The following is a 55,385-nucleotide window of genomic DNA, read 5'->3' as shown; positions in this document are numbered from 1 at the left end:
CATCAAAATAGATTGGGTTTTTTTCGTTGATGGCGAGGCAGAATTCTTTGATCTTTCCTCGTTCCACTGTGAAATCAAAACGATCTAGTTTTTTTCCAACTATATCCTTTGTTATTGCCATTGGCATTGTCTCCTTAGTGTTTATCGATCCAAGATACTAATTCTTTTAAGACGAGAGTTCTGTCTTTAGGAAGTTCGTTCATGGTCTCGTGGTATAATCCGTCAAAAATCTTTATCGTTTTGTCTTTCGATGCAACTCGTTCGAATGCATCAATGGTTCCTTGATGGAGGGCAATTTGGTCTTCCTTTCCATGGAACATATAAATTGGTACAGTGATTTTGGTTGCGGCTTCGAGTCCTAAGTTGTAGCAGTTAAGTAAAAAATCTCCTAGGTAAGCAGAAATATTTCCGTGAACCAAAGGATCTTTTACATAAGCTTCCACCACAGACTTGTCATGCGAAATCATGTTTACATCAAGGCCTGCAGGAATGGTGAGTGAAGGAAGTAAACTCGCCAAAAACCCTCCGGCTGCTTTTTTTACATTCATAACTAAGTCGGTTTGGACTTTGATAGGAAGGGCACTACAAATATAAGCGTCCAAATCGTTTTGGTAGTTGTCGGTTGCAGTGTACAAAAAGGTGATCACAGCACCCATAGAGTGACCGAGTAAGGTAACTTTCTTAACACCTTCATTGCGTTTGGCGATGTCGATGAGTTCTTTTAAGTCGGCAAAAAAATCAGATACGTGATTTACGACACCACGACGTCCATCGGACTTACCATGGCCTCTAGCATCGATTAGGTACACAGCAAAGTTTTTGTCGGCTAACGCTTCCAATAAATGTGTGTAACGGCCTCCGTGTTCCCCAAATCCATGGTGGACAACGAGTACACGTTTAACGCCAGACTTAGGTCGGTAGATTTGGTAATAAATCGATCCGCCGTCTTTATTTTGAAAGGTAGACTCCTCACGGGAGTAGGCTTGTTCCCAGATACTCATAGATGTCAAACATGGACGATGGAAACCTAAAAAGAAAGAACTTTTCCTGTTCGTCGGAAACCTGTTTTCCAAACTGGTTCCAAATGCGAGCGACTGTTCCTTTCGCCCTATCGATCTGTTTTTGTCTCTTAAGCTGTTTGAACAAATCGGAAAGACGTTTCCCCGTGGACTTGGTTTTGGAGTTACGAAATGCCAAATCCAAAATTTCGATTTCCAAAGATTTGCTTCCCTACCATTGGAAAAAAAATCCCGGTCGCCAAAGTGGCCTTCCTCTTTCTCGCAAATGGGAAAATACTCAAGTTACATTCAATACAGATAAAAAAATCTTTTTAAACCATTCTCTGGACTCACTTTTTTTTCCCCCGGGTCAGGAGTATGAATTCAAAATTCCCCCAGGCCAATATGAATTTTCTACACTTGTCGGATTGTTAGGTGGAACAGAATTCCAATCCCAAGTTTCAGGAAGTTTTAAAATCTATTCAGGTGAGAATTTGCTTCGGGAATGGAACCTTGCCGGCTCGGTGAAGGAAAGGTGGACTGCCAAAAAAGAGATTTTGGAAATCGGAGAATTTGGGCCCCTTCGGTTAGTTTGGGAGAGTCAGGATAGTTATCTTTTTGTAGGCGAACCTTTGTTATATCCAAAAGAACTAATATCATCGTTTGCCAGTTCTCGGAAACCAAAGTCCGTGATTCTCATTGTGATTGATTCCGCTAGGAAAGATTTTTTTGGTTCTTACGGGTATCCTTATTCTGTGACACCGGTAATGGACCAAATGGCAAAGGAATCTATTTTCTTTGAAAATCCCTTCGCTAATGGAAATTGGACAAAACCATCCATGATGTCTTTTTTTCATTCCGAATATTCGTCTAACCTTGGTTTGGGGAATTCTTGGTTTTCGACAAAACCTTACCAAAGAAAAGTATACTATGGAAAAAAAAGAGACAACTTAGCCAAAACGTTTCGCGAAGCTGGCTATTTTTCCAAGACGATTATGAATAATGTTTTCTTTTTGGATTATACAACTGTGGGTTTGGATTTAGGATTTCATAATTCTTTTCAAGTGGGAATGGACATTGTAGATACAGAAGTTCTCACAAACCACGCAATCCAATTTGTAAATGAATCCAAAGACAAACCTTATTTTTTACATTTTAATTTGAATACTCCTCACGCTTCCTATTCCCCACCGCCAGAGGATTTGGCCGCTGTTCGTTCCTTGGTTCCAACTGAAGTTTTTTACCGGTATGAATCTCCCGTGCAGCGTTACTTAGGTGAGATGCATTATACCGACAGAGAAATTGGTCGGCTTGTGGCGGCTCTGAAAAAACAAGGAACCTATGACGAAACTTTGATCATTGTGACCGGTGACCACGGCGAACTTTTTAGTTCTCATCACGATTATAGTTATCATTTCATTATGCAAACTCGGTTTGGACATGGGGAAACCCATTATGATGAAGAAATAGCTGTGCCGTATTTTATTAAACTTCCTAAGTCCATCCAAGAAAGTTTAGGATCCGATTTGTCAAAAAATGCAGGTAGTGGCGGGCAGATTCGCATTCCTGGCCAGTCATCGTTGTTATCTCTCGCACCAACCATTCTCGGCTTTTTAGATTTATTGCCAAAAGAGTCCACCTACCGAGGTATCGATTATTCTTCGTGCATTCGCACAACGGATGTTTGTCCCAAGGAAAGTTTTATTTATACAGAAGGAAGGATGTCGGAATCGGTTCGGACAGAAAATTACAAATACATCCGCAGATACCCTGGTTTTACGACAGTTAGGCGAACTGCAGCGGGAGAACCCCATACCATGGCCGAAGAATTGTATGACCTAAAAAAAGACCCAGAAGAAAAAAACAATTTAAGCCCTGTGCCAGAAGGAGAAAGGCTTTTACAAATCGCAAGGGCCGACTTCCGACGGGAAAATTTTTTAAGACGAAATCATTTACGAATTTTGATTCCACCTTGTTCGGAAGCCCTTTGCCGAGACTTCCTTTCCTTAAATGTCCAAGGATCGATTTATGATTGGGAGGTTTCTGACTCCATCCAACTCAGCTCTGGTTCTGCAAAAACTGTCTCTTTACAAAAAGAATCTAAGGCAACAAATGCCACTCTTGGGGAAGAGGTAATACTCAAAACAGTCAATCCAGAACTGGGTGCCTTTTTTAGTTTTTCACGAAATGGAAAAACGATTCCTGTTCGTTTTGGTAGGTATGGGTTGGAATTCCAAAGGTCCATCACCAACTTAGAAGACTTAATTGTTTCGGAAAGACAACCCGAAGGATTTCCATCCTCTGCCCTTCCGTGGGTCTATAATGATGGCGCCTTCAGTGGAACCAGGGAATCCGAAGTACAACGGGAGATGGGTAAAGAAGTGAAAAAAATATTAGAAACCTGGGGATACATCCACGAATAATTGCTCGTATTGGCAATGGGGTTCGTCTTACTCTAACAAGATAATTGTATGAAAGATCCTTTTATTTCTCCTCGGTTTGAATTTCCCATTGCATTGGGATTGGATATCGGTTTTCCCATTCTTTCCAAACTTCTCTTCAATATCGATGGAGTGGAGATCGCAAAAGAAGACGAACTTCGCTTAAAAGAAATCAAAAACAAAAGGGTCCTGTATTTATCCAACCAACCGAGTGATTTGGAACCCATCATTGCTTATTATGTAGCAAGTAAAATTGGAACAAGATTTCATTTTATGGCCTCTCGTAGTATTTTTAATTGGGGATTTGGTTTGGTGGGTGAAGTAATCAAACGAGTTGGTGCTTTTTCTGTGATCACAGGAAGGTTAAATCGCAATGCGATCAAAACCGCAAAACAGATATTAGCCGAAAAAGATGGCAAATTAGTCATGTATCCAGAAGGAATGGTGTCTGGAGAAAATGATAATTTAGTATCGTTTATGCCTGGAGTGGCGCAAGTGTCTTTCTGGGGATTGGAAGCCGCTTTGGAAAAAGATCCTAATGCAGAGTTATGGATTCAACCCAGTTTCGTGAAATATAAAATTTCAGGATCAAGGGATTCGATCCTTGCTGAAATTGAAACTTCTCTTTCTCGGATTGAACGTAAACTCAAACTTTATCCCGGTGGACGAACACTCCTGCGAAGATTTCTCACTGTTGGTCGAGTGATGTTAGAAGAAACCGAATTTGAATTGGGTATTCCCAGATCAGAAACGGAAGGCAAAGATTTCGATTATCGTTTAGGAAGGGCAAGGCACACAGCTCTGAATTTGACTGCTTCCATTCTCCATGTGAAGTTTCATGAATCCGACAATGCCATTCAAAAACTAAGGCTCCTCTTTAGGGCCTTGGAAAGTTTGGAAGCAGGTTCTCCCCTTTCCTCTACTCCAAAAAACTTGAGCGACCAAAATATTCGCAGAGCCAAACAATTGGTGGATACTGCTTATGCATTTATCATTACCAAACCAAAGAACTTAATCCAATGGCCGTCTGCGGAACGTTTGATGGAATGGATTTGCAGTTTTGAAAAACATGTTTTTGGAAAAACAGAAGTTAGAGCAAGAAAAGCTCATGTGGTTTTGGCCCCAGCTTTTTCTGCGGCACCTTATTATAAACTCTATAAGTCCAACAAAAAAGAAGCCATCCAGAGTCTCCTCACTGAAATGCGTAAAGAAATGGAAGTCCTATTGGAACGTGGAAAAAAAGAAAGTGAACCGATTGTTCCTCCCTATTCTGTGGGTTTGGATTTACAAATCGGTTAGTTGTTAATCCAAAACTAAAGTAATTTCCACCCGACGGTTTTTGTGTCGGTTTTCTTCACTATCATTCGGAACAATCGGCGCATCATCGCCATATCCTTTAAAGGATATGTGTTTTTCATCCATTTTGTAATTATCAACTAATGAGTGCAATACGGCTTTAGCTCTCTCTTCCGATAGTTTTTTGTTGTATTCTTTTTTTCCAATATTATCCGTATGACCAGAAACTCGAATTTCCCTGTCAGGATATTTTTTTAGGATTTCAGCGATTTTTGCCACTGCGGTTTCGGCATCGGTTTTGAGTTTGCTATCATTAAAATCAAAAAGGATAGAATCCAAAGAAAATACAATTCCATCCTCGGAAGTGCGAACGGAGATAGGAAGTTTTTCAGGAACAGAATTTTTTTCCGGGATAGGAACTTCTCCCGTATCAGTGATTCGTCCTAAATTTTCTTTGTTCGATTCTTTTTCATGGATTGGATCTTTCTTTGGATCATCTAACTTAGATCGAATTGGATTTCCTGTATAACCAACAATTAAATCTTCGAGGATATCTTCACGAATCGATTCTTTGTCTTTGGCATTGACTTGGTTACGAAAGAAATAAATTCCTTTGATATGGAAGTTGGCTTCTTGCACCGTTCCATTCGGATAAATAAAGGTATAAGATAGTTTTACTTCTTTGAACTCGGGAACACCTTTTGTTGCATTAAAAAAAACAGTACCTGAAGCAAACCCAAAGATTTTATAAGGTACATTTGGTACCATCTTTTCATTTTCTGGTTTGTTATAAAAAATGGGATAGGTATAAGTAATTTTTTCACAATTTCCTTTATAATTTCCTTCGGACCAAGGGGCTGTGCCTTGGAAGGTATATTCGGGAACCACTTTCACACGAATGCGTTCTGCATTAAAATCAAAGGATTCTTCTGCCGGTAGTTTCCATACATCGGAAACAGAAACCGCTTCCTCTGGAAAACTGGGAAAACTGCGAAGGTTTGGCATTATGAATTCGTTTGGAACTTCATACCTTCCATTGCGAAAAAGTGTAAAATCAGAGACAAACTCTTTGTCCTTCCAAAAAGGGCCGGATGTTTTTCCATACCGAATGTATGTATCAAAAAAAGCGTTCACCAAACAAGAGTCAGATGAACATTTTTTAGGTTTCATCACAACTCGGTTTTTGTCTTCCCTTTCGACAGTTTTGGCGCCGACCCGGAAAAAAACATCATGGTATTCATTTAATTCCAATACCTGGTTTTCTTTCCATTTCCACTGGAAGGTGGTTTTTCCCGGGGGAACTGGGGTAGAACCAACAAGGGGAAGAAATGTTACAAAACAAAGTATTAACAATCGGTGGCGAGTCATCACAAAACAAAGATCGGGGATTTTTTTGAAAAACTGATAGGGGAAATGGAAAAAACTAGCGGTTTTTGCGATTGACGAAGGATGGATTTTGGGCTTTACCTGAATAACCATGAAAAACCTTTCTCTGCTTTTTTACATTTTGATTACAATCAACTTTGTCGCTTGTAAGGACAAACAAACCCTGAAAGTGGCAGGTTCTGAAACCATGAACAGTATGATGCGATACTTAGGAACCGAATACGAAAAGGTAAATTCCAATGTTCGTGTAACAGTCGAAGGTGGTGGATCTGAATCAGGAATTGACAGGTTACGAAAAGGCGAAATTGATATGGCAGTTTCTTCTCGCGACTTAAACCAGGCAGAATTTGATGACCTTCGCAAAACCGGTAACTTAGAAAAAGTAAGATTGGCTTACGATGGAGTTGCTCTTGTTGTCAATACCAAGAACACAGTATCCAAACTGAACTTGGCCCAAACTTCTGATGTTTTCTCAGGTAAAATTAAAAACTGGAAGGAAGTGGGAGGAGTTGATGCTCCTATTGCAATTGTGATTCGTAATGATAAATCGGGAACTCAAGACTACTTTCAAAATCACATCCTCAAACGAAAGGATTTGGGTTTGAATGAGTTTAACCAATACAAAACCAATGTTTTTTCACCAGATGCAAAAATTGTAAAAGACAATGCTGAGATGTCAAAATTCATCCAAGGAAATCCAAATAGCATTGGTTATATGGGAATGGGCTCTGCACTTGTAGAAAACAAAGACAAACTAAAAGCCCTCGATTATGCCAGAACCAATAAAGATCCTTATGTGTCTCCTTCAGTCAGAAATGTTTATGATAGAAAATACAGATTGGCTCGGGAACTCTTTATGATTTATAAAACTGACCAAGGTGATAAAATTGATGCCTTTGTAACTTTTCTTACCAGCGAACAAGGGCAGGTGGCAGTGTTACAATCGGGATATTTAAGAGCTTCTCTTCCCGAAGTAGAAGTTTCTGCGGAGCCGGTGAAATAGTAGTTTCGGTAATTTGATTTAATATTACGAAGAGCTAGCTACCTTTTAAATCCTGGTAGGGATCCTTCTTCGTTGGTGTCGCTTAGTAAACTAACACTCTGTTATTCGATCGGTCAGCTACATAAAGTTGGCCGAGTTTGTTGAAAAAAATTCCCGTAGGTGAGTAGAGGCTTTTGGGACCAACGGCTGAACCTGCACAACTTCCGCTATTATTGTTCACGGAACAATTCAGATCATTAAACTGACCAAATACACCTACAGCCGCTATCCCTTCCGTTTGTGTAGTCCTTGGATACATCACCACACGGTTGTTACCCGTATCAGCTACATATAAGTTTTCACTTTGGTCTAAAGCTACCCCAGTGGGACCAGAAAGCCCTGTCGCACCAGGCCCCCCAGCGTTCGTGATAAAGTCCGGTTGGCCATAAACTCGAGTTGCAGTTGTGGATCCAGAAGGAAAATAAAGGACACGACTATTGCCGTTATCAGCCACATACAAACCGCCTTCCGAATCCAGGACCATTCCATTGGGACTACTCAGTTTTATATTGGAAAGCCCAGAAGTACTAGAGGTGAAACTAGGTTGTCCATAAACGCGGGTAGCAGTAGTGGAACCTGATGGAAAATAAAGGATGCGGTGGTAGGCAGATTCTGCAATATACACACCTCCATCGGAAGCAGAAGTCACGGCAATGGGAGTGCTTAAGGTAGTGGCACTTGCAGCTCCTGCAGTGGCAGTAGTAAAGCTCAGTTGGCCATAAACTGTTGCCGGTAAGTTTGAGTTTTGGGGAAAATGCAAAACACGATTGTTTGTCATATCAACTGCATACAATTCGTCCTCTTGATCCAATCCTAACCCTCGAACATCACGTAAGGAATTCGCACTAACAGTATTCCCAAAACAGGTACCGCTGGAATCAACATTCGGTAAGTCACAATTATAGTATCCAAATTGTCCATACACTCGTGTCGATACCGTTGAGTTTGGTGGATAATATTGGACTCGGTGGATTCCTGAAATATAAACTCCTCCTGAAGAATCAGAAACCACTCCATAGGGAGAACTTAGACTTTTATTGTTAGGTGATCCAGAGGCACAGGATCCAACGTTATATGCGGAATTACAAGTAAAAGAACCGAATTGTCCATAGACCATTGTTGCAGTTGTATCCACAACTTGGAGTGTGATTGTATACACTGCATACCCAGGGTTACTTCTTGTGATGGTAAGAGTCGCATTTTCAGTGGCAGCAGAAGTTGTCCCTTTGATTTCTCCTGAGAAGGTATCGAAAGTGAGCCCCACAGGCAAAACACCTTGGATCGAATAACTAGAATTAGATTTATATTTGGGTATGATGGAAACGGGAAAGTTTAAATACAACCGATAACTCGAAAATTTATATTCAAACGGAGGAACGTTGACTAAATTATATCCACAGTATTTTGACTCAGCAGTTGTCGCCGATTGGAATAATAAAGAGGTCAGATAGGAATCTGATTTTGGATCACAGTGGTTGGCCAGAGATTCCGGTTTGCAAGAGATCGATAGAAAAACAGGAAACAGTAAAAATAAAATTTGGATTTTGGATGGGGTTTTCATTGGAATGGGTTTTTTTTAAAATAAAATCGAACAAGATTGTATCTATTATTTATTATATAATGCTTAACTATTCCTAAATTTAAAAATAATTTATCAACAAGAAATTGGATTTGGATTCGTTAAGGCAAAATACACTATGAAAGAAATGGAATGTAACGGTTTTATGACCAATAAGATGATCTGTGTTTTCCTTCTAAGGATCATTGTTTCGGGAAATCCTTAAATGAAAATTCAAAGACCACCTTCGATACTTGCTGATACGATTCGTTGGGGGAAAAAAACTTGTAACCTGTTTTTTTAAACTTTCAGTCCGTCACTTCCAGTTTTGCCACATAAGGCAAGTTACGATACTGGCCTTTGTAGTCTAAACCGTAACCTACTAAAAATTCATCTTCGATAATGAAACCTGGATAATGAACAGGTATATGGGGATTTGCTTTGTTTTGTTTCCAAAAGAGTGCCGCCACTTTTAAGTCTTTGGGATTTTGTTTCCCCACTTCTTCTAAAAGATATTCCAAAGTTTTTCCTGTATCTACGATATCTTCCACAAGCAGAACCGATTTGTTTTGAATCGATTTTTTTAGTTCTTTGGTGATTTTTAAATTTCCAGAAGTAGTTGTGTCTCCATAGGAAGAGGCAGCCATAAAATCCACTTCATGAGGGATGGCAATGCTACGACAAAGATCTGCTGTGAAGATAAATCCTCCGTTCAAGATCCCGACCACAACTAAGTCTTTGCTTAAAAAATCCCGAGAAATCTCTCGTGCCAATTCTTCAACGCGGTGGTGGATTCGTTCTTCTGAATATAATGGTTTCATTCTTTGCCTATTTGCCCAGGGATCCAGAATACTGCCAATTGGCAACTTCCCCAACTAAGATTTTTCCACGATTCCTCAGAAAAACTCAAGCCGAGAAATGAGGCCGTAGGAAATTTCTGAAAGCGGGAAACCTCTGTTTCCCCAAAGAGGAGGGAACTTCCTAAATCTTCTAACCCAGGATTGTGGCCCACAAGGCAGACCGAACGAATGCTTGGCGAAAGCCCCTGCAATAAAAAGAGGAGATCTTCTTTGTCCGAGTCATATATGGCCTCACGCAAGTCAGGTTTTGGGAAACGAAGGATTTCTTTGCGGAGTGCAGCGTAGGTTTTTTGCGTCCTCTCGGCAGGTGAGACCAAACATTGGTCAAATTCAAAACGGCTTTCTTTTAAGTAATCGCGTAGGGCTTTGGATTGTTCTTTCCCACGACGAGAGAGAGACCGTTCCAAATCAGAATCATAGGGTTCATCCCATTCTGATTTGGCATGGCGCAGTAAATAAATTTGTTTCATACGATTAGTTTAGTCGAAACAAAGGGATGGGAAATCACGAAATGACTATTTTTGTATTTCTTTTTCGTATTTGGAAATGAGTTCGTTGTTATTTTTGCAAGAGAATTTGGTCCTCATTTGATTGAGGTGGTATTCCACTGTTTTTCTCGACTTTTGGATCCTGTCCGCCACTTCGTTTTGAGAAAGTCCCTGCACGAGTAAGTTTAGAATCTCCATTTGGAAAGCCGAGAAAGGAAGTTGTACTTTGCTCACACCTTCTGAAACAAAAGACCCACCTTTCATCACAAGTTCAATGACTTCTGGAAGTTTGGAGATAGGATCTGACTTTAACATATACCCATCGGCCTTAGCTTTCAGAGCATCTTCCACATAAACTCGACTGCCATGCAAAGAAAAGATAATGACTTTTGTTGGTTGGTGTTTTTCTTTAATCTCACGCAAAACATCGATACCATTACGATCTGGTAAGTCGATGTCCAAAACCAAAAGATCAATGGGACTAGATTCTAAAAAATGAAACAAATCGGCAGCCGTTCGAAATTCTCCGGCAAGAGAAAAGAAAGGATTGGATTTCAGGATAGATATGATTCCTTCAGTGACAACGGAATGATCTTCTAAGATGGCAATTTTAACGGATTCCACAGCCTTATGATTCTCAGAGTATTCTTCACATCCATCCAAAAATCTTTTTCAGGCTTACTTATTTTTTGTAGTTATCCCTTAATTTTGATCTTAATCCTTCTTGGCACCACCTCCTGCCGGTTTGATGCCTATCCAACCTTACTGGCAAAAGATGGTGTTCTTGATGCGAGGACGGCTGACTTTTCAGGGGAAACCATAAACTTCACTGGGAAATGGGAATTTTATTGGAATGAATTTTTAGATCCCAAAGCAGAATCTCCCGAAAACAAATCTTATCTAAAAGTGGGTGTACCTTGGTTTTCTCAGGAAAATGAAGATGGAGAAGTTTATCCAAGTTTTGGATTTGCTTCCTACCGCCTAACAATTCTTTTGCCAGATCCACCTGTGGAGAACCAGACTTTTGCTCTTTTTGTCCCTGTACTCCATAGTGCCTATAAAATGTATGTGAATGGTGAGTTGGTTGCTGAAAATGGAGTCATCTCAAAAACAGAAAAGAACTATCGGCCCTCTTTTCATGTAAAAATCATCCCTCTCAAAACTGTTTCCCAAAAGTTAGATTTGGTCATCCATATATCTAACTTCTCACATAAGTATGCTGGTATCCAAGGAATCATTCGATTCGGAAAGTTACAAAACATCATCAATGTTTGGAACGTAAATTTTGCAGTTTCTTGGATCCTCATGATCTTTATGTTACTACTTTCCATCTATCATGCGTTAGTTTATTTTATCAATCGGTCGGAACGAAATGCACTGCGAATGGCATTCGTCTATTTAGGAATTTTAATTTTAACTTCTACTCTCATCGAAACAAGAATTCTATACAATTTATTTTCAGATGAATATTGTGTTACCTTGTTTCGACTCTCTCGAATCGGATTTGTATTGGTAATGTATTTTGGTGCTTATATTCTTCTCAATATGACTCAACTACGTTTCTTCAAACGTATGTTAATTTTTTTAAAACTATATGCACTTACATTTCTACTTGTCGCTATTTTGACACCAGTCTCTCATCTTGCGGATATATCTTTTTATTTTGAGATTCTTTCAGGTGCATTTGTATTTTTGGGGCTCCTTTCTGTATCACTTGCATTATACTTTCAAAGAAAGGAAAGTAGGTTGTATTTTTTCAGTTTGCTTTTGGCAATTATCGGTGGGGCGATTGATTTGTTTTTGATTGCCAATCCAACTTTTGGATATAGGCCTTTGGGTCTTGTATCTTTATATTTATTTATTTTTCCGCAGACTTTAGGTGTTACTTTAGGACTTGTTCGTGTTTACAAACGGTCCGAATCTTTATCAAAGGAATTGTACAAAAGAAAAGAAGCACTAGAAAAAAAAGTCAAAGCGCGTACATTGGAATTAGAAAATGCCAACCGTTGGAAGGCAAACTTTGTATCTCTTATTTCGCATGACTTACGTTCGCCGCTAAACAGTGTGAATCAAATTTTAGATGTTATCGATTTTAGTTTTAGTGAAACGACCGAGGAAGAAAAAAAGAAGTTTTTAGAAATTTGTAAAACAGGTGTTACCCAATCCTTACGAATGTTAGAGCAGTTACTTGATGTGAGTCGATTTGATGCTTTTGGTGCAAAACTCATTCAAACTCGCTTTTCAGTTAACGAACTACTGAACGAAATCATAGAATCAGTAGAACCACTTGCGACACTCAAAGGAATTCGAATCCAAAAGGATACATCCATCCAAGCGGAAATCATTGCCGACCGAACTTTGATTGGAGAAGTGTTTAAAAATATTTTAACTAACTCAATCAAATATTCTTATCTCAATTCTGAGGTATGGATAGGTGTTTCTTACAAAGGAAAATGGCTTTCAGTGGAAATTCGCGACCGTGGTTTAGGAATGAGCGAAGAACAAATTCATAAATTAACCGGGGAAGAAAATATCAAAAGTATGCCGGGAACAGCTGGAGAAAGAGGAACGGGGCTTGGTTTACAACTCTGTACAAATATCCTCGAAGCTCATTTTGGAAAGTTGCGAATCAAATCTGTGCTTGGGGTTGGTTCTTCCTTTGAAATTTCTCTATCGAAGAGTACTAAGTCCGTACTCCTTGTGGATGATTCTGGTAACTTTAGATCGGACCTTGCTGAAGTTATGCGAAGAAATCAGTGGATTGTGATTGAAGCCGGAAACGGGGAAGAAGCACTGTCCCATCTATCCAGAATTACACCATCGCTGATTATTACCGATTTACAGATGCCCGGAATGAATGGGATTTCTTTGATCCATGAATGGGAAGGTCGTCGTCACCAAGACCAAAAAATTCCAATCATCCTGATTAGTTCGGATGCGCCTCTTTCCGGAGGTGATAAATTTTTGGAAGAAGAAGGACTAGAAACTATCGTTTCTGCTTATTTTTCAAAAATGTATAAGGCAGAAGACCTCTGCCAACAAATAGAATCTATTTTAAGTTAACACTCGTTCCATGTGATTTTTGATATGAAGACTATGTGCTACTTCGTATTCTTCTTTGGTGAGATCACCATAAGCAAAATGAGGTCTTAGAGAAGACTCTTTTGCTTTAGAAAAATCATCGATGGCTTGGATCAGTCTTTTAATTCCCACTTTTAATTCGGTAACATTCGCAATGTCTTCAGCACCAGGAATGGGTTCTTCCAGTCCGTGATTCATTTTGTTTTTGAATGCAAAAATGGAAAAGGCAACTTTGCCAACAGAACCTCGAAAGAGAGAGGACTTTATTTCTGGATACCCTTTCAATGAATACTCTATACTTTGCGCACAGTGGGCAAATACCTTACCTGGACTCCAGTTACCTGAAAGTTTAAATTCCCTCGGGTCAGATTGTAATTGGATAAGTAAGACACGGAAGTCAGAAAGATCATCGGCTTCTAACCAAGGAGATTCTGTAACGGTTGTTTGGGGAATTGTTTCTTCTTCCGATACGGATTCGCTGAATAAGGGAAGTTGGAGTACAGTATACAACAAAGCAGATCGTTTGATAAATTCTTTTCGTTTCATTAGAATTCTCCTTTAATGCCTTTTTTCTGGATTGGAACGGAGTTTCATATTTAAGAATTCAACCATCACAGAAAAACACATCGCAAAGTAAATGTATCCTTTTGGTATGTGTAATTCTAATCCTTCTCCAAGAAGTGCCACACCAATCAAAATTAAAAAACTAAGTGCTAAAATTTTAATGGTTGGGTGTTTGTCTACGAAGTCGGAAATACTCCCACTGGATAACAACATAAATCCTACAGACAAAACGACGGCTGTAATCATCACACCTAATTGGTCAGTCATACCCACTGCTGTAATGACCGAATCCAAAGAGAATACAATGTCCAAAATCATAATCTGGATGATAATTTTGGTAAAGGAAACTCTTTTGCCGGTGTCTTCACCTAACTCAGATTCTCCTTCCAATTTGTGATGGATCTCTGTGGTTGACTTTGCGATGAGAAAAAGTCCTCCCAAAATCAGTATGATATCACGGCCACTGATGGAATGGTTTAGGATCGTAAAAATGGGAGCTGTGAGTTTCATAATCAAAGAAAGGGAAAATAATAAAAGGATACGAGTAAACATGGCTAACATCAGTCCAATTTGGCGCGCAGACTTTTGTTTGGTTTTGGGCAGCCGAGAAGATAAGATGGAGATAAAGATAATGTTGTCAATGCCTAGGACAATTTCCAAAGCAGTTAAGGTAAACAGGGCAAGCCATACCGATGGGTCGGAGAGAATTTCTATCATACGTGTCCTAAAGTCTTAAAAATAAAAAAGGAATCAATCCAAATCCTAAACTTTGGTTTACAAAGCTTGAGACTACCGTCGGTAAAAATACCAACCTTCACATTCACCCGCAAAATGAACTCCCTTCCAGAGACTTAGATTTTCTTTGGATTCTGTGATTCCCCAAGAAAAGTTTTCAAAAGATTTCTCTCCCAGTCCTTTGTCCCAAGTTTTGTTAGAGATCCAGGGATAATACACGGCTTCTTTTGTGAAGGGAACCAAAGTCCAATCTCTATCGGAAAAAACATAGATGTATTTGATCGGCCAATAGGTCGCAGCACCAGGAATTTTTTCATCAAACTTGGAAAGACATTCTAATTTATGAGTCCGTTTGGTTTCGCCTTCCTTGATTGCATTTGCCAAAAAGGGATATCTTTCATTATAAAAGAATACAAGCCCAATAAACAAAACTAAGGCGGTGACAGATCGAATGAACGGAATCATTGCCACCAACCTGAAGATAAGATAAAAAACACAGAATGGCAAAAAATATAAATAACGAAAGTTAAGTTCTATTTGAAAAATAAAAAGAGCCACCACGGTTAGAATGGGAGATAAAAGAAAGACAAAATCTATGAATCCTTTTTTCCATTCGAAACGAAGAAACAAAATTAGAACGTAAATACCGAATAGAACAAAATACCAATAAAACCAATCAGCGAATACGGGGTGTTTGGTGATTGATTCCACAAGTGCAGAAATCCAAGAACTTGGATCTTTCAAAATCCAAATTGTGGCTGAGTGGATTCGTTCCACTGTGGGCAAGTCTTTGGAGGTTATGATTCCGATCCCTAAATGGCGTAAACCCAGTTGCCAAACCTTTCCCAAACCAAAACCCAAAAGAACTAAACCAATGGGATAGATGGACTTCTTACCTAAACGAATTACTGCATATACCAAGAGGAAGGGGGCAATGTTTACAAAGAACCAATACTCAGAAATCCAAATGAGAGAAATCACAAACAAAAACTTTAAACCTTGGCTTCGATTTTGCGGATCCCAGCGGTGGATGGCATAGAGAGTGTAGGCTGCAAAGAAAAAGATCATTGCGTGGAAGGCGGGTAAAAAAAACTGTCCGAAGTCGTTCGGCCAAATTCCTGCGAGAGCCAAAAATCCCAAAGAAAACAAATACGATTTGGTGTTTTTGATCCCTAAGGCCTTGGCCAAATAATAAGGCATCACAAAAGATAAAAATCCAAAGGCCCAATGAAAGGAATACACTGATTTCAAAATAGGATAAAACAGGATCGCAAGTCCAATTTCTGGAAATAAATAGGAACAGGGGGGAAGATTCCAACCTCGAATCCCCGCCCATCCTCCCATCCAAAAATCTTTGGCAAAAAGATAGGGATACAAAACATCACTATCCGTTCCCACACCCAAATGGTTTTCATAAGTGGCATCATAAAACAAATGAAAGGTGCCAAAAAGAACCAAAAGGATTAGGATTGGTTTTATGTTTCGGAATTTCATTACAAAATTGAATTAGATTAGTAACTAGGACATTTTCGTTCGAAGGTTTTGAATCTCTCAGGAAAATCCAACTCCACTAAGATCCGTTTGTCGGCAATGAAGGGATGAGGAAACTCTAGTCGTTTGGCAAAAAGAAGGAGTCCATATTGAGTATAATCTTTTGCGGACCGAGAGTACAAACTGTCCCCCACAACAGGGCAACCCAACTTCGCCATATGAACACGGATTTGGTGGGTACGACCCGTTTCTAGTCCAAGTTTCATCAGACTAAATTTACGACCCGTTTGTGTTTGCACAATTTTTTCGGTTTTGTAATGAGTGATGGCCATTCGTCCATCTTCCCGCACACACATCTTCACTCGTTCTACGGGATGGCGACCAATCGGTAAGTTGACAGTTCCTTCTCCTTCCACCGGGGCTTGGAGGACCCAAGCATAATAAGTTTTATCAACCAACCGGTCTTGGAAAAGTTTCGAAAGAGCCGCATGCGCGCGATCGGTTTTAGCAATGATAAGAACCCCTTCTGTGGGTTTGTCTAACCGGTGCACAATTCCTGGACGACGTTCACCACCTGTGGCTGATAGGTTTTGGAACTGGTGTAACAGTCCATTAACGAGTGAAGGTTGGTCATCGCCCGGTCCACTGTGACAAGCAATCCCTGCTTTTTTATGGATAACCATAAATTCTTCTTCGTCATAGAGGACAGGAATGTCCATAGGGATGGGTTCGAGCCGGGAAGGGGGTCTTGCAATCACATCCACGACATACTCTTCACCAAGAGTCACCTTATACCCGTTTTTAGAGGCGAGTTGTTCTTTGGTTTTGTTTGTCACAAATCCAGAATCAATCCACTTTTGAACGGTAGAACGGCTGAGATCGTCTCCGGCATTGTCTTTTAGAAAGACATCCAGGCGACTTTGGTCATAATCTTCGGAAACGGTTAGAAATATTTGCATTTTCGGTTGTTATCTAATGAAAAGAACTAAACTATGGAAACATTAAGGTAGGTCAACTGATGAAAAAAGGATTTTTTTTAAGCCTCATCCTCCTCGCAGGTCTTTCGCTTTCATTAACGAATTGTTCGTCTTCTGAAGAAAAAGAGACACCAAAAGAAACAACTTCCACAACAGGAACAACACCCACTGTTTCTTCCAGAGATCTCAATGCAGCTCTTTTGGACGAAATCAATGTAGCACTCAAAGACTACCGTTATCCAGACGGTGTTCGTCGCAGAGGTTTCAGCTACAAACAAGCGGACATCCAAGCAGAAGATTTCAAAACTTGGGCAAAAGACAATGTTTCTTACATCAAAGATGCTCTTGCAAAACTTCCTGAAGGTTATGCACTTGAAGTGACTGGTCACGCAGATGCTTCCGGACCAGAAGAAGCAGAAGGTGCTAAAAAAGGAAACGGATACTACTCACAAATTCGTTCTGACGCAGTCAAAGATGCTCTTGTAAAACAAGGTATCCCTGCTGACAGAATCGTTACGAAAGCTTCTGGATCCGCAAAACCAATTTCTGGTTTTGATGAAAAAGATGCGATCAACCGTCGAGTGACTTTCCAAGTTGTTTCTAAATAAGAAAGTACACTTTTAAACAAGAGATTTTTCTCTAAATGAAAACCCACCCCTTTGGTGGGTTTTTTTATACCCAATTAGGTTTTGTAAGTAATAGAGATTGATTGGCTTAAACGTTTGGGCGCCTCGGACTTGTTATGCGAATGTAAATTTTTGTCTGTACCGACCGCGCTTTTCGTTCCAATCCTTCGGATTTCCACTGCAATCGCTGGCGCATGAGTTGGAACTTGGAATCTATTTTTATCAACAAAATCAGGACTTAGTAAAATTTTTCTACTGCTTCCCTTCGGAAACCTGGTAAACTCACTTACCATGGCAAATACCATCGAAGAATATATCCAATCGTTACCAGAAGAATGGACTTGCCCTCTATCATATGGGAATTTATGCCGATCTAAAATTACTCAAGTGGTTCCAAACAGAATATCCAAAACACTGTAAAACCAAACTGGATATGGGGAAAAGTTGTATTCGTTTTAAAAAGAAAGAGGAGATTCCCTGGAATTTGATTGGAGAGTTAGCCAAAAAAATAAGTCCCAAGAATTGGATTGCACTTTATGAGAAAAATTTAAAAGAAACAAAATCGAATCAAAAGAATTCTCCAAAGTAGTAAATTTAGAAATAGATAAATAATTTAGGAACAAAACCAAAAATATTAATTCAATTATGTTATATCTCATTATAAAATATTTAGTCACGGCAGCACTTATTGTCATCATATCGGAAATCGCAAGAAGGAATGATCGTATGGGAAGTCTCATTGCTTCTCTTCCTTTGGTCACCATCCTCACTTTGTTCTGGTTAAAATTTGAAAATGCGAGTGCAGAAAAAATCTCCAACCATGCCTATTATACGTTTTGGTTTGTAATTCCGACCTTACCTATGTTTTTGTTGTTTCCAAAACTGAATGCGAATTATGGTTTCTGGGTTGCTATCTTAAGTAACATTGTTTTTACGATTGTTTTGTTTTATCTGTATCAGTTGGTTTTGAATCGATTGGGAATTCGATTGTTTTAGATTATATAGTCAAAGAACAAATTCAGTTTAGAAACTAAATTTATTTTTCTCCTGTTGCTAAAAACAGTGAAGCATCTTCATTCATAAAAATATTTTTACCATGGTGGAAGGTTCTTATCTCTATATTTTTGAACCCAACTTCGGTTAATAAGGATCTAATTTCAGTATTTGTAAATCCATTGTGGACTTTGGGGTGGTTTATCCTTTCGTTTTTATCAAAATCTACAATCATTAACTTTCCGTTAGGGTTTAAGATTTCATAAAAATAGTTTAGAATTCTTTTTGTATCAGGGATGTGCAGAAGGACAAGAGAAACAAGTATAAGATCAGCTTTTTTATTTTTTGTATTTTGCAGGAAGTTGGAATGGATCACTTCTGCATTGGTAATATTTGTTTTTTTGATTTTCTCTCTGACAAGATCCAACATTGGTTCAGAGGAATCGATAAAGACAATCCGACCGACTAAGGATACCAAACTAAAACCTACAAGTCCGGTGCCACAACCGTAATCAAATAAGGTTTTTGATTGGCTGTCCTTACATTCGTTTTGGATTGCACTAGTTATGACTTGGGCTAATTCTTTCCGTTCGGCTGTATCGTATTTATTGGCAATTTGGTCGAAAACATTTGGTTCCATATTGGTATTGTATTAGACGGCGATGGGGAACTTATAAGCATACTTTCCAAGTAAGAAAGTCCGGAAGCGAAGCCGGAAGTGCAAGTTTTGCATTCGAAGTTTCTAATCGATCGTTATGCTTTCAACTGTCGGCTTATAGTAAAGAATGATTGCTCCATTTTTAAAAACTTTTGTTTTAATAAGCTTAAGGTCTGTTTTAATGTTTAAGTTCTCAAATAATTGCAAACCGCTTTCTGCAATAACTGGGTGAATACAAAGCTGAAGTTCATCAATCAAATTAAGCTTTATTAACTGAATAATTAAACTCCGACTGCCTACAAAAATATCTTTGCCCGATTGTTTTTTTAGTTCTAAAATTATTTCTTCTAATGGTTTAGTCGAAAGTTTCGCACTATCCCACCCCGTCTCTTTCAATGTATTCGAAAAAACAATTTTTTGTATTTTGTCTATAGCTAAAGCAAAATCATCCATTGATTTTTCACCTGAAGGATTTTTTAGAAGCGATTGCCAAAATTGCATAAGTTGGTATGTAATTCTTCCGTATAGTATAACTTCAGCAGTATTGAGTAAGTCAGCATAATGATAATGTATTTCTTCATCAGGAATTCCGGCATTATGGTCGCAATTTCCATTAAGGGTCATATTGATTGCTGCAATTATTTTTTTCATAATTATTCCTTTAGTGAATTATTATCAAATTCATTCGGTAAAATTTATTCTAAAACAGATTTTTGGTGATTTCCAATGTTTTTTTCATAATAATATTTGAATTCTTTTCAAATAATTTTTGATTCTTATAAACGATACTTCCGTTTGAAGTAACAATATCTGAGATGCCTCTCAAAATAATTACTTGGATATTGTTTTTGTGACAGATCCTTGCAATAGAAGCTGACTCCCAATCGGCAGCTGAAGCATTATATGATTTAGAAAGCTTATTAATTTTGGAAGGATCTAAATCTTGATCTGCAGAGATGATATTCGACAGAACGATATCCTTAGGAAATTTAATAGAAGGGTCGATTTGAATTTCGGTTTTATAATTATCAATGGCAGATTGAGCGTTATCGATTTTTTCAATGATATCATAAACAAAAGTGGTTTTTGCCAAAACAACATCAAATAGTTTAACCCTTTTGTCAAAACTGTCTTAGTTCAGTGAAAAACAGAATTTTGGGATTCAAAATTAAGCTAAGCAACAAGCCTTATATTAGCCTTTACCGAGTATTGTTTTCTCTTCAATTTTGCTTCAAGTAGTTTTTCTTTTCTTTCTGCTAAAATCTTTTCCTTGCGACCATAAAACACATCCATAGGTGTTACGTAACCGATTGCAGAATGAAGTCTTAGCGAATTGTATTCTTCAATCCATTTACCAACTTCTTCTCTAATTTGTTCGAGTGAATACATTGGTATTTCACGGATTAACTCAGTCTTAATGGTTCCATGAAATCTTTCTAGTTTCCCGTTGGACTGAGGATGATTTACAGAAGTCCGAACATTATGGATAGAAAATTCTTTCAAAATTTGTTTGAATTCCTTAGTCAAGAATTGAGATCCATTGTCAGTTATAAGACGAACCGCTAGACTTATCGCCTCCAAGCCATTTGTCGCATGCGTCCCATAAAACTAACTGTGTATCAAGTGACTCCATTCGGTACTGATTGACCATGCAAGGACTGCACGTGAAAACCGTCTAACACTGATACAATAAACAAAACTCCTTTAAAATTGATATATGATATGTCCATATGCCAGTGTTCATGAATAGCTTTAGGTTGATCAAAACCTGTTTTCTTGATCTCCCAAGGGCTTTTGCCATCTGCGGTTTAAACCACAGTCCACCAGAATGCGATATACACTAGAAGGAGACATATATGCTATGTTTTCATCAATCATCATCCATGCCAAAAGAACATATCCTTTGAATGGATGATTTCGTTTGTAATCTTCAACTGCCTTTCGTTCCTCTGGTGTTATCCAATGCGATTTTGGAATTACTTTCTTTGGTGATTTGTTTTTACATTTTCTCCAAACAGTTAACTTGCCTGGATTTACATCTATTTTACTACACAGGTATTTGATGGGGAGACCTGACGCCTCTTTCAGCCGATCTAAGGTATTTACAATCTCATGCTTTAATGCAGTCGAAACATGTAATCCTGTCAGAGCTCCCCAGCTTCTTTTTTTAGGTCGATGATCTCCCCTGTGAGTTCGGCTATGATTCTGTTTTTCCTCTCCAGTTCCTTTTCATACTTTTCTATCAGTTTCTTGTTTTCATTGGATTCTTTTTGATTCGACCCAGCCAATGCTTCGCGTCCTGCTTCCAATACTATTTTTAACCAATTTTGCATCATGGTTGGATGAATCCGATATTCATCACAGGTGTCTACCAACTTTGATTTTAATAGGTGTTTTCGGATGATGCCTATCTTGTCATCCGCTTTGAACGTACGTCTTTCTCTTACTTGTTTTTCCATCTCTAATCTCCATTTTCGGCTTGGAGTATTAGCTTAATTTAGGTCAGCAAAATTGCGTTTTCATCTGAACTGGAATAAAACCACCAGCAGTTCCAATGTTAATAATATACTTAGGATTGAGATTAGATATTACCCATTGCGTAGAAGCAGCAGAATCAATTTTTCCCCAACCTCCATGAAAAAAAATGACATTTTGTTTAGATAAAGAGAAAAAATTGTCTACTGAGAAAAATTCTCCGTATGGAGAATACTGAAGAGTATCGGCCTTTATTTGAAGGATATTTTTTGCAGAAACCCATTCCGTATTTGCAGAAATAATTATTATAATGTTTTTTCTTTGGGAGCAGTTACAAAAGAAAAATTGGAGGAGAATATATAAAAGTAGTTTTTTCATTATTTAATTTAAGGCAATTTCTGCTAACAGACCAGACTTACTGACGTAGGCTGGCGCTGAGTTTCGAATCGTTTCCATGCTGTTATGCGTTGGTGAAAAATTTACTTAATAATTAGATCCTGTCTTGAAAGAGCCAACTCAATAAATTTTTTCTTTTTTGCTATTAGAGGTAATGGTTCAAATCCTCTAACTTTACAAACCCTTGCTAGTTTATATTTTAATCCATAAGACTGGATAGTTTTTAATACGTTAATTTTTCCGTCATAAATTCTAATTATGTGATTAGTTAAATTAGAGTAGACCATATCCTCTTCTGGCAGATAGCAACCTACTGCAATATCAGCAGGAGTAACATTTTCATTTTTATTTATTTTATCTATGGGCAAAATGACCATAGGTATTGCTTCTGCAAAGGCAGAGCTAATTGCAGTATATAGGATATAGCTTGATGTATTTGTATTTTCTTGATACTGAACACCGCTATTTAATAGAAGCTTTATTATTTTAATCTTTTCACCTTTCCTTTTTTCATAACAATCAGCGAAACAATTGTCTCCAAATCTGTAAATTGATACAGCTAGATCTAACAAAGTCTTTTTATCGTAGTTACTCAGGTCCTGAACTTTTTTGTAAAATGATTGAAATGTGTCATAATCGCCGAAGGAAGCTGCTAAACCAATTGGACTATTTTCTAAAGGACCATCTTTTTTTAAAATTTGCTTTGAAGTTAAAAAGTTTTGTTCAACAAAGCTTGGTTCAATTTTTTCATTTTTGTAATATTTATCTTGTAATAAGTCTCTATTCGTAACGCATGAAGCGGTTGTAATTAGTAATGCTGAAGTTAATATTTTTTTCATAATTAAAATTTCTGTTTTTCGAAATATAGTAAAGTATTTTTTTACGTGCGCCTAACGAACTAGGCTTACAGACTTATGCTGGCGCTGAGTCCCAAACTGGCGTTAAGAAACTTAAAACAGATTCATTAGTATTTATGTCAATGAGGCAGTTCCATTTCTGTGGAATTGATCTATCTTTTGATTCAACTTTCTTGTAATCTTCAGAGCATTATAAATCAATTTGATGTTTTGTATTTGTGATTATACTTAATGAATTAGATTTTTTCTAAGATTATTGGTAACAAGTATCTCTTTATACAATTGATTACTTTTTCAATCTATTGGTTTTTAGTTATATAGATTATTTTTGGGCTTCATTCAACGTAATACATTTTATAATAAGAGTTTTCTGGAAAAATTTGCTTGATAAAAAATTAAAAGTAGTCTATGTAAGTATTATGCTGAGTCAAAAAAAGCTAACTAAAGTTAAGTTTCCATATTGGGTTCTTTATATTTATATTTTTTGTTCATCATGCGTTATGATACGGTTTATAGATAGATCTTATAATGACTTTAATTATTTTAGTTTTTCGAAATTATTGGGTATTATTGGTTTGATGTTGGATGGTTTTGGAGTGATATTAACTTTTTCGTCCATGCCTAATATTGGTGGAATCTGGAATGAGGGGATTATAATTAAAGAACAAGAGAAGAAATTAAAACCATTTCATATTTTGGGTTTAGTATTTATAGTCGTTGGGTTTTTTTACAAGCTTTAAGTATAGTTATATCCTAATTTCGCATAACGAAATAATGGAGACGATGTTCCCCGGCGTTTGTGCCTCATAGAATTGAGTTTAATACTTTTGCTTTACTCTTATTGAAAGGATTTCGCGTTTATTGTTGTTGGCAAATAATTTAGTGCAATTTTTGTCGATTCTTCATCATTTGGAGAAGAGCCTCCATTCGTTTTTCTCTTGTCTTTAAAGTCTTTGCTGTTTGTAATCGCCAAGCAATTGCATATACGTTCGTTTTATTCAGTGTTTTAAAGAATTCGTGGGCGTACTGATCTTTTACTAATTTTTCTAGAAAATCAGGGGGAATTTCCATTTGGCTTGGAGAATCATAGGCTTGGTCCCATCTGCCATCTTTTTTTGCAGTCTCTATTTCTAATAATCCGCTTGGTTGCATTCGTTTTTCTTTGATAAGCAGATCTGCTCGCTCTCTATTTCGCTTTGACCATTTGCTTTGTGATCTGCGTGGAGTAAATTTCTGAATCCACGATGTTTCATCGTATTTATTTTTCAGACTATCGATCCAGCCGAAGCAAAGAGCTTCATCTAGTGCCTCATCATAGGTTATTGTTTTTTTTCCGGAGTCTTTCTTATAAATTCGAAGCCAAATACCATTAGGAAATGTAGCAAAATTTAACATAAGCCATTCCTTCCATTTCTCTGAGGAAGAAAAAGATTTGATGATTATTTCATTATTTTTATTCATAGAATTTCCATTCATCTGAAATTTTTCATTTACTTATACAACAAAATTTGTAGCAGACCGAGCGAGGGTGAAAATCCCGTTAGGCGGAGTCTCTTATTATGGCGTAGGGATTTTCTTCTTCTTTTCTAAATCTTTTTTTCAATGATCCTGGTTATATAGATCTTATGTAATATGTTGTGCTTTTTGAAAATTAGTTCAAAATCATTTTTACAATCTTGCTCCAATTTAGTTTTGATTTATCTGGAATATTTAATTTGGAAAAATATTTTTCTGCAAGTGCCATTATTTCACTAGATTCAGCTGAAATTGGCAAATTTTGCGAAGCTTTCATTCTTTTCTCTGCTTCGATGACAGCAAGTGAAATATAACAGTCGAATTTGTTCATTTCCTCTTCCCACCAGTCAATTGTAGTCTCCTAACGTGATAGAGTACGAATATCTTTGGATAGTTTTGTATAATAACTTATTACTGATGTTTCGATGTAGACGCGACTTTTCATCTTGTTGGTAGTCTATACTCAGTTATCTCCCTGTAAAGATCAAAAACTCTGGATTTTTATCTCTCTTTTCCTTTATAAATTATTTTAAGAGATTTCGCGTAACGAACTAGGCTTACTGAAGTTGTATGACCCTGAGTCCCGAACGGGAAGTGCACGTAGCTTGCGGATGAAAGCGAGTGACGGGAGGAAAATGTGGCACAGCCCAAGAGAGGCCGTAAGTGTCGAAGGTGCTGTTATGCGAAGGTTCGTATTTACTTCCAATTATATATTCCGATATTTAAACCATCTTTTTTAGCTGCAGTTGCTAGATTATCGTCTGCACTAAGAAAGAAAGTTTCTTCTTCTAATTCTCTGAATAGAAGAATCGCAGAAACGAGGTGAATAGCATCGAAACCTCTAAGTAAATATTTTGAATGAATTCTATCTAATTCAGAATTTATTGAATGATCTACGTTAATTTTGACAAGTTGATCCCAATCAGATTTAAATTGTTTTATAATAGATTCTTTTATTTTTTCAGAGAACTTATCAATTTTTTGTTTTTTATTAATTGTGGCTAGGATTTCTGAATAGCCAACTTGTGATATTGCAATATATCGATTATCTTTCCATATTTTTAATACAGTATCAGAAGCAAATTCAGCAAAGTATTTTTTTACAAGAACGCTTGAATCTAAATAATAAAACATTAACGATCGTTAAGTAATATATCAGATGCAGTCATTTTTGACTTTGTTTTAAGCGGAGTAGTCGATTTACTTTGCTTATCCTTACTTGGAAGTTGTATCATACCTTTTTCAGCTAAAAGATACATTTTCTCAATAGTAGATTTTTGTTTTATTGGTTCTTTTATTAGTCTAGCAATAGGTTTTCCGTGATCAGTAACGATTACTTCGTCTCCAAGCCTGGCTTTATCGAGATATTCGCTAAGTTTTGCTTTTAGATCTCTTACTCCGACATAAATCATTCTTTTAACTCCGAAATTGTGGTTACAATTGTAGGATAATGGTTACTTTCAGAGAAATCAAGACGAAAAAATGCCAAATTTATGCTTTTCTTCGTTTCCATAGAAGTTATGCGAACTTTCACATAACGAACTAATAACCGCCCCTCTCACCCTATCTCAATCACAAGCAAATCCAGGTTTGAAGAAGCTTTGGCAGGATAAGGTCACTGGAATTTTATCGGCATCTCTCAAGTTGATTGCTGTAAGAAGGAAAACCTGCAAATTTCTTTTCCTCACAGTCATTTTCTGTCGAGATTCGCACGCGACAATTAGATAGAAAAAATAAACTCTATAGGATTACGATAGGAAAGAATAATTTCATTTTATCTTTAAGATCAAAATAGAGGCAATCGACGGTTTTTCAATTTTGATCGATTCCTTCACATATCACTTGTTATCGTGTATTTGTCAAGTAAGGAACCAAAATTCCATTGACTTTAGAAAGAAATCGGAAACCTAACGTTAACTTCTAAGGTCCTCTTAAAAACTCACCATCATCCCCAGATAAATCCCTCGAAGCGTATCAAAGTTTTCCGATTTTTTCGGGAGGTTCATCTCCCAATTTCCTGTGAGAGAGGGACTAGCAGAACCCAAATTCTCTGTGCTGCGACTGAATTGAATTTCATTATAATGGTAGTAGGAGAATTTAGAGACGATCATATTGTATCCCACAAAGAATTTCATGTTGGGAAAAAAAGAATAGGCTAGGGAACCATCAAATTCATATCCCCTAAAGATTCCTTCTGTACCTGCGGTGGATAAAGAGTATTGGAACCGGTCTTCCGTTAGGTTTGGTTGTTTGAAAAACCGAGTGCCTTGTGTGTAAAACACATCCATTGTTAGGTGGAATGCTAAGTCATAAGGAAGTTCGTAGATACTTTGTACAGAGACTTGTGGGCCATACGTGAAAAAATATTCTTTGAAAGTCCCTTGCCCTAGATAATTTCCATATAGGTAACGATTGATATTACGAATCCCCCCTCCTAGATAAAGTTTCCAATCCTTTCTGGGGCTCAAAGATTTGTAAGCATTGAATTCAAATTCCGAACGAGCCATTGGTGAAAGGTAATACCGGGAAATATTGGGTCCTTGCGATGTTTGTTGGTATAGAAGAGTGTTAGCGTTTACAATTTCAATTTCAAAGTAGGAGAGTTCTAATTTTAAACCTTTTGCGAAATTTTCATAACTGAATACAAAGGGAATGAGAACCTTTCCATTTTCCTTCAATGCCGAGCTGGAACGAGAGGGAACCAAGGATTCATTTTTATCTGTGAGAGATGTGTATTCATAAGGCAGATACTGGTAGGTCTGTCTTTTTAAGAGTAAGCTGATTTTTGAGTTTTTACTTTTTTCTTCAGGCTCTTGTCTGGCTGTCGCTGTCTCCTCTGCAAACAACATCGAAGGGAGAAAAATAAATAAAATGTAAATGAGGCTTTGTTTCATTTTCCTTTGTTATAGACTGTTTTTGAAAAAAGAGAAACGATTTTTCCATTAATCCTTTCGCATTGTTTTGGGTGTTTCCTAAACACTTCGTAAAAATTCATTTACTGGAAAGAGAATTCCCTGAACATAGAAGGATAGTTTAGAGGTTTCCATGCCAGAATTCTTTTATGCCGATCCCTTCCCACTCGGGGAAGATACAACTCCTTACAAATTGTTAACCAAGGACTTTGTAAGCACCGTCCCATTCGGGGATAAAGAAATTTTAAAAATCGAACCAGAGGGTTTGACCTTCCTTGCCGAAAAAGCCATGGAAGACATCGCTTTTTACCTCCGCCCAGGCCACTTGGAAAAAGTTCGCAAAATTTTAGATGATCCAGAAGCCACTAAAAATGATCGGTTTGTGGCAATGGCCCTTCTCAAAAATGCAGTGATTGCCGCAGACAAACAACTGCCTTCTTGCCAAGACACGGGAACGGGAATTGTTATGGCTAAAAAGGGCGAGTATGTCATCACCGGTGGCGATGATGCCGAAGCCCTCTCCAAAGGAATTTATAATACATACGTAGAGCGTAACTTGCGTTATTCGCAGGTAGTTCCTCTTTCTATGTATGAGGAAACTAACTCTGGTTCCAACTTACCGGCCCAGGTCGATATTTATGCAACACCTGGTCAAAAATATAGTTTTCTATTTATGGCAAAGGGGGGTGGGTCTGCTAACAAAACCTATCTCTACCAAGAAACGAAAGCCCTCCTCAACCCGGCATCTCTCGAAAAATTCATTTCGGAAAAAGTGGCGAGTCTTGGAACTTCTGCCTGTCCTCCCTACCACATAGCAGTGGTGATTGGGGGAACATCTGCCGAGGCAAATCTAAAGACCGTCAAACTGGCGTCAGCTGGTTATTTGGATCATTTGCCCACAAAAGGAACCAAAGAAGGAACTGCTTTTCGTGATATCGAACTCGAAGAGAAGATGTTACTTGCGGCTCAAAAATCGGGAATTGGAGCGCAGTTTGGTGGAAAATATTTAGCTCATGATTTCCGTATCATTCGTTTGCCAAGGCATGGTGCTTCGTGCCCAGTCGGACTTGGGGTGAGTTGTAGTGCCGATCGCAATATCAAAGCCAAAATCACAAAAGACGGAATTTACTTAGAACAACTCGAATACGATCCGGCACGTTTTTTACCTACAGTCGAAGAATCGGATGCGGGAAGTGAAACCGTTCATATCAATTTAAACCAACCCATGAAAGAGATTCTCGGAATTCTAAATAAATATCCTGTCAAAACACGGGTTATGTTGTCGGGACGACTCGTTGTGGCTCGTGACATTGCCCATGCCAAACTCAAAGAAAAATTAGATAAGGGAGAACCTCTTCCGGACTATTTTAAAAACCACCCTGTTTACTATGCGGGGCCTGCGAAAACTCCAGAAGGAATGCCATCCGGTTCCTTTGGTCCAACGACCGCAGGACGAATGGATAGTTATGTTCCTCTCTTTCAAGAAAAAGGTTACTCCATGATCTCTCTTGCCAAAGGGAATCGTTCCAAAGTGGTGACTGATAGCTGTAAGAAGAATGGGGGATTTTATCTCGGATCCATCGGTGGACCTGCGGCCTTACTTGCCAAAGAAAACATTAAAAAGGTGGAAGTTCTCGACTTCCCCGAGTTAGGTATGGAAGCCGTTTGGTCCATTGAAGTAGAAAACTTTCCCGCCTTTATCGTAGTCGATGACAAGGGAAATGATTTTTTTCAAATGTTGAATTGAAAATTGATTTCTTAGAATGAACTGTATTAGGTGAATCCAAAACTTGTAACGCGGTTTAAAAAGTGCAGATCAGAATTTTGAAACTGATACAAGGCAAACTAAGATGTGTAAAACGATCCAACAAAAAGTAAAATTTAAGGCTTCTCCAATGACGATCTACCAGTTTATTGCAGATTCGAAGAAAGTCACGGCCCTCACAGGGGAAACTGCGATGATCAGTAAACGGATTGGCGGTGACTTTTCTACCATGTCTGGAAAGGTATCTGGAATCATTGTAGACCTTGAACCTTCGAGAAGAATTGTGCAAGCCTGGAGAAGAAATGATTTTCCTGAAGGGATTTTTTCAATGGCTACGTTTACATTCAAAGAAACTACTGAAGGTGGAACTGAATTAACTTTAACACATCGCGGTGTGCCAAAGGCACTGATTCCTGATGTAGAAGAAGGTTGGCGAAAAAACTATTGGGATATGATTCGAAATGCTCTCAAAACTTTGTCCAGCAGCGGAGAACAAAAGAAATGATACAATCATTTCAAATCATCTCTTCCGGTTTCACCCATTCATCAAACTGTTCTGCCGTCAATATTCCCAACTGAATTCCTGCTTCTTTCAAAGTGGATTTTTCTTTATGGGCAGTTTTTGCAATCTTTGCAGCTTTATCATAGCCAATATGTGGGTTAAGAGCCGTCACAAGCATCAGTGAATTTTTTAGGTTGTGTTCGATTGTTTCTAGGTTTGGTTCAATTCCCCGTGCACAGTGTTCTTCAAAAGAATTTGTAGCATCGGCTAACAACCGTATAGAATTAAGTACATTAAAAATAATCAGTGGTTTGAATACATTTAGTTCAAAGTTTCCAGAAGATCCACCTACGTTCACTGCCACATCATTTCCTATCACTTGAGCTGCCACCATGGTCATGGCTTCGGATTGTGTGGGGTTTACTTTCCCTGGCATAATGGAAGAGCCTGGTTCATTTTCAGGAATGGAAATTTCTCCAATCCCACATCTTGGTCCGGATGCCAACAGGCGAATATCGTTTGCGATCTTCATGAGGGAACAGGCGATGGTTTTCAAAACTCCACTCACTTCCACAAGGGAATCGTGTGCGGCGAGTGCCTCAAATTTGTTTTCCGCCGTGACAAAGGGGAGCCCTGTTTCTTTGGCAATTGTAGCCGCGACCTGCACTGCAAATTCGGGATGGGTGTTGAGTCCTGTCCCTACAGCAGTTCCCCCAAGTGCCAACCGGTATACAGAAGGTAACACTCGTTCGATTCTCTCTATCGAATACTTTAATTGTTGGACATAGCCAGAAAATTCCTGACCCAGTGTGAGAGGGGTGGCATCCTGTAAATGAGTACGACCAATTTTGATGATACTGGCAAAGTTTTTTGCTTTTTGATCCAATGTGTCGTGGAGCGTTTGTAAGGCGGGTATGAGTTTGTGAACCAAACTTTCCACACAAGCAATATGCATGGCTGTGGGAAAGGTATCGTTGGAACTTTGGGCTTTGTTCACATCGTCATTGGGATGGATGGGTTTTTTAGAACCGAGAACTCCACCGGCCATTTCGATCGCTCTATTGGAAATGACTTCATTCACATTCATATTAGTTTGGGTTCCCGATCCGGTTTGCCATACTGAAAGGGGGAAGTGGTCATCTAACGTTCCAACAACGACTTCTTCCGCTGCCTTCACAATGAGTTCCATTTTTTCAGCCGAAAGGATTCCTAGCTCTTTGTTTGTCAGTGCTGCTGATTTTTTTAAAATCCCTAGAGCTCGAATCATCTCTCTAGGAAATTTGTCTGTTCCGATGCGGAAGTGGTGGAGGGAACGTTCGGTTTGGGCACCCCAATAACGAGATGCCTCCACTTCAATTTCGCCCATAGAGTCGGTTTCGATTCGTGTTTTCATATTCCCTCGAGAAATTCCTGGTCTTAGATTCTAATTTCAGACTCGGTAAGTGGGGGAAAAGAAAAAGAAAAAGTGGGAAGGGAAAATGGACTGCCCCCTCGCTTGTGAGAAAAGGCAGATTTTTTAAAAATTAAAAAGGTTGGTAGAACGCAAGGTAGGCTGCCAACAATCCTAAAAGTGGAAACACATACCAAAGGATTTTGGCAAATTTCTCTTTTTTGGAAGCAAGGGCCAAAAGTCCACCAAACGCAAGCCAGATGACAATTTTCAAAATGACCCAAACTGGCATCGCCGAATGGGAGATCCCTCGAAATTTCATGAGGCCAAATCCCGCAACGAAAAGAAGAATGAGAGCCACACCGTGAGTGATGGCAGCTACCGTTTTGAATTTGTTTTCCGATTTTTTTCCACCGTTGATGGTGTAGAGGGTAACTCCTCCCAGAGATAAAAATAACAAATACATTCCGAAAATATGGATGAGTTTATAAGCTTCGTATGACACAAAAGTCTCCTTAATTCTGTTCTATTCTTTCAGATAGAAGTATTCCTTGCGAGATTTTTCTCTTTCCAGATAAGGAAAAAGAATTAGGGTTTGGAGAATGGAATCTAAGAATTTGCCAGACCAAAAAACCAATCCAAATTCCATCCAAATCAAAAAAACACTCCTTGCCTTACGAGGGATTCCCGGATCGGGAAAAACTACCTTAGCAAATACGATTTCGTTGTCGAACGGAGCACCCATCTTCTCGATCGATTCCTATTTTGAAAATGAATCGGGAGAATATAACTTTGAGTATCAAAAAAATCACCTGGCCTACAAAGAATGTGAATCAAAAACCAAAGAGGCTTTGCAAGAGGGAATTCCTTTTGTCATCGTTGACAATACCTTTACTTTAGATTGGGAACTAGAACCTTACGAACGTTTGGCGAATGAATTTGGATATTTGTTTTTTGTGGTAACTGTGGAAAACAGACATGGCGGAAAAAATATTCACCAGATCCCAGAGGAACAGATAGAAAAGATGAGGGCGAAGTATCGGGTGGTTTTGTAGGGGGGTGAACGAAGGATCCTCGAATCAGTTTTTCTTTTCGAAAAACTTCACTCCTGGTAGTCCTTGAAAATCATTATCTTGGGTCCAAAGGGTTGCTTTGTTTAATTGGGCCGTTGCATAAATGATGCTATCTGCCATAGGTATTGATTTTTCCACACTGATCTTTGCGGCATAGATTGATATTCTAGAATCTAAATTGACGACCGTGCCGAGTTGCATATGAGCAACCATTTTCAGAGCAAGGTCCTCACCTCGTTCTTTATAAACTTTTTTGAAGATTTCAAATAAGGACAAACTGGGGACAATTAAGATTTCTGTTTTTTCAATGGCTTCAGCAAATAGATTGGCTCGACTCGTTCCACTGAAATATTCTAACCACCCGGAGGAATCAACGACATTCAAATCCGATCTCCATCCCTTTCTAATTTTGGATCCATCCCGAATAACGAACCTTTTAATTTTTTAATGGGTTCTATGGGAATTAACTCCATACGATTCCCAAAGGTTATGATTTCGAGTTTCATCCCAGCTTTGACACCGATTTGTTCGCGAATTTCTTTTGGAATGACTACTTGAAATTTTGGTGAGACAGTTACTTTTCCCATATCGATACCCTTATCGTAATACTATATGGTGATCGATCGAATGTCAATGGGATTTGGTTTTGTAAAACCAAATAGGCAAAAAAAATCCGTCACTTAAACAACGTTAAGCGACGGATTTTTGACAAACTAGATTATCTCCAGTTGTTAGTTTTAGGTTTTGCGATGTTTACTTTCATCTCACGGTTAAGGATGTTTTTTCCGTTAAGATCTTTGATCGCGTTATCAGCTTCTTTTCCATCTTTCATTTCGATGAATCCGAAACCTTTAGAACGACCAGAATACTGGTCAGTGATGATTTTTGCAGAAGTTACTGCACCGTGTGCTCCGAAAAGCTCAGTGAGTTTACCTTCAGTCATATCGTAAGAGAGGTTGCCAACATAAATGTTTACTGACATAGTTTTTGTCCTGTTTGTTAAAGTCGACTCGGGAATTCTAGATTTACAATCGTCGGAACCCTTTACGGGATTTTGGGTAAGAACTCCAGAAAAATGCAGGGAAAAACTTGGGAAAGCTACCAGCGTGCAAGCTTGAAAGGACTACTTCGGCGGTGAAAATCAACAATACTCTGAATCTTCCGTCAGTCTAATTACCCTTTAAAAAAAAAGCAATCCGAAAGAAGACTCAGAGGGAAAATATCGAAAAAAGAAAACTATTAATGGTGGTGGTGTCCGCCTGGACCGTGCACGTGACCATGTTGTAATTCTTCTTCAGTCGCTTCGCGAATGGACTTAATTGTCACCGCAAAGTGGAGAGTCTCTCCAGCTAACGGATGATTGCCGTTCAGAATGACTTCGGCATCCCTAACTTCTTGAAGATATAGAACCATTCTACCTTCTGGAGTATCCGTTTGGAATTCCATTCCCACTTCTAACTCAGCATCCGGTGGAAGTTCTGTTTTGGGAACTTGAAAAATAAGTTCTTCGTTATATGTCCCATAACCATCTTCAGGTGGTACAGTTACATTTTTAGAATCGCCGTTCACTAATCCTTCTAGTTCTTTTTCCAAACCGGGAATAATATTTTGCCAGCCGTGGAGGTATAATAACGGTTCTTCTGATTGGTCCAGAGTTTCTCCCTGGGCGTTCTTTAGGTGATAGGAAAATCCTACAACCATTCCTTTGCTGATGGTTTTTGACATATTCATTACACTTTGCCAATGGAAAAAAATACTGCAACCGAATAAAAGGTTGGTACCAAATTGTAATCGAAGAAATTGAACCTTGGAAATATTACATCTATGAATTGGTCACTACTCATTCAGGTTTTAGGCGGACTCGGGATTTTCATCTATGGGATGAAATTACTAAGTGAGTCCTTACAACGCGTGGCGGGAGATCGGCTTCGTTCCTTTCTTTCGTCGATGACGAGAAATAGAGTGTCTGCTGTTTTTAGCGGACTTTTTATTACATCTACAATACAATCCAGTTCTGCAACCACCGTTCTTGTGGTTGGATTTGTAAATGCCGGTTTAATTTCACTCGCCCAAGCCATCGGTGTCATCATGGGAGCCAATATTGGAACCACCATCACCGCATGGATTGTTTCTTTTTTAGGTTTTAAGTTCAACATTGCCACCTTCGCCTTACCGGCGGTTGCCGCAGGGGTGATCTTAAATTTTTCAAGAAAAGAAAGCAGGTCCGGTTGGGGAAGTTTCCTCATCGGGTTTGGATTTTTGTTTTTAGGATTGGATTATTTAAAAACTGCCGTTCCTGATAGCGCAAAGGATCCAGAAAGTTTTCTATTTTTGCAACAATACACAAATATGGGATTCAACACCATATTGTTATTCGTTTTGATTGGGGCCTTTTTAACCATTGTCATCCAATCTTCTTCTGCTTCCACAACCATTACCATCACTCTCGCATTCTCAGGTTATATCCCGATTGATGCCGCTTATGGTATGATCCTTGGTGAAAACATAGGAACTACCATTACAGCAAACCTTGCTGCCATTCCGGGAAATCGGAATGCTAAAAAGGCTGCTTTGGCGCATACGATGTTCAATGTGTTCGGAGTTTTATGGGCCTTACTATTTTTTAAATTTTTCACAGGCATTGTAGATGATTTGATTCCAGGGGATCCACTTACAGATAAAGAATCTACAAGATTCCATATCTCTCTTTTCCATACAATGTTTAACATTACAAACACACTCGTTCTCATTTGGTTTGTGAATACAATCACCAAAGTGGTGAGTGCCATTGTGGATGGACTTGCGTCGAAAACAGGAAAAGACAAAGATTCCATTCGTTTATTGCAAGCTGGGGCTGTGAAAACTACAGAGCTTGCGATGGTGGAATTGGTTGAGTTCACTAAAAAAATCATTCGTGATACTTATGATTTCCTTCGTTTGACAGAACAAATTTTATTACAACCTTTTGATGCCTCTCGTGTCCTTCAGGTATTAAAAAAAGAAGAAGAGTTAGACCAAGTTCGATCCGAAGTTCTTACCTACCTAAACCAAATCCAAGAGACCGGTATTACTGGTAACTACGCGAAAGATGTTTTAGGAATTATGGAAAGGGTGAAGGCAGTCGAAGAGATGGGGGATAACTTTGCATCGATTGCAAGAAAGATGCGTAAATCTCACCGTCAAAAAGTTTCCTTGGACAAAACGTTCGGTAATTCCGTAAAAGAACAAATGGATTTACTCAAACATCACTACGACATTTTGCTCGTGAACTTAGAACAAAGTGAAACTTTTGATATCCTTGGTAATCCACAGATTCGTAACCAAAGTCGTGAGTATCGTTTCCAAATGATTCGTTCCATCAAAAAGAACGATTCTAAAGTGAAAAAGAAAAAGTATCAGAAAAAAGAGAATTTGATGCCAGCTCTACTTTACCGCGATATTTCTCGTAACTTAGACAATATTTCCAGACTATTAAATGCGGCAATTTATGCGGACGTTTAGTCCGCATTTTCTGTTATGTAATTTCGAATAGAATAAAAGTTATATCATCGTCTGCGGGACCTTCTTTGTTCCGTAGGCGAATGTGTCCATCAATACCGCCATACAAAGCTTCCACCGATTCTTTTTTTCTGACGAGTAACCAGTCCAAAAGCTCTTCTTCCCCTGAATCTGAGTCTCCATTTTCCCATAAATCCCAAATTCCATCTGTAAATAGTAAAATTTTATCACCAGGAGATAGTTTGTGAACTTCTTCTGGGTAATGTACTTCTTTGGAATATCCGATGAGTTTCCCTTTGGGTCTGATCACCTCGATTGAAGTGGAATTTTCATTGAACTTGTATAAGGCGGGATGACCTGCGTTTGCCACTTTTAATTGTTTTAGTTCCAAATCGATAAAGATAGCACTAGCCGTCAAAAATTGATTTTTATAATTTCCGGCAAGGGATACATTGATACTTTCCAAAACCTTTCCTGGTTTGTTGGCAAAAGCTAACGTCTGCATGTAAGCGATCTTTAACATGGCAGCTTCAATGGCGGCCGGTACTCCGTGTCCAGTCACATCGGCAATCAAACAACAGATCTGGTGTTTCCCAAAAACGGAGATATCGTAAAAATCACCACCTACCAAAGAAGCAGGGAAGTATCCTGTTTTGATGACGAGTCCTGGAAATTTGGGAAGGATTTGTGGGAGAGTGGATTCCTGGAGTTTTTGGGCTAATTTTAATTCTCTGCCATAAGCGATTAACTTTTGTTTGTTGATTTCTGCTTTGAATTGAATTTTGTCTTTTTCTTTGCGAACAACGGAAATTCTATCTCCCAGACCAAATGCCATGAGTAACACTTCGATAGCCATTCCTACTTGGAATGAATTTTCTGTGAAAGCATTCACCGGAAAAAATCCCATATATCTTAGAACGGTGGCGAGTCCTCCAACAATCACCATCAAATATCCGGAAAAATAGAATCGTGCTGGAGGAAATTTTTTTACGAATGCGATGTAATAAGAAACAAACAAAGCAAAGAATGCGAGTAAAAAGGAAAAAATATCTCCAGCTTGGTTCATTAGGCGGTACGGTAAAAAAGGAAGTAGGCAAATGCTAATGATAGGAATGGTTGCTAATGCCAAAAACCATTTGTAGATGAGAGGTGCATTTTCCTTTAGGTTCATAAAGGTGATGCTCATCGGAAAACAAGTGAATAAAAATAGAAAGTAGAGAAGGTTATGCGAATTATAAACGAACTCAGGTGAGTTCGGGAAAAATAAAACAGGTAACAAACCTTGGAGCGAAAATTGAAACAAAATTGCTGAAATAAGTAAATACAAAACATAAAAGATGTATGCTTTGTCTCGCACCATAAAATAGACAAAAAGATTGTAAATACTCATCACACCGACAATCCCAAAAAAAATACCTTGGAGGAGAGTATCAAAAGAGACAAAAGTATAAAAATTCTTTTCTTCTGCTACCATGAGGGGGACCGACATGGAACTATCTGTTTTTACTCCTACAAAATAAGTTACGGTTTCTTTTGTTAATAAATCCGTTGCAAAACTAAACCCTCGATAATCAATGTCTCGGTTTTCGAATGGGAATCGTCTACCTTGTTGGTTTTCTGAAATTTCACCTGATTCCCGTAATGCGAAAAATTTGACATCATCTAATAGTGGATATTTGATGTAAGTGATGATTTGTTTGGACTCGTTTTCATCATTATGAATGACAAAACAAAACCAATACTGTTTGTCGGTGTTTCCGAAATTGGGAATGACTCCATTTGATTTTTGTAATGCTGTTGTTTGGAATTGGTGAGAAACTTCGGCCACCGAATGGAGGGAAGGACTCGCAGTGAAATAAACCAAATGGTCGGAAAGGTCGTAGGTATTTCCATTCGTGACAGAAAGCGGAACTGGACTTGTGTTTGGACAGTCTTTTGGGTTAGAAAATAGGTTGGTATGAAAGAGACATAACAGAATGAAGGTGAAGGTCTGTTTCATACAGGAAGGTCACAAGTATGAGACGAAGACCTTCCGTTGTAAATCTGTTTGTAGCGGAAAAAAAGGAATTAAGCGGTGACGGCAGGAATCCCTGCAAGGATACGAAGGGAGTCGTAAGCCTTTTCTTTTTGTTCCACTTTGGTTTTATTCACAGCCTTGCGAATGATTACATCCCATTGTTTTTCTGGATGTTCCATTTTCATGTTTTCCAGAATTTCTAGAATGTTTTCATCTTCGGCTGCATTAAAAATCTCATCCGAATCATAGCGAAACATTCCAAAAAGGGTATCGATATAGTCGCCCACGCTCATGGCTTCTTTTTCACCAGGTTGGATTTTTTTCTTTTCTGCTTTTCGCAGTTCTCGTTCCCTGCGTTCTAGTTCCGTGCGTTTCATCTGATGGCCTCTAGCTCGTTTGCATTGGTTCCAATACCATGTTTTCAAAGGGCAGGAGGGGCGACACTAAATTTGTCCAAAAATTGGCTCGATTTTTGGGTTGGGTGGCTAAGTATGGGGTAGATGTTCTGCAAACGGTGGATCGCCGGTAGTTTGGCCTTATTCCTTTGCACTCAATTCCTGTTTTTAGGGAGTGGGTTACTTGGGTATTGCCTCGAGTCCAACTCAAAAATCTGTCATTGCAACCATGGATCCAAAAAGGAAAAACATGCGAATGGGGAAGACAAACTCTTTTCTGAAGGAAATGGAACATCTGTTACCTCAAGCGACTCGAATGACCACCATACCACAAAAGAACTCGCCCTGAAACCCACCTGTCATGACGCCAAAGATGGTGAGGCCCACCTTTGTTCTTGTAAAAAGAAAAAAAGGACGCACTTTCTTTACGATCTCACCACCAAACTATGGACAGACCCAATTTAGCTTTTGGTTTTGCGAATCCTTCTGTAATTTTTTATACGATTTATGAGTCTCCCTCCACTCTTCTGGATGGAAGAATCCCTACTTTACTGCGACCACCCTGTATCTAAATTTTTTAACTACAATCAAGTCTATTGGTAGATGATGATTTTATCTACTGATTCAAAACAACAATCGTATTTTAGAATATTAGGTATTTATGAATTTATTTAAAACAATTATTATTTCCATTTCGGTTATTGGATTGGTTTCCTGTACTCCGAAATCCAAATCTGAAGACACAGAAACATTAACAGCTTTGGCTTTGGCATGGCCCCAACCTGTCACTTTAGAATTTGAAGCATTGGCAAATGGGCAAAAGTTAGTTACTGGTACGAATATTACTGCCGATAGTCGAACAGTCCAGTTTCGCGATTTCCGATTGTACATTTCCGATGTAAAGTTAATAAGGGCAGATGGTTCTGCTGCTGATGTATCTTTAAGTGCTGACAATGTTTGGCAATCCAATGGTGTGGCTCTTGTGGATTTGGAAACAACTCAAACATCAGAAACAAATACAAAAGTTACTGGTGGTGTGGCACCTGGCACATATACGGGAGTCCAATTTTCTGTAGGTGTTCCGGAAGCATTAAACCATTTAGATAAAAATGTCCAGTTGGCACCACTTAATATCGGTTCTATGTATTGGTCTTGGACTGGTGGGTACAAACATGCGAATCTTGAGTTCAGCGTTAATTCAGGTACTAACTTTACAAAATTGCATTTAGGCTCGACGGGTTGTACTGGTGCCCCTAACTACGGTAATTGTACTGCTAAGTATAGAGCTTCCATTCAACTAACAGGACAATACAATCCAGCTGGTCAAAAGATATCCTTTAATGTGGACCAGCTGATTCATGGACACAATCCGGGAGCTGATGCATCATGTATGCCTGTACCAATGATGGGTGGGACTGCATGTGAATCCTTGATACAAGCATTTGGTTTGTCGAATGGTGGAGCAACAGACAGTTCCATCACACAACGAGTGTTTAGTCTCAAATAAATTTATATCACTAGGTTGGCAATTTTTTGCCAACCTAACTTTTAATAGGATACATTTATGAAGTTTATTCATTTTTCTATATTAGTTTTATTCAGTTTTCTTTTGGGTTGTAACATCCTCCCATTCCAGAAGAAGGAAAAAAACGATGATATGTTGTTATTAGCACTGGGAATTTTGGCCAGTGGTTCGGACTGGGTATGGGATTTACCACCAGGTTTTCCTGTGCCAAATGTTCCCGCAGACAACCCCATGTCAAAAGCTAAGGTCGAACTCGGCAGACATTTGTTTTACGAAAAAAAATTGTCAGGGAATGGAACGATGGCTTGTAGCGGTTGCCATTTTCAATCTTTGGCGTTTGCCGATGGAAAAGATTTTCCTAGTGGAATCACAAACCAAACACATCCGAGAAATGCCCAACATCTATCGAATGTTGCCTATATGCCAAGACTTACTTGGAGTAATCCTAAAATGACGAGTTTGGAATTACAAGCTCGTGCTCCTATGTTTGGTGAATCTCCAGTGGAACTAGGATTACAGAATAATAATTTTATAGGTGCATTGGCCTCTAATTCGATCTATCAGCCAATGTTTGAGCGCGCGTTTGGTGGCTCTGGGATTACTGAACAAAATGTGCGTTATGCTCTTGCGAGTTTTCAGAGAACCATGATTTCAGGGAATTCCAGATATGACCAATACACATTTAGAAATAACAAATCAGCATTAAATGCTTCCGAAATTCGTGGATTGAACATATTTAATGGTGAAGTCGCAGAATGTTTTCATTGTCATGGGGGGTTTAATTTTACGGATACCTCATTCCATGGAGGAGCCAAGGAAGAATTCTTTTACCATAGCAACGGGATTCATGATGATGCCTATTATGCGGGGCAAGTTAGTAACAAAAAAGGTTTATTTGACCTAACTGGTGTTGCATCCGATACAGGAAAATTTCGAGCACCATCTTTACGTAATATTGGTGTTACCTATCCTTATATGCATGACGGGATTTTTATGTGTGCGGATGCGAATAATCCAGACAAACCGGCTGGTGCCGGGAAGACCAAAGTAGACTGTGCAAGGGATGCACTCACCCAAGTTGTGAATCACTATCGTTCCGGTGGTCAAGCGCATATTGGAAAAGATGGGGCACTCATTCGGGCTTTTACAATTTCAGATTCCCAAAGGGATGATATGGTGAATTTTCTATTGGCTCTTACTGATGAAGAGTTTTTATCCAATCCTAAGTTTGCGAGTCCCTTTTGATGAAACATTTGGATAGTCGGCTTACCTTAATTTCTGGTTTTTTAGTTTTCTTCACTCACTGTACCTTTGGTTCGGTGGGTGATAGTAACAAAGACAAACTTGCGATCTTGCAGAATTTAATCTTTTTTAACAACAACCAAACGGTCGCCGTGGGAACAAATCTTCGATCTTACGATGACCAAGCGGATGATAATCTAAACCAGTTTAGTTTGACGAGTAATGCTGTTGTTTATAATATCACAATTCAAAGTAACACTGATATCAATTGGGAAACGGGAACCTATCGAATCAATCCGCCAAACCAGGTATTAGGTGTTTCTACTTCGAGTTCAGAAAAAAGTTCCACAGCAACAGCTAAGACCCATACCCCGTATACGGTTCCTCTGGATTTGCCTGCGGATGATTTGTATGGTAAATCGTATCCGTTTTTATCAGCAGGAACTGTGACCAACATAACTCAATACAATAGTACGGTGGATACGGGAGCTAGTTTCCTTTATCCCAACACTAGGCTTTCGAACATGCCACTGGGAGTGGTGGCGGTGGCCAATGTAAGTTGGGAAGAGATTTATATTCGAATGACGGTGAATGGAAACGATATAACAATCCTTCTGCCGCAAGGAAATAAACTGATTACACCAAAATGTAAAATTCCAATCAAACAGGGGCGGGCGAGTAATATAGAAATTCTAATGTCTCTTTCTTCATTGTTTCAAGATCGTTCCGTTTCAGGAACTCCTGTTCGATTTTTACAACAATTGGCCTTATTGTTTCCGGGAACTGTTGTCATCTCCAAAGTTTCGAATGTGCCCTTATACAATATCCTTCTCCAAAATCTCCAAGCCGAAGATATTGTTTTTAGTTTCCCTGGATGTTTTCCTGGAGTGGAACGATGAAACAAAGTTTTATTATCTTAATTATTTTATTACTTTCCATCCAGTCTCTCTATTCGCATCACACGGGTTCGTCGGATAGTCCCAATGCAACGGCCAGGTTTGTGGATCCGTTTACTGGAAAACGAGAGAAACCAACGAACTATTTGGTAATCACTCAGGATTATTACCAATCGACAAGGGAGAATAGTCACCTCTTCACAACCACAGCTTTTGCGGAGATGAATTTTTTTGATGGAAGGTTTGCTCTCAATGCTTCGGTTCCTTGGAATTATTACCAACAGAGAGGGAGAGAGGATGCGGCAAGGATTGGAAAAACTTACCTGGGTTTTAAATACCAACCCTTCTTTGATTTGGACAAACCTTACTTTTTTGTGATCGAAGGTTCTGTTGGTTTTCCGAGTGGTCCCGACACAGATCGGTTTACTGGTGGAAATTATTATACGGGAACAGGGTTTATCAAACTTGGCTATTTGTATGAGAAGTGGTCCTTTGTTACAAAAATCGGTGGACTCAGTCCGCTTTCGAGACCACAACCGAACAACTTACAAGACAACGACGGAGTTCCTTTTTATTTCAGGAAGGCTTCCGCTTCACCACCAGAACCAGAATATGAATTTAAAAAAACCGCACTTGTTTCGGCTTATGTGACGTATTATTTGATGCAAGAGATTTCTCTTTTTACCGGACTCTTGTATCGCAATCCCTATAACGGTGTTGATTATTCCAAAGAAAAAGATAAAGCCAATCCTTCTTATTTTACGGAAGCCAGTGCAGGGTTTTCTTGGAATTTTTCGGAGAAGTATAATATGAGTCTCGCCTATAGATACCCATTACAAAGGGATCGTGAGTACAGGCTCTATCAATCTGCGTGGACATTTGCCTTTTCTATGGAGTGGGGAAGCGATTGACAACTGATGCCTTTTTTAAAACGTTCTAAGAAACTCTATAAATTTTATTCGTAAAAGGTAATCTATGAGCAACGTAGAAATCGTACCAGTAGGGGAACTTCCTCCTATTGGAGTTGTGCCCAAAAAAATGCACGCGCAGGTCATTCGCCCGGAACGTTACGGCGAACCGAAAACTTCTTTCCAAGCAGAAGTCATTGATGTTCCGGAGATCGGTCCGAACGAAGTTCTCGTGGCCACAATGGCTGCTGGAGTCAACTATAACAACGTTTGGGCGGCCCTTGGGTATCCAGTTGATGTGATTGCGGCTCGTAACAAAAAAGGCGAACCGGAAAAATTCCACATTGGTGGATCTGATGCATCTGGTATTGTCTATAAGGTTGGATCTGAAGTTAAGAATGTGAAAGTGGGTGACGAAGTTGTTGTCCATTGTGCAATGTGGGATCCAAAAGATCCATGGGTTCTTTCTGGAAAAGATCCAATGTATGCACCTTCTCAAATCATTTGGGGATATGAATCCAATTGGGGATCGTTTGCTCAGTTTTGCAAAGTACAAGACCATCAGTGCCTACCACGTCCTCAACACCTAACTTGGGAAGCATCTGCAGCTTATATGTTAGTTGCTGCGACCGCCTACAGAATGTTACACCACTGGAAACCAAATGATGTAAAACCAGGAGATGTAGCCCTCATTTGGGGTGGAGCTGGTGGACTCGGTGCCATGGCGATTCAAATTGTAAAAGCAGCAGGTGGGGTTCCAATCGCAGTTGTATCATCTGATGACAAAATAGATTTTTGTAAAAACTTAGGTGCTGCTGGTGTGATCAACCGTAACAAGTTCAAACATTGGGGAGCCCTTACTTCCGATATCAACAAACCAGAAGCATTTGTTGAGTGGACCAAACAAGCTCGTGAATTTGGAAAAGCTATTTGGGACATTGCAGGAAAAGGCAAAAACCCTCAAATCGTTTTCGAACATCCGGGAGAAAGTACACTTCCTACATCCGTATTTGTCTGCGAAACAGGTGGAATGGTTGTGATTTGTGCAGGAACCTCTGGTTTCAATGCAACAGCTGACCTTCGTTATTTGTGGATGAGACAAAAACGTCTGCAAGGTTCACACTTCGCAAACGACGACAACTGCCGTGATTTGAACCAACTAGTGATCGATAAAAAAGTGGATCCAGTTTTGGCAGAAACTTACCGTTTCGAACAAACTGGTGAGTGCCATCAGTTGATGCGCGAAAACAAACACCCAGCAGGAAACATGTCAATCCTGGTTGGTGCAAAAACTACAGGTCTTGGGAAGAAGTAATTCTTTTCAGGTGAGTATTTAGGTACATGTCCCCGCCCTATTTAGACTGGGTGGGGTTAACCACCCGCCACCCAATGGTTCCTACTACCACGGAACGTCCGTTTTGTGAAGTCCGTTTCTGTTTTCTTAATTTTTTATTTTTATAAAGTTCATGTTTTAACAAGGGAGAGTCGTTTATGTATCCAAGAATCAACTTAATTACCTTAGGCGTGTCCGATTTGCATCGTTCCATCGACTTCTATGAAAAAGGTCTTGGTTGGAAACGATCAGAAGAAAGTAATGATAGTGTCGCTTTTTTTCAAATAGGGGCTGTCGTTTTTGGTTTGTTTGGTGAAGAAGATTTAGCCAAGGACATTGGAATCCCTTTCCAAAAACGCCAAGAGTTTTCTGGGATTACTTTGGCACAAAATCTCGCTAGTGAACCTGAAGTTGATTCTGTAATAGAAAAGGTGCGGACCTTAGGTGCCAAGATCCTTAAGGAACCTCAAAAAGTTTTTTGGGGTGGGTATAGTGCTTATTTTCAGGATCCAGACGGGCATATATTTGAACTGGCATACAACCCATTTTTTCCGTTAAATCAAAAGGGTGAAATTGTTCTTAGTAAGTAGTCGCGTTTAATCGTTGTTATATTTTGTAGTTTAAGATCACTCAGGGGAATAGATGAAACAGGCACAGATCCTTCGTTTTGGTTTGGATCATTTAAAAATTATTGATGTTCCTGAACCTACAAGTCCAGGTCCAACAGAGGTTTTGGTTCGTTTGCGAGCCGCATCTTTAAATTACAGAGACTCTTTAGTTGTCGAAGGAAAGTATAACCCTAAGTTCCCACTTCCGTTAGTCCCTTGCAGCGATGGTGCAGGGGAAGTGATTGGTATTGGTTCTCAAGTGACTGAGTGGGCTGTGGGGGATCGTGTTCTATTGACTTTTGCTCCCAAGTGGATCGCAAGAGATGCAACCCATGCAGAAATGCGTCATACCATTGGGGGCCCACTTCCCGGAACCTTGCGGGAGTTAGCTTTAGTGCCAGAGACAGGTCTTGTCCGCATTCCTTCGCATTTATCTTACGAAGAAGCGGCAACCTTACCTTGTGCAGCCCTCACTGCTTGGTCTGGTCTTTTTCAATTCAGCAATTTAAAACCTGGGGAATTTGTCGTTGTACAGGGAACAGGTGGTGTTTCTATCTTTGCTTTGCAGTTTGCTAAGTTTGTTGGTGCCAAAGTAATTCTTACTTCTTCCAGCGGCGAAAAGTTGGAACAAGGAAAAGAATTAGGTGCTGATTATTTAGTTAATTATAAGGAAACACCGGAATGGGGAAAGGAAGTCCGGCGGATTACGAAAAAAGTGGGAGCCGATCATATCATTGAAGTGGGGGGAGCTGGAACCTTAGAACAGTCCATTGCCGCCTGTCGCCCGTTTGGTGTGATCCATTTGATTGGAATTCTTGCTGGTAAATCTGGTGAACTGAATTTACTTCCTGCAGTTATGAACAATTTGAAAATCCAAGGTTTAGTTGTTGGAGGAAGAAAAGCCTTTATCGAAATGAACCAAGCCATTGAAACCTCTGGATTACGGCCTGTCGTAGATAAAGTGTTTTCGTTGGAAGAATCTGCGGATGCAATTCGCTATTTACGATCAGGATCTCATTTTGGAAAAATTGTGATTCGAATTTAGGATTCACCACTAACTTCTAAATAAATTCACTTTTAGAGGTAATTTTTTTTATTTAGATACAGGATTCAATACAGAATTTCTTTCTATGTCTAATGCGATAACGGATAAATGGATTTCAATCAGTGCCAGTATGAGAGAGATTACCATAAACAAAAGTGAAGAAGCAAATAAAATCCAAGCTACTATGTTATAAAATGGAATCATACCCATGGAGCAAGTGCACAAAATCAAACTAAAAATTCCGGCACTTTGAGAATACAAAATCAGAGAAATTCGAAACCTTAGGTTATGAATTTGTTTTTCTAGAATTTCTGATTTTGATTTTTCATATTCTGATAAGAGTTGTCTCGAAAGTTTTGCCAATCCAAAAAAACGATTGGTATAAGCTAACATAAGTAAGGAGATCGCTGGAAATAGAAGCCCAGGTATACTATAAGTTAGGTTGTCCAATCGAATTAACCTTGTCTGAGCTGAAGATCAACTAGCAAATCTTTGGTGGAGAAACACGAGGGCCACAATTCGGGCCCGGTGGGAGTGAATTGTCTTCTATTCTTCAGAAAAAAGGTTGTTCAGTGAATCGATGAGAGTGTCTACTTCTACACCGTAACCCATACAAACTTGTTCAATAGTCTCTACTTCATTGATGGAGCAGTGTGAACATCCACCTAAATGGTAGCTGGAGAAAACTAGACCTGCTTCTGGGTGGATTGCGATTGCCTCGCCCACAGTCATTTCTTTAAAAAAGCGCGGTTTTGTCGTTTCAGTCATCTTAAGAACCCTCGAAAGGAAATTACTATACAAATATTGGACTATGCTCTATTCGTCAATGGAATGTTTACCCAGGAAAACGGGAAATTTTATGTCCGAATTGAGGGACGGTTTGAGTCGGCCCATTTCCTCTACCAGTACTTTGCTGATGGCTCCGATGAGCCTATCCACGGCCATTCCTGGAAGGTAGAGGTATTTTTGGAAGGAAATACAAACATTCGCCCTGACGGCATTTCTTACGATTTTCTAACTGCCCGCACTAAACTTATGGAACTTGTGCATTCCATTGACCACATCCTAATCAATGACCATCCAGATTTTAAGGGGATCAATCCGACTTCCGAGAATGTGGCGCGTTGGTTTTATTTTGGTTTGAAGGAAGGTGTAAAATCCTCAGAAGGGCGGATCCGGCGGATCGTGATTCATGAAGGGCCAGAAAATCTTGCTTTCTTTGAACCCTAACCTAAATTCTCACCTATCTAATTGATAACAATAGTTAGGTACTACTCCTGATTTTTTAACCTTTCTCTAAGTAATCACTTACAAAACGATTTGTTCGGCCTAAACACCTATGTTTGTTTGTAAGGGGCTAAAACAAATTTGCTTCGAAGCAATTTTAGGTATCTGAAAAAAGAACATCTGATAGAAAAAACGATCCGTAGTTCGGATCCTTACGTAATATTTATGTCAACAAACATTCGTTTGTGCTTGAAAGTCGACATAATCCTTTTGACCACTGGACTTTTTAGAAATTAAGAACTGACATTCGTTCAACATTTGCCTTAAAATTTTATTGCACATGTTTTAGATTTTTTTCATTAAATTTTATCGTCTTAATCGATTGCTTTTCTATCGGCTAATTATGAAGATCGATAGAACACTCCATGCCACTTACGGAACTCAAACATAGTTTAGGTCATATTCTACTTGTGGAAGATGAAGCCATCTTGGCGATCTCACAATCAGAATTTTTGAAAAACAAAGGGTATTCAGTGCAGTATGTATCAAATACAAATGATGCTTACGACTATATAACATCGGGTGAGAAAGTAGATTTAATACTCATGGACATCAACCTTTCTGATGGTATGGATGGAATCCAACTTGCAGAAAAGATTCTCTCATTTCGTGAGATCCCTATACTTTTTGTCAGTGGTTATTCTGATAATAAAATATTGGATAGGGTTTGTAAGATAAAACACTATGGTTATGTTCCCAAAATTTCGAGTCCAGATATAGTAGAATGTATGATTAGATCTGCGCTTCAACTTTATAGGGCTGAACAAACGTTAGCTTTTAGGGAAAAAGAACTTCGAATTACTTTTGAGGCTATGGGTGATGGAGTAATTGTTCTTTCACCGGAAGGATTGATTCGAGAAATCAATCATAAAGCTTTGGATATGTTAGGGTATCAAAAAGCCGAAGTATTAGAAAAAGATCTCAACTCTTTTTTATATTTGGTTCAAGCGGATGCAAGGACCAGAGTGTCCTATCCTTTTTTTAACTCATCTAATGAATTACTTCAGACTGAACGTAGAAATGATTTGATTATCGTCTCTCGCACTGGTCGCGAAACGCATGTTACAGAAACTATATCTCCTATTTTAGATACTGAAAAAAATCTAAACGGAATTGTAATTGTTTTTAGAGAAACTCCAAGTGCGTCTGTGATGGTTCCCCCAAAGGATGGGGAAAGCCTGTATGCAAAGGTATTCCAACTGAGTCCCATTGCTATGGCCATTTCTACAGTCAAAGATGGAACTTATCTAGATGTAAACTCTTCTATGGAGACTATCTTTCAGTTGGAAAAATCCAAGGTTGTCGGCAAAAAAACAGAAGAGTTTAAGGCCTGGAGTAAGCCGGATCAAATAGAACAACTAAATAAAATCTATCAGGCAAACGGAAGGTTGTCTGGGGAAAGGATGTCTGTCGAACACACCGATGGAACCAAGTTTGAAGTTCTCGTCTTTAGCCAAGCCTTTGAAATTGCCGGGGAACATTTCAATTTATGGATTAACTTAGATGTCACAAAAATTTTAGATATCGAAGGTCGACTCGCAAAATCTTTAGAAGAAAAGGATGTTCTCCTAAAGGAACTACAACACCGAGTAAAAAATACTCTCGCTATCATTTCTGGTCTTTTGAATTTAGAATCTTTTAAAGTTGAAAATGAAGTCGCCAAACAATCGTTTTTGAATGCGCAATCCAGAATCATGTCTATGTCCAAGGTTTATGAAAACCTTTACCAATCGGAAGATTTGGAGTCTGTCGATCTACGTAAGTACATTGAGGATTTGGTATTTAGCCTTCACGATATCTTTGTACTTAATCCTACAAAAATAAGATTTGATGTGAAGTTAGAAGAGGTTCGATTGGATCTAAAAAGAACATTGCCACTTGGATTGATTCTCAATGAACTTTTAACCAATGCTTTGAAGTATGCCTATCCTAATGACAAAGGTGGAGACATCCGCATTCATTTGTCTCGTTCGAATGAAAATATTATTTTATCGGTTGGGGATGATGGAGAAGGATTGCCCGATTCAGTGAATATCGAAAAAGGAAATCATTTCGGATATGAGTTGATTCGTAGTTTGACCTCCCAATTAAAAGGAGTTTTCTCTTCTGTTTCTAAAAAAGGAGAGGGACTGAATATAATGATTTCTTTTCCTCAACATACCAAGGACAAAAATAGTTAAAAGAGTTTTTGTTTCCTTATCTTTTTTTACCTTCGTTTTCTCCCCCGAATCGTTCCAATAAAAACCAACCGAACTTGTTTGATCGTTTGTAATTTTAGTTTTCTCATTTCTGAATGGGCATCGGTCGCAAGATCTAAAAAATCAGAGGCCATTTGAAAACAAATACTAACAATCAACTCGGACGCAAATTGAATATCGGCTTCAGGAATCATTTTTGGCATTCGCATATCTTTGGCCAGTTCGGTGGCAATGGCCTTCATGGATTCTCGGATCTTTTCTCGGATTTTTTGATTCCCACCTGTCCGTTCCCTAGCAATGAAACGGAACTGGGATCGGTTGTTTGCTACGTAGTCGAAAAAAAATCCAATGGTCAGTCGGAGGGCTGATTTATAAGCGCCCTTATTTCTGGCGTCCCCCACAATGGCCTGGATTCGACCCCCGCAGTCATCCACCAAGGACAAACCCAATTCCTCCATATTTTTGAAATGTCGGTAAAAAGCTGCCGGAACAATCCCCGCCTCTCCAGCCACTTCTCGTAGGCTTAAATCTCCAAGCCCCTTTTCCTCACCCATGAGTCGTAACGCGCCCTCCAGCAGATTGCTGTGGGTTCGGAGCTTCTGGGCATATCATTTGTTGAGTTTCATGGGTTGAATTCAGTAAACGATTGTTCACTTTTTTAAAAATGCAAGGATTTAAACCCTGTTTTAGTGTTGACGTACCTAACGATGTAAATTAACACTATTAGATATGTCCGTGAACGAGTGTTCACTTAAATGCGAAATACGAGGCGAAAATGAAAACATTTCCTTTTATCTTTAATGAACCCAAGCAGTTCCTGAATTTCCTCCAACCCAAAGAGTGGGCGGATTTTCTGCTTGGTGAAATCAATCCGAGGTTCTCGGTAACAGCCATCAAAGCAAAGGTTGTCGCTGTCCGGGAAGAAACTGCGGATGCAAAAACTTTGGTTTTGAAGCCCAATTGGCTTTGGAAAGGATTTTCCGCAGGCCAACATATTCCTGTCACTGTGGAAATTGCAGGAAGGCGAGTGACAAGGTTTTATTCTTTGTCTTCCACTCCAGGTGAAAAGTATTTATCGATTACCGTAAAGCGCCAGTCAGGTGGTCTTGTTTCTAACTTTATTAATCAAAATATCAAAAAAGGTGATTTGTTGGAATTGGGCGAGGTTTCTGGAGAGTTTGTCCTTCCAAAGACATTACCTTCTAAGTTTTTATTTTTGGCGGGTGGAAGTGGAATTACTCCAATTCATTCCATTCTCAAACAACTTCAATCGTTGAAATACAATGGTAAAGTTACTCTTCTATACTTTGTTAGGTCTTTTGAAGATATCATTTTACGTTCTTCTTTAGAAGAGATCGCAAAAGCCACAGGTTGGTTAGAAATTCGTTATGTTTTTTCAGATGTTCCTAAAGACGGTTACGATTCGGGTTTTTTAACCAAAGAAATTTTACAGAAATATACTGATGATTTGAAATCTTATTCAGTTTATGTTTGTGGTCCAGCACCAATGCAAACCAAAGCTCTTTCTCTTTTGGAAGGAAACGAAGTGAAGTCGGAGTTATTTATGTTGCCTGGCCAATCTTCCGTGAAGGTAAAAAAAACAGGAACAGTAGATGTATTTCTTTCTCTCAGTCACAAAACCATTCAGGTGAAAGGGGAACGTTCCTTATTAGAAGAATTAGAAGAACAAGGAATATATCCTCAGAGTGGATGTCGAATGGGAATTTGCCATACTTGTGTTTGTAAAAAAGCGGCTGGTTCAGTAACGGATTTATCAAAAGACGAATTATCAGAGTTAGGTGAGGAGAACATTCAGATTTGTATCTCTCGTGCTGAATCAAATTTGGAATTAGAACTCTAGAAATTTAAAGAAATAATCATAGGAATAAAAAATGAGAACAATTAGCAAAAAATTAAACAAAGAAGAAATTGAATCTTTTGGAAAAGAAGTGGATGCACTTAAGGAAGAAGTGATGTCCAAAGTAGGAAAGGAAGATGCAGATCATATCCGATTCATGTATAAAACCTATCGATATACTGAAATCTTAGGTCGTGGACTCATTCACTTTAGTTTTGAACCAATTTCTTTTGTAGCAGGTACATTGTTACTCTCCATATCAAAAATCATAAACAATATGGAACTTGGTCATAATGTTCTACACGGACAGTATGACTGGATGAATGACCCTCGTTTCAATTCTAGAACGTTTGAATGGGACATTGTAAGTGATGCTCACCAATGGAAGTTTTATCACAATTATATGCACCATACATATACAAATGTTTTAAACAAAGACCATGACTATGGTTATAATTTTACTCGATTGACCGAAGGACAAAAATGGAAACCGGTCCATCTAACACAACCATTCACCAATTTATTCCTTGCGATGAACTTTCAGTGGGGGATTGGGGCACATGGATTCCGTGTAGAACACTTGGAAATTCCCAAAAAACAGAGAAATAAAAGAACTTTAAAAGATTTTAAGGCTGTTTTCTTTAAGAAGATTGAATTACAACTTGTAAAAGATTATATTTTGTTTCCACTTCTTGCCGGTTTAAATTTTCCAAAAATCATTCTTGGGAATATGATCGCAAATTTAATCAGAAACCTTTGGACTTATGCAGTGATCTTTTGCGGTCATTTTACAGAGAATGCAGAATCCTTTTCTGTAGAAGAAATTGTTGGTGAATCGAAAGCGCAGTGGTATTTGAGACAACTCAAAGGTTCTTCTAACTTAGATGGTAGTAAGTTGTTTTATACAATGACAGGACATTTGAGTCATCAAATTGAACACCACATGTTTCCTGGTATGCCAGCAAAACGTTATCGTGAAGTGGCTCCTCGTTTGAAAGAAATATGTGCTAAATATGGCCAACACTACAATACGGGAAGTTTTGTGAAACAGTTCGCTTCTGTGTGGAAACGTATCATTGCTTATTCTTTTCCTGATTCAATTGCAGGGAAATTAATGGGGAACCGTAAAGTGTATTTGGAACCAAAAGGTATCATTACTCAACCCAGTTTTCAAGTTTCCCTTCCAACTGGAGAGAAATCAGTCACCCTCACTTAACCTGAACCATTTTGGATTTTCCATTGGCGCATCTTGGAAAATCCATCCCTTTCCATGTTTAGGGGTCCTCAGTTTCGAGGACCCTTTTTTTTTACTTCATGTAAGTCTGATTTTATTTGCGGAAAGGATCGCCAAACTATCGTTATGAAATCCTTTACACCACTGGGTACGTAATTCCTTTCTTTTGGTAGATTTGTTTTTGGCTCTCTCCATCAGATAACCCACAACCACTCTTGCAGCCGATTCTACCACTTCGAAACTATATGTTTCTTTGGTTTGTTGATCTTCTATGGATTTGTATGTTTCTACAATGGATTCAAAGAGGTTTCTGATTTCTTGAAGTTTGGGATTGGATTCGCTTCCTTTTGCCAAATGGTCAAGGTATGCGCGGAAAGTACCTGTAGGACTCATTCCAGAAGTGACTCCTCCTATGGCTGCATTTACTTGGATTTGTGTGGTCCCATCGTAGATGTTGGTAATCCTTGCATCTCGGTAAAGTCTTGAAAGATCATAATCTTCTGTGTAGCCTGCGCCACCTAATACTTGTAATCCGTCGTAAACTAGGTCGTTACACATTTCGGAGTTGTAGTATTTGGAAATGGGGGTGAGGGTGTTTGCTACCTTTTCCCAAAACTTACCGATTTTGGATTCTTCTGGAGTTACCGTTCTTCCGTCTTCATACCAATAGTATTTGTCCACTGAATAAGCTGCCTCTACCATAAGGCAACGCATTGCGGCCAGTTCCCTTTCCATTCGATCCAACATACGACGTACTGCCGGAATTTCATAAATTGGTTTTCCAAATTGGATTCTTTCTTTTGCGTATTTGAGTGCCTCTTCATAAGCAGCAGTAACAATTCCTGTGCCTTGGGAAGATACGCTGAGGCGAGCACCATTTAACATTCCCATTACATACTTCACAAGTCCGAACCCTTCTTTGCCAACTAAGTGGCCTTCGCTATTTTCAAAAACAGTTTCACATGTAGCAGATGCTTTGATTCCCAGTTTTTTTTCAATTCCTTGGACTGCATAATTTTTGTTCTCAACAATAAAGAAAGAAAGACCTCTCGCTCCACTTTCTTGTGTTCCTGTTCTTGCTAGTGTGAGTGTAATGCCTGGACTTCCATTGATACCGCAAGCTACCGTTTGGAATCTTTTGGTTCCATTGAGTAACCACTTATCATTCGTTTTTGTTGCTTTGGTGGTTACATTCGGTAAATCAGATCCAAAGTCTGGTTCTGAAAGCCCCATAGTGACTGTATAGTTTCCTGAAATTAATTTGGGGATCCATTCTTCTTTCATCTCCTCTGTTGCACATACTTCTAAGATGGCAGCAAGGCCCATACTTCCGACAGCAATGGTGATTGAACTATCGGACCTGTACATGAGTTCTGCAATCATCGCTTTGATGATACTGGGTGTTCCTAGTCCACCATACTTTCTTTTAAAGGCAGCGGGGCCTAGACCTGCGTCATGGTACATCTTGATTACATCTACCATTTCTTGTGGGTGGATTACATTTCCATTATCAAATTTAAGTCCTTTAGAATCAACAATGGCTGCAACTTGAGATACATACATACCGCTGATTTCTCCACAGGATTTTAGAATTTCTTCATAAAATGATTTCGCCTCATCCACATTAGATGGTGCATACTCTAATCTCGGATTATTTTTTTGATAGATTCTAAAGTTTAACGCAACACTTCCTTTATTTTTTCCGCGGGAGTTTTCCAGCCAAGCGTTTTTCTTGGACGCTCATTTAAAAGCTTTTGGACTCTTTTCAGTTCTTTTCTTGATATATCATTAAAGTCAGTTTTTTTAGGAAAGAAATCTCTTATTAGCATATTCGTATTTTCACAAGTCCCCCTTTCCCAAGGACTTCCCGGATGACAAAAATATACTTTCATTTGAGTATCTTTTGTAAATAGCTTATGGTTACTCATTTCTTTACCTTGATCATAAGTTATCGAAAGTCTAAGCTCTGTTGGCATTTTTTTTAGTTCCTTGGCAAAACTTTTTCTGACGGTCTCAGCATCTGTGCTTGTTAAAGGAACCAGTATAACATTTCTAGTAGTTCTCTCTACAATTGTACCAATTATTGCACTTTTGTGATTCTTTCCAATTATCAAATCACCTTCCCAATATACGTGGAATTGATCTTTTTCTAACTGATTTTGGTCGTTCTTCAATGCTTATCATGTCTGGTATTTTACCTCTATTATCAGTATTTTCGACTTTTTGTAGGGTTTCATCTTTCGGCGTAGATAGCTTTGCAATTCCTTTTTTAGTTCGCCTCTCGGTAAAAGATAGATATAAGTATAAATAGTTTGATGGGAAACTGATTCTGTAATTCCGCTTGGCAGATTTTCTTTTAAAGACATCTCTATTTGCTCTGGTGACCATTTAAGTTCTAATTTAGATTTTATAAATTTTCGTAAATTTGGATGTTTTTGCAACTTTATTTTACCAGAATTTCTGGAACTTTCATTCTTCTGTGAAATGATTTGAGCATTTGATACTGAATAATTAATGAAAGAATTTCTTGAATAACCTTTAGATAATTCTCTGGAAATGCTTGAAGGACTTCGATTCAGTATCTTAGCTATACTTCTAATACTTTCCTCTTTAAATCGCATCTCAGCAATTACTTCCCTTTCTTTCAAATTAATTCTTGTATAATGATTCATTTATTAACACCTTATTCATTAGATTATCGGTGTTGCGTTAAAAATTTGATTCTACCTTTGTATTTATGAACTGTATTCCGGAAAAGGCATCTGACGACGGTTCTGCGGCTGCAATGTTGATTTTGGTGACAGAGGCAGTTTCTGCTTCCGAAGGAACAACAATCAATGCCTCTTCCACTACAACCTGGGTTTATGTGAACTTAAAAGCAAATGCAGCAATTGTTGGTGCTGGGGATGTTTGGGATTTAAGATTCAAAAGATATAATATAGGAACAAACAGCGGAACGAGTGGGACTGGGAATGGGGGAGCATGTAGTACTGGTTCAACAGATTTTTCTGCAACATATACAGGTTCCGAGTGTACGAAAGTGGTGGATATGCAATTGTCTTCGAGTGGTGGTGGGCCAATCTCTGGCTCAACTGAAAGTATCAATCCTGTAATCTCAGCCCCTTTGGATTTGGATCCAATGCCAGCAGGGTACGGCACTTGGTATAGTTATTCAAATACAATTCTAACTGCAAAAGCCACCGTTTACATCATCACCGGAGAAAACGGAGCCAAATATGTTTTGCAAATGTTAGATGAGTAT

The 55,385-nt window shown here is 38.8% G+C and carries 60 protein-coding genes and 1 pseudogene (1 of these 61 running past the window's edge); 25 read left to right on the top strand and 36 right to left on the bottom strand.

Annotation, left to right across the window (positions count from 1 at the left end; all coding sequences use genetic code 11):
- Positions 1-121: the 5' end (the start) of an FAS1-like dehydratase domain-containing protein gene (locus LEP1GSC199_RS17345; protein WP_002988441.1), read on the bottom strand. 317 nt of this gene lie to the left of the window's left edge; 121 of the gene's 438 nt are visible here — the first part of the coding sequence; the start codon lies at positions 119-121; its stop codon lies off the left edge, out of view.
- Between the two features lie 13 nt (positions 122-134).
- Positions 135-1,001 carry an alpha/beta hydrolase gene (locus LEP1GSC199_RS17340; protein WP_039927279.1) on the bottom strand — a complete coding sequence of 289 codons (867 nt, stop codon included), beginning with the start codon at positions 999-1,001 and terminating at the stop codon, positions 135-137.
- Positions 1,002-1,012: 11 nt separating this feature from the next.
- On the opposite strand from LEP1GSC199_RS17340, the gene LEP1GSC199_RS17335 reads away from it, so the two are divergent.
- Together LEP1GSC199_RS17335 and LEP1GSC199_RS17330 are read left to right on the top strand one after the other, a co-directional pair.
- Positions 1,013-3,421: a sulfatase gene (locus LEP1GSC199_RS17335; RefSeq protein WP_039927307.1), complete on the top strand. Its 2,409-nt coding sequence runs from the start codon at positions 1,013-1,015 to the stop codon at positions 3,419-3,421.
- A gap of 48 nt (positions 3,422-3,469) precedes the next feature.
- On the top strand, positions 3,470-4,738 hold the full coding sequence (locus LEP1GSC199_RS17330) for a lysophospholipid acyltransferase family protein (protein WP_002988570.1): 1,269 nt from the start codon (positions 3,470-3,472) through the stop codon (positions 4,736-4,738).
- A gap of 3 nt (positions 4,739-4,741) precedes the next feature.
- On the opposite strand, the gene LEP1GSC199_RS17325 is transcribed toward LEP1GSC199_RS17330, so the two are convergent.
- Positions 4,742-6,214 (bottom strand): OmpA family protein, encoded by a 1,473-nt coding sequence (locus LEP1GSC199_RS17325; protein ID WP_002988423.1) that lies wholly within the window; start codon positions 6,212-6,214, stop codon positions 4,742-4,744.
- Here LEP1GSC199_RS17325 and LEP1GSC199_RS17320 point away from each other — a divergent pair.
- The gene (locus LEP1GSC199_RS17320) at positions 6,213-7,124 is read left to right on the top strand and encodes a phosphate ABC transporter substrate-binding protein (RefSeq protein WP_002988376.1); all 912 of its coding nucleotides are present in this window, start codon (positions 6,213-6,215) and stop codon (positions 7,122-7,124) included. The genes LEP1GSC199_RS17325 and LEP1GSC199_RS17320 overlap by 2 nt on opposite strands.
- An 82-nt stretch (positions 7,125-7,206) precedes the next feature.
- On the opposite strand, the gene LEP1GSC199_RS17315 is transcribed toward LEP1GSC199_RS17320, so the two are convergent.
- From LEP1GSC199_RS17315 to LEP1GSC199_RS17300, 4 genes are all read right to left on the bottom strand, one after another.
- On the bottom strand, positions 7,207-8,724 hold the full coding sequence (locus LEP1GSC199_RS17315; RefSeq protein WP_002988671.1) for an NHL repeat-containing protein: 1,518 nt from the start codon (positions 8,722-8,724) through the stop codon (positions 7,207-7,209).
- Positions 8,725-9,029: 305 nt separating this feature from the next.
- Positions 9,030-9,542, bottom strand: a complete 513-nt coding sequence (hpt, locus tag LEP1GSC199_RS17310) for a hypoxanthine phosphoribosyltransferase (RefSeq protein WP_002988709.1) — start codon at positions 9,540-9,542, stop codon at positions 9,030-9,032.
- Positions 9,539-10,051 carry a SixA phosphatase family protein gene (locus tag LEP1GSC199_RS17305; RefSeq protein ID WP_002988525.1) on the bottom strand — a complete coding sequence of 171 codons (513 nt, stop codon included), beginning with the start codon at positions 10,049-10,051 and terminating at the stop codon, positions 9,539-9,541. The genes hpt and LEP1GSC199_RS17305 overlap by 4 nt, the downstream gene beginning before the upstream one ends.
- Positions 10,052-10,096: 45 nt before the next feature.
- Positions 10,097-10,693 carry a response regulator transcription factor gene (locus LEP1GSC199_RS17300; RefSeq protein WP_039927304.1) on the bottom strand — a complete coding sequence of 199 codons (597 nt, stop codon included), beginning with the start codon at positions 10,691-10,693 and terminating at the stop codon, positions 10,097-10,099.
- Between the two features lie 6 nt (positions 10,694-10,699).
- On the opposite strand from LEP1GSC199_RS17300, the gene LEP1GSC199_RS17295 reads away from it, so the two are divergent.
- Positions 10,700-13,132, top strand: coding sequence for a hybrid sensor histidine kinase/response regulator (locus LEP1GSC199_RS17295; protein ID WP_002988465.1), 2,433 nt, complete (start codon positions 10,700-10,702; stop codon positions 13,130-13,132).
- On the opposite strand, the gene LEP1GSC199_RS17290 is transcribed toward LEP1GSC199_RS17295, so the two are convergent.
- The 4 genes from LEP1GSC199_RS17290 to LEP1GSC199_RS17275 form a co-directional block, all read right to left on the bottom strand.
- On the bottom strand, positions 13,124-13,696 hold the full coding sequence (locus LEP1GSC199_RS17290; protein WP_002988468.1) for a DUF1569 domain-containing protein: 573 nt from the start codon (positions 13,694-13,696) through the stop codon (positions 13,124-13,126). The genes LEP1GSC199_RS17295 and LEP1GSC199_RS17290 overlap by 9 nt on opposite strands.
- A gap of 12 nt (positions 13,697-13,708) precedes the next feature.
- Positions 13,709-14,428 (bottom strand): TerC family protein, encoded by a 720-nt coding sequence (locus LEP1GSC199_RS17285; protein ID WP_198288799.1) that lies wholly within the window; start codon positions 14,426-14,428, stop codon positions 13,709-13,711.
- Between the two features lie 75 nt (positions 14,429-14,503).
- A complete protein-coding gene (locus LEP1GSC199_RS17280) occupies positions 14,504-15,943 on the bottom strand; it encodes a hypothetical protein (protein WP_002988548.1) in 1,440 nt (479 codons plus the stop codon).
- A 17-nt stretch (positions 15,944-15,960) separates the two neighbouring features.
- Positions 15,961-16,899 carry an RluA family pseudouridine synthase gene (locus LEP1GSC199_RS17275; RefSeq protein WP_002988651.1) on the bottom strand — a complete coding sequence of 313 codons (939 nt, stop codon included), beginning with the start codon at positions 16,897-16,899 and terminating at the stop codon, positions 15,961-15,963.
- Positions 16,900-16,955: 56 nt separating this feature from the next.
- Between LEP1GSC199_RS17275 and loa22 the strand changes: the two genes are divergently transcribed.
- From loa22 to LEP1GSC199_RS17255, 3 genes are all read left to right on the top strand, one after another.
- Entirely contained in the window at positions 16,956-17,525 is a 570-nt protein-coding gene (gene loa22 / locus LEP1GSC199_RS17270) for an OmpA family outer membrane lipoprotein Loa22 (RefSeq protein WP_198288798.1), read from the top strand.
- Positions 17,526-17,841: 316 nt separating this feature from the next.
- Entirely contained in the window at positions 17,842-18,132 is a 291-nt protein-coding gene (locus tag LEP1GSC199_RS17260; protein ID WP_332307944.1) for a DUF1801 domain-containing protein, read from the top strand.
- A gap of 56 nt (positions 18,133-18,188) precedes the next feature.
- Entirely contained in the window at positions 18,189-18,539 is a 351-nt protein-coding gene (locus tag LEP1GSC199_RS17255; RefSeq protein ID WP_039927272.1) for a DUF3147 family protein, read from the top strand.
- Between the two features lie 40 nt (positions 18,540-18,579).
- On the opposite strand, the gene LEP1GSC199_RS17250 is transcribed toward LEP1GSC199_RS17255, so the two are convergent.
- The 7 genes from LEP1GSC199_RS17250 to LEP1GSC199_RS17220 form a co-directional block, all read right to left on the bottom strand.
- Positions 18,580-19,176 (bottom strand): class I SAM-dependent methyltransferase, encoded by a 597-nt coding sequence (locus tag LEP1GSC199_RS17250; protein WP_002988722.1) that lies wholly within the window; start codon positions 19,174-19,176, stop codon positions 18,580-18,582.
- 102 nt (positions 19,177-19,278) lie between these two features.
- Positions 19,279-19,845, bottom strand: a complete 567-nt coding sequence (locus tag LEP1GSC199_RS17245; protein WP_002988717.1) for a dihydrofolate reductase family protein — start codon at positions 19,843-19,845, stop codon at positions 19,279-19,281.
- Positions 19,846-19,894: 49 nt separating this feature from the next.
- Positions 19,895-20,287 carry a phosphorylase family protein gene (locus LEP1GSC199_RS17240; protein ID WP_002988500.1) on the bottom strand — a complete coding sequence of 131 codons (393 nt, stop codon included), beginning with the start codon at positions 20,285-20,287 and terminating at the stop codon, positions 19,895-19,897.
- 80 nt (positions 20,288-20,367) lie between these two features.
- Positions 20,368-20,697: an integrase core domain-containing protein gene (locus LEP1GSC199_RS17235; protein ID WP_157356648.1), complete on the bottom strand. Its 330-nt coding sequence runs from the start codon at positions 20,695-20,697 to the stop codon at positions 20,368-20,370.
- 641 nt (positions 20,698-21,338) lie between these two features.
- Entirely contained in the window at positions 21,339-21,653 is a 315-nt protein-coding gene (locus LEP1GSC199_RS17230; RefSeq protein WP_002975869.1) for a hypothetical protein, read from the bottom strand.
- A gap of 43 nt (positions 21,654-21,696) precedes the next feature.
- Positions 21,697-22,047, bottom strand: coding sequence for a phosphorylase family protein (locus LEP1GSC199_RS17225; protein WP_002988707.1), 351 nt, complete (start codon positions 22,045-22,047; stop codon positions 21,697-21,699).
- A 101-nt stretch (positions 22,048-22,148) separates the two neighbouring features.
- Positions 22,149-22,904, bottom strand: a complete 756-nt coding sequence (locus LEP1GSC199_RS17220; protein ID WP_002988605.1) for a hypothetical protein — start codon at positions 22,902-22,904, stop codon at positions 22,149-22,151.
- Positions 22,905-23,302: 398 nt separating this feature from the next.
- Here LEP1GSC199_RS17220 and LEP1GSC199_RS17215 point away from each other — a divergent pair, with 398 nt between their 5' ends.
- Complete coding sequence (locus tag LEP1GSC199_RS17215) at positions 23,303-23,662, top strand: hypothetical protein (RefSeq protein WP_039927270.1); 360 nt, start codon at positions 23,303-23,305, stop codon at positions 23,660-23,662.
- Positions 23,663-23,801: 139 nt separating this feature from the next.
- Here the strand turns inward: LEP1GSC199_RS17215 and LEP1GSC199_RS17210 are convergent, their stop codons facing one another.
- The 5 genes from LEP1GSC199_RS17210 to LEP1GSC199_RS17190 all read right to left on the bottom strand — a co-directional run bounded on the left by LEP1GSC199_RS17210 (position 23,802) and on the right by LEP1GSC199_RS17190 (position 27,331).
- Positions 23,802-24,383, bottom strand: coding sequence for a YdeI/OmpD-associated family protein (locus LEP1GSC199_RS17210; protein WP_039927268.1), 582 nt, complete (start codon positions 24,381-24,383; stop codon positions 23,802-23,804).
- Between the two features lie 190 nt (positions 24,384-24,573).
- Positions 24,574-24,768 (bottom strand): PIN domain-containing protein, encoded by a 195-nt coding sequence (locus LEP1GSC199_RS17205; RefSeq protein ID WP_002988714.1) that lies wholly within the window; start codon positions 24,766-24,768, stop codon positions 24,574-24,576.
- 365 nt (positions 24,769-25,133) lie between these two features.
- A complete protein-coding gene (locus LEP1GSC199_RS17200; protein WP_002988530.1) occupies positions 25,134-25,571 on the bottom strand; it encodes a type II toxin-antitoxin system VapC family toxin in 438 nt (145 codons plus the stop codon).
- Positions 25,571-25,849, bottom strand: a complete 279-nt coding sequence (locus LEP1GSC199_RS17195) for a type II toxin-antitoxin system Phd/YefM family antitoxin (protein WP_002988775.1) — start codon at positions 25,847-25,849, stop codon at positions 25,571-25,573. The genes LEP1GSC199_RS17200 and LEP1GSC199_RS17195 overlap by 1 nt, the downstream gene beginning before the upstream one ends.
- 519 nt (positions 25,850-26,368) lie before the next feature.
- Positions 26,369-27,331 (bottom strand): LA_2444/LA_4059 family outer membrane protein, encoded by a 963-nt coding sequence (locus tag LEP1GSC199_RS17190; protein WP_039927265.1) that lies wholly within the window; start codon positions 27,329-27,331, stop codon positions 26,369-26,371.
- Between the two features lie 151 nt (positions 27,332-27,482).
- Here LEP1GSC199_RS17190 and LEP1GSC199_RS17185 point away from each other — a divergent pair, with 151 nt between their 5' ends.
- Positions 27,483-29,096 (top strand): fumarate hydratase, encoded by a 1,614-nt coding sequence (locus LEP1GSC199_RS17185; RefSeq protein ID WP_002988395.1) that lies wholly within the window; start codon positions 27,483-27,485, stop codon positions 29,094-29,096.
- Between the two features lie 148 nt (positions 29,097-29,244).
- Positions 29,245-29,619 (top strand): SRPBCC domain-containing protein, encoded by a 375-nt coding sequence (locus LEP1GSC199_RS17180; RefSeq protein WP_232420824.1) that lies wholly within the window; start codon positions 29,245-29,247, stop codon positions 29,617-29,619.
- Positions 29,620-29,629: 10 nt separating this feature from the next.
- Here LEP1GSC199_RS17180 and fumC read toward each other — a convergent pair whose 3' ends face one another.
- Both fumC and LEP1GSC199_RS17170 read right to left on the bottom strand, forming a co-directional pair.
- Positions 29,630-31,009 carry a class II fumarate hydratase gene (gene fumC / locus LEP1GSC199_RS17175; protein WP_002988513.1) on the bottom strand — a complete coding sequence of 460 codons (1,380 nt, stop codon included), beginning with the start codon at positions 31,007-31,009 and terminating at the stop codon, positions 29,630-29,632.
- Between the two features lie 130 nt (positions 31,010-31,139).
- The gene (locus LEP1GSC199_RS17170; RefSeq protein ID WP_198288797.1) at positions 31,140-31,472 is read right to left on the bottom strand and encodes a hypothetical protein; all 333 of its coding nucleotides are present in this window, start codon (positions 31,470-31,472) and stop codon (positions 31,140-31,142) included.
- 136 nt (positions 31,473-31,608) lie between these two features.
- On the opposite strand from LEP1GSC199_RS17170, the gene LEP1GSC199_RS17165 reads away from it, so the two are divergent.
- Positions 31,609-32,061 (top strand): AAA family ATPase, encoded by a 453-nt coding sequence (locus LEP1GSC199_RS17165; protein ID WP_198288796.1) that lies wholly within the window; start codon positions 31,609-31,611, stop codon positions 32,059-32,061.
- A 24-nt stretch (positions 32,062-32,085) separates the two neighbouring features.
- Here LEP1GSC199_RS17165 and LEP1GSC199_RS17160 read toward each other — a convergent pair whose 3' ends face one another.
- From LEP1GSC199_RS17160 to LEP1GSC199_RS17145, 4 genes are all read right to left on the bottom strand, one after another.
- Complete coding sequence (locus LEP1GSC199_RS17160) at positions 32,086-32,463, bottom strand: type II toxin-antitoxin system VapC family toxin (RefSeq protein WP_002988604.1); 378 nt, start codon at positions 32,461-32,463, stop codon at positions 32,086-32,088.
- Entirely contained in the window at positions 32,460-32,666 is a 207-nt protein-coding gene (locus LEP1GSC199_RS17155; RefSeq protein ID WP_002988769.1) for an AbrB/MazE/SpoVT family DNA-binding domain-containing protein, read from the bottom strand. The genes LEP1GSC199_RS17160 and LEP1GSC199_RS17155 overlap by 4 nt, the downstream gene beginning before the upstream one ends.
- Positions 32,667-32,797: 131 nt before the next feature.
- On the bottom strand, positions 32,798-33,061 hold the full coding sequence (locus tag LEP1GSC199_RS17150; RefSeq protein WP_002988662.1) for an RNA recognition motif domain-containing protein: 264 nt from the start codon (positions 33,059-33,061) through the stop codon (positions 32,798-32,800).
- 257 nt (positions 33,062-33,318) lie between these two features.
- The gene (locus LEP1GSC199_RS17145) at positions 33,319-33,810 is read right to left on the bottom strand and encodes an FKBP-type peptidyl-prolyl cis-trans isomerase (RefSeq protein WP_002988498.1); all 492 of its coding nucleotides are present in this window, start codon (positions 33,808-33,810) and stop codon (positions 33,319-33,321) included.
- A 93-nt stretch (positions 33,811-33,903) separates the two neighbouring features.
- On the opposite strand from LEP1GSC199_RS17145, the gene LEP1GSC199_RS17140 reads away from it, so the two are divergent.
- The gene (locus LEP1GSC199_RS17140; RefSeq protein ID WP_002988438.1) at positions 33,904-35,580 is read left to right on the top strand and encodes a Na/Pi cotransporter family protein; all 1,677 of its coding nucleotides are present in this window, start codon (positions 33,904-33,906) and stop codon (positions 35,578-35,580) included.
- Between the two features lie 13 nt (positions 35,581-35,593).
- On the opposite strand, the gene LEP1GSC199_RS17135 is transcribed toward LEP1GSC199_RS17140, so the two are convergent.
- Together LEP1GSC199_RS17135 and LEP1GSC199_RS17130 are read right to left on the bottom strand one after the other, a co-directional pair.
- Positions 35,594-37,576 (bottom strand): 7TM diverse intracellular signaling domain-containing protein, encoded by a 1,983-nt coding sequence (locus tag LEP1GSC199_RS17135; protein ID WP_002988596.1) that lies wholly within the window; start codon positions 37,574-37,576, stop codon positions 35,594-35,596.
- A 68-nt stretch (positions 37,577-37,644) separates the two neighbouring features.
- Complete coding sequence (locus tag LEP1GSC199_RS17130; RefSeq protein WP_002988608.1) at positions 37,645-37,971, bottom strand: LB_289 family protein; 327 nt, start codon at positions 37,969-37,971, stop codon at positions 37,645-37,647.
- 123 nt (positions 37,972-38,094) lie between these two features.
- Here LEP1GSC199_RS17130 and LEP1GSC199_RS17125 point away from each other — a divergent pair, with 123 nt between their 5' ends.
- The 8 genes from LEP1GSC199_RS17125 to LEP1GSC199_RS17090 all read left to right on the top strand — a co-directional run bounded on the left by LEP1GSC199_RS17125 (position 38,095) and on the right by LEP1GSC199_RS17090 (position 45,546).
- Positions 38,095-38,454, top strand: a complete 360-nt coding sequence (locus LEP1GSC199_RS17125) for an LIC_11090 family protein (protein WP_232420823.1) — start codon at positions 38,095-38,097, stop codon at positions 38,452-38,454.
- 196 nt (positions 38,455-38,650) lie between these two features.
- Entirely contained in the window at positions 38,651-39,496 is an 846-nt protein-coding gene (locus tag LEP1GSC199_RS17120; protein WP_002988452.1) for an MbnP family copper-binding protein, read from the top strand.
- 57 nt (positions 39,497-39,553) lie between these two features.
- Complete coding sequence (locus tag LEP1GSC199_RS17115) at positions 39,554-40,759, top strand: MbnH family di-heme enzyme (protein ID WP_002988644.1); 1,206 nt, start codon at positions 39,554-39,556, stop codon at positions 40,757-40,759.
- Positions 40,759-41,655, top strand: a complete 897-nt coding sequence (locus LEP1GSC199_RS17110; RefSeq protein WP_002988539.1) for a hypothetical protein — start codon at positions 40,759-40,761, stop codon at positions 41,653-41,655. The genes LEP1GSC199_RS17115 and LEP1GSC199_RS17110 overlap by 1 nt, the downstream gene beginning before the upstream one ends.
- Complete coding sequence (locus LEP1GSC199_RS17105; RefSeq protein WP_002988729.1) at positions 41,652-42,563, top strand: LIC11086 family outer membrane transporter; 912 nt, start codon at positions 41,652-41,654, stop codon at positions 42,561-42,563. The genes LEP1GSC199_RS17110 and LEP1GSC199_RS17105 overlap by 4 nt, the downstream gene beginning before the upstream one ends.
- Positions 42,564-42,627: 64 nt before the next feature.
- On the top strand, positions 42,628-43,875 hold the full coding sequence (ccrA, locus tag LEP1GSC199_RS17100; RefSeq protein WP_002988677.1) for a crotonyl-CoA carboxylase/reductase: 1,248 nt from the start codon (positions 42,628-42,630) through the stop codon (positions 43,873-43,875).
- 176 nt (positions 43,876-44,051) lie between these two features.
- A complete protein-coding gene (locus LEP1GSC199_RS17095; protein ID WP_002988447.1) occupies positions 44,052-44,483 on the top strand; it encodes a VOC family protein in 432 nt (143 codons plus the stop codon).
- Between the two features lie 52 nt (positions 44,484-44,535).
- On the top strand, positions 44,536-45,546 hold the full coding sequence (locus LEP1GSC199_RS17090; protein ID WP_002988419.1) for a zinc-dependent alcohol dehydrogenase family protein: 1,011 nt from the start codon (positions 44,536-44,538) through the stop codon (positions 45,544-45,546).
- Between the two features lie 48 nt (positions 45,547-45,594).
- Here LEP1GSC199_RS17090 and LEP1GSC199_RS17085 read toward each other — a convergent pair whose 3' ends face one another.
- Positions 45,595-45,996, bottom strand: coding sequence for a DUF2721 domain-containing protein (locus LEP1GSC199_RS17085; protein WP_002988668.1), 402 nt, complete (start codon positions 45,994-45,996; stop codon positions 45,595-45,597).
- A gap of 96 nt (positions 45,997-46,092) precedes the next feature.
- Positions 46,093-46,314 (bottom strand): DUF1858 domain-containing protein, encoded by a 222-nt coding sequence (locus LEP1GSC199_RS17080; protein WP_002973441.1) that lies wholly within the window; start codon positions 46,312-46,314, stop codon positions 46,093-46,095.
- A 63-nt stretch (positions 46,315-46,377) separates the two neighbouring features.
- Here LEP1GSC199_RS17080 and LEP1GSC199_RS17075 point away from each other — a divergent pair, with 63 nt between their 5' ends.
- Together LEP1GSC199_RS17075 and LEP1GSC199_RS17070 are read left to right on the top strand one after the other, a co-directional pair.
- Positions 46,378-46,776 carry a 6-carboxytetrahydropterin synthase gene (locus LEP1GSC199_RS17075; RefSeq protein WP_039927295.1) on the top strand — a complete coding sequence of 133 codons (399 nt, stop codon included), beginning with the start codon at positions 46,378-46,380 and terminating at the stop codon, positions 46,774-46,776.
- 422 nt (positions 46,777-47,198) lie between these two features.
- Positions 47,199-49,013, top strand: a complete 1,815-nt coding sequence (locus LEP1GSC199_RS17070) for a histidine kinase dimerization/phosphoacceptor domain -containing protein (protein WP_002988510.1) — start codon at positions 47,199-47,201, stop codon at positions 49,011-49,013.
- Positions 49,014-49,039: 26 nt separating this feature from the next.
- Here the strand turns inward: LEP1GSC199_RS17070 and LEP1GSC199_RS17065 are convergent, their stop codons facing one another.
- Positions 49,040-49,606 carry a TetR family transcriptional regulator gene (locus tag LEP1GSC199_RS17065; RefSeq protein ID WP_269746536.1) on the bottom strand — a complete coding sequence of 189 codons (567 nt, stop codon included), beginning with the start codon at positions 49,604-49,606 and terminating at the stop codon, positions 49,040-49,042.
- Positions 49,607-49,806: 200 nt separating this feature from the next.
- Here LEP1GSC199_RS17065 and LEP1GSC199_RS17060 point away from each other — a divergent pair, with 200 nt between their 5' ends.
- Positions 49,807-50,892: a ferredoxin reductase gene (locus LEP1GSC199_RS17060; protein WP_002988688.1), complete on the top strand. Its 1,086-nt coding sequence runs from the start codon at positions 49,807-49,809 to the stop codon at positions 50,890-50,892.
- A 31-nt stretch (positions 50,893-50,923) separates the two neighbouring features.
- Complete coding sequence (locus LEP1GSC199_RS17055) at positions 50,924-52,105, top strand: fatty acid desaturase family protein (protein WP_002988584.1); 1,182 nt, start codon at positions 50,924-50,926, stop codon at positions 52,103-52,105.
- Positions 52,106-52,201: 96 nt separating this feature from the next.
- Here the strand turns inward: LEP1GSC199_RS17055 and LEP1GSC199_RS17050 are convergent, their stop codons facing one another.
- Together LEP1GSC199_RS17050 and LEP1GSC199_RS17045 are read right to left on the bottom strand one after the other, a co-directional pair.
- Complete coding sequence (locus LEP1GSC199_RS17050; RefSeq protein ID WP_232420822.1) at positions 52,202-53,746, bottom strand: acyl-CoA dehydrogenase family protein; 1,545 nt, start codon at positions 53,744-53,746, stop codon at positions 52,202-52,204.
- A 53-nt stretch (positions 53,747-53,799) separates the two neighbouring features.
- Positions 53,800-54,795, bottom strand: a pseudogene (locus LEP1GSC199_RS17045) (IS30 family transposase).
- Positions 54,796-54,860: 65 nt separating this feature from the next.
- Between LEP1GSC199_RS17045 and LEP1GSC199_RS17040 the strand changes: the two are divergent.
- A partial coding sequence (locus LEP1GSC199_RS17040) for an HmuY family protein (RefSeq protein WP_039927250.1) occupies positions 54,861-55,385 on the top strand: 525 nt, incomplete at its 3' end.

It is taken from the genome of Leptospira vanthielii serovar Holland str. Waz Holland = ATCC 700522, from assembly GCF_000332455.1.
Classification (GTDB): Bacteria; Spirochaetota; Leptospiria; order Leptospirales; family Leptospiraceae; genus Leptospira_A; species Leptospira_A vanthielii.
This window is presented reverse-complemented; position numbering and strand designations above follow the sequence as displayed.

Excerpts from the sequence above, each read along its gene's own strand:
- LEP1GSC199_RS17220 (WP_002988605.1), bottom strand. The coding sequence starts at position 22,904 with ATGAAAAAAATATTAACTTCAGCATTACTAATTACAACCGCTTCATGC.
- LEP1GSC199_RS17190 (WP_039927265.1), bottom strand. The coding sequence starts at position 27,331 with ATGAAACAAAGCCTCATTTACATTTTATTTATTTTTCTCCCTTCGATG.
- LEP1GSC199_RS17210 (WP_039927268.1), bottom strand. The coding sequence starts at position 24,383 with ATGAATAAAAATAATGAAATAATCATCAAATCTTTTTCTTCCTCAGAG.
- LEP1GSC199_RS17340 (WP_039927279.1), bottom strand. The coding sequence starts at position 1,001 with ATGAGTATCTGGGAACAAGCCTACTCCCGTGAGGAGTCTACCTTTCAA.
- LEP1GSC199_RS17110 (WP_002988539.1), top strand. The coding sequence starts at position 40,759 with ATGAAACATTTGGATAGTCGGCTTACCTTAATTTCTGGTTTTTTAGTT.
- LEP1GSC199_RS17135 (WP_002988596.1), bottom strand. The coding sequence starts at position 37,576 with ATGAAACAGACCTTCACCTTCATTCTGTTATGTCTCTTTCATACCAAC.
- LEP1GSC199_RS17120 (WP_002988452.1), top strand. The coding sequence starts at position 38,651 with ATGAATTTATTTAAAACAATTATTATTTCCATTTCGGTTATTGGATTG.
- LEP1GSC199_RS17180 (WP_232420824.1), top strand. The coding sequence starts at position 29,245 with ATGACGATCTACCAGTTTATTGCAGATTCGAAGAAAGTCACGGCCCTC.
- LEP1GSC199_RS17060 (WP_002988688.1), top strand. The coding sequence starts at position 49,807 with ATGAAAACATTTCCTTTTATCTTTAATGAACCCAAGCAGTTCCTGAAT.
- LEP1GSC199_RS17155 (WP_002988769.1), bottom strand. The coding sequence starts at position 32,666 with ATGGGAAAAGTAACTGTCTCACCAAAATTTCAAGTAGTCATTCCAAAA.
- ccrA (WP_002988677.1), top strand. The coding sequence starts at position 42,628 with ATGAGCAACGTAGAAATCGTACCAGTAGGGGAACTTCCTCCTATTGGA.
- LEP1GSC199_RS17230 (WP_002975869.1), bottom strand. The coding sequence starts at position 21,653 with ATGGAAAAACAAGTAAGAGAAAGACGTACGTTCAAAGCGGATGACAAG.
- LEP1GSC199_RS17225 (WP_002988707.1), bottom strand. The coding sequence starts at position 22,047 with ATGAAAAAACTACTTTTATATATTCTCCTCCAATTTTTCTTTTGTAAC.
- LEP1GSC199_RS17280 (WP_002988548.1), bottom strand. The coding sequence starts at position 15,943 with ATGAAATTCCGAAACATAAAACCAATCCTAATCCTTTTGGTTCTTTTT.
- LEP1GSC199_RS17185 (WP_002988395.1), top strand. The coding sequence starts at position 27,483 with ATGCCAGAATTCTTTTATGCCGATCCCTTCCCACTCGGGGAAGATACA.
- LEP1GSC199_RS17250 (WP_002988722.1), bottom strand. The coding sequence starts at position 19,176 with ATGGAACCAAATGTTTTCGACCAAATTGCCAATAAATACGATACAGCC.
- LEP1GSC199_RS17330 (WP_002988570.1), top strand. The coding sequence starts at position 3,470 with ATGAAAGATCCTTTTATTTCTCCTCGGTTTGAATTTCCCATTGCATTG.
- LEP1GSC199_RS17115 (WP_002988644.1), top strand. The coding sequence starts at position 39,554 with ATGAAGTTTATTCATTTTTCTATATTAGTTTTATTCAGTTTTCTTTTG.
- LEP1GSC199_RS17320 (WP_002988376.1), top strand. The coding sequence starts at position 6,213 with ATGAAAAACCTTTCTCTGCTTTTTTACATTTTGATTACAATCAACTTT.
- LEP1GSC199_RS17145 (WP_002988498.1), bottom strand. The coding sequence starts at position 33,810 with ATGAATATGTCAAAAACCATCAGCAAAGGAATGGTTGTAGGATTTTCC.
- LEP1GSC199_RS17275 (WP_002988651.1), bottom strand. The coding sequence starts at position 16,899 with ATGCAAATATTTCTAACCGTTTCCGAAGATTATGACCAAAGTCGCCTG.
- LEP1GSC199_RS17095 (WP_002988447.1), top strand. The coding sequence starts at position 44,052 with ATGTATCCAAGAATCAACTTAATTACCTTAGGCGTGTCCGATTTGCAT.
- LEP1GSC199_RS17325 (WP_002988423.1), bottom strand. The coding sequence starts at position 6,214 with ATGGTTATTCAGGTAAAGCCCAAAATCCATCCTTCGTCAATCGCAAAA.
- LEP1GSC199_RS17055 (WP_002988584.1), top strand. The coding sequence starts at position 50,924 with ATGAGAACAATTAGCAAAAAATTAAACAAAGAAGAAATTGAATCTTTT.
- LEP1GSC199_RS17130 (WP_002988608.1), bottom strand. The coding sequence starts at position 37,971 with ATGAAACGCACGGAACTAGAACGCAGGGAACGAGAACTGCGAAAAGCA.
- LEP1GSC199_RS17140 (WP_002988438.1), top strand. The coding sequence starts at position 33,904 with ATGAATTGGTCACTACTCATTCAGGTTTTAGGCGGACTCGGGATTTTC.
- LEP1GSC199_RS17165 (WP_198288796.1), top strand. The coding sequence starts at position 31,609 with ATGGAATCTAAGAATTTGCCAGACCAAAAAACCAATCCAAATTCCATC.
- LEP1GSC199_RS17295 (WP_002988465.1), top strand. The coding sequence starts at position 10,700 with ATGATTCTCAGAGTATTCTTCACATCCATCCAAAAATCTTTTTCAGGC.
- LEP1GSC199_RS17335 (WP_039927307.1), top strand. The coding sequence starts at position 1,013 with ATGGACGATGGAAACCTAAAAAGAAAGAACTTTTCCTGTTCGTCGGAA.
- fumC (WP_002988513.1), bottom strand. The coding sequence starts at position 31,009 with ATGAAAACACGAATCGAAACCGACTCTATGGGCGAAATTGAAGTGGAG.
- LEP1GSC199_RS17150 (WP_002988662.1), bottom strand. The coding sequence starts at position 33,061 with ATGTCAGTAAACATTTATGTTGGCAACCTCTCTTACGATATGACTGAA.
- LEP1GSC199_RS17290 (WP_002988468.1), bottom strand. The coding sequence starts at position 13,696 with ATGAAACGAAAAGAATTTATCAAACGATCTGCTTTGTTGTATACTGTA.
- LEP1GSC199_RS17315 (WP_002988671.1), bottom strand. The coding sequence starts at position 8,724 with ATGAAAACCCCATCCAAAATCCAAATTTTATTTTTACTGTTTCCTGTT.
- LEP1GSC199_RS17255 (WP_039927272.1), top strand. The coding sequence starts at position 18,189 with ATGTTATATCTCATTATAAAATATTTAGTCACGGCAGCACTTATTGTC.
- LEP1GSC199_RS17170 (WP_198288797.1), bottom strand. The coding sequence starts at position 31,472 with ATGTATTTGTTATTTTTATCTCTGGGAGGAGTTACCCTCTACACCATC.
- hpt (WP_002988709.1), bottom strand. The coding sequence starts at position 9,542 with ATGAAACCATTATATTCAGAAGAACGAATCCACCACCGCGTTGAAGAA.
- LEP1GSC199_RS17070 (WP_002988510.1), top strand. The coding sequence starts at position 47,199 with ATGCCACTTACGGAACTCAAACATAGTTTAGGTCATATTCTACTTGTG.
- LEP1GSC199_RS17090 (WP_002988419.1), top strand. The coding sequence starts at position 44,536 with ATGAAACAGGCACAGATCCTTCGTTTTGGTTTGGATCATTTAAAAATT.
- LEP1GSC199_RS17200 (WP_002988530.1), bottom strand. The coding sequence starts at position 25,571 with ATGTTTTATTATTTAGATTCAAGCGTTCTTGTAAAAAAATACTTTGCT.
- LEP1GSC199_RS17195 (WP_002988775.1), bottom strand. The coding sequence starts at position 25,849 with ATGATTTATGTCGGAGTAAGAGATCTAAAAGCAAAACTTAGCGAATAT.
- LEP1GSC199_RS17105 (WP_002988729.1), top strand. The coding sequence starts at position 41,652 with ATGAAACAAAGTTTTATTATCTTAATTATTTTATTACTTTCCATCCAG.
- LEP1GSC199_RS17205 (WP_002988714.1), bottom strand. The coding sequence starts at position 24,768 with ATGAACAAATTCGACTGTTATATTTCACTTGCTGTCATCGAAGCAGAG.
- LEP1GSC199_RS17125 (WP_232420823.1), top strand. The coding sequence starts at position 38,095 with ATGTTCTGCAAACGGTGGATCGCCGGTAGTTTGGCCTTATTCCTTTGC.
- LEP1GSC199_RS17075 (WP_039927295.1), top strand. The coding sequence starts at position 46,378 with ATGTTTACCCAGGAAAACGGGAAATTTTATGTCCGAATTGAGGGACGG.
- LEP1GSC199_RS17245 (WP_002988717.1), bottom strand. The coding sequence starts at position 19,845 with ATGAAAAAAATAATTGCAGCAATCAATATGACCCTTAATGGAAATTGC.
- LEP1GSC199_RS17305 (WP_002988525.1), bottom strand. The coding sequence starts at position 10,051 with ATGAAACAAATTTATTTACTGCGCCATGCCAAATCAGAATGGGATGAA.
- LEP1GSC199_RS17080 (WP_002973441.1), bottom strand. The coding sequence starts at position 46,314 with ATGACTGAAACGACAAAACCGCGCTTTTTTAAAGAAATGACTGTGGGC.